We start from the raw sequence: 57,155 nt of genomic DNA on the forward strand, positions 1-57,155 counted from the left end.
ACCGCCAAGGGCACCGCGGCCCTCCTGGTCCCCGTGGCGAACTACCTCCAGCAGGCCACCAACAGCTGGGACGGCGTCTTCCTCGTCGCGGCCGGCGCCAACATCCTCGCTTCCCTCCTCGCCATCGTGCTTCTGAAGCCCTGGCGTGCCCGCGTCGTCGCCCGGAGCATCTGAACCATGGCCCGCTGGATCGGATACACCCACGACGGACGCGCCGGCTTCGGCCGCCTCGACGGAGAACAGGTCACTGTCCACGAGGGCGACCTCTTCGACGCGCCCCGGGCGACGGGGGAGGTCCTGCCCCTCGCCGACATCGTTCTCGACCTGCCGTGCCGGCCGAGCAAGGTCATCGCCCTGTGGAACAACTTCTCCGCCATGGCCGAGAAGCAGGGGCTGACCCCTCCGGTCGCCCCGCTGTTCCTCTTGAAGCCGGCCAACACCTATCGCCCGAGCGGCGCCGAGATCGCGGTGCCGGATTGTGCCGGACGCATCCTGTTCGAGGGTGAGCTCGGCATCGTCATCGGCAAGGTGGCGGGCCGGAGCGCGCGCGACCTCACCCCCGACGAGGCGGCCGACCATATCTTCGGCTATACCTGCGTGAACGACGTGACCGCCCTGGAAATCCTGAAGGCCGATCCGAGCTTCGCCCAATGGACGCGCTCCAAGGGACTGGACGGGTTCGGTCCCTTCGGCCCGGCCATCGCCACCGGCCTCGACCCCGAGGCGCTCTCGGTGAAGGTGCGGGTGAACGGGCGCGAGCGCCAGACCTATCCCCTCTCCGACATGATCTTCCGCCCGCACGAGATCGTCGCCATGATCTCGCGGGGCATGACGCTGGAGCCCGGCGACGTCATCGCCTGCGGCACCTCCAACGGTTCCGGCCCGATCCCGAAGGGCGCCACCGTCGAGGTGGAGATCGAAGGGATCGGTATCCTGTCGAACCGCTTCTCCTGAACCGCGCACATCAGAACGACACGGCATCCGGACAATGAGGACACGAGCATGAGCATCGCGATCGTCGGCGCAGGCGCCATCGGCGGATTTCTGGGGGTTCGCCTCGCGAATATCGGCGAGGACGTCACCTTCATCGCACGCGGGGCCAATCTCGATGCCATCCGCTCCAATGGCATGCGCCTGATCGAGGAGAACGGCTCCGAGATCCACGTGACGAACCTCAAGGCCACGAAGTCCATGGAGGAGGCCGGCGTTCACGACGTGGTGCTGCTCACCGTGAAGGCGCATCAGGTCGGGCCGATCGCCGCCGATCTCCACCACCTCATCGGCCCCGACACCATCGTCGTGACCATGCAGAACGGCATCCCGTGGTGGTACTTCTCGGGTGGCCATGGCGGCGAACTGGCCGGGACGCATCTGGAAACCGCCGATCCGGGCCGGCTCATCGCGGAGCATCTCGACCCGAAGCACGTCATCGGCTCGGTGGTCTACCCGGCCGCCGTCCTCACCGAGCCCGGCGTGGTCCAGGTGATCGAGGGCCACCGCTTCGGTCTCGGCGAACTCGACGGCTCCATGAGCCCGCGGGTCCAGGCTCTGGCGCAGCTCCTGATCAAGGCGGGCTTCCGCGCCCCCGTCACCAGCGACATCCGCGCCGAGATCTGGCTCAAGCTCTGGGGCAATCTCAGCTTCAACCCGATCTCAGCCCTGGCCCACGCCACCCTGGTGGATATCTGCCAGTTCCCGGAGACGCGGGCGCTGGCCGCCGACATGATGCGTGAGGCGGAGGCCATCGCGAACAAGCTCGGCATCACCTTCAAGCTCGGGATCGAGCGGCGCATCGCCGGGGCCGAAAAGGTCGGCGCGCACAAGACCTCGATGCTGCAGGACGTTGAGGCCGGCCGGCCGATCGAACTCGAAGCCCTCGTCGGCTCGATCATCGAACTCGGTCGCCTCACCGACACCCCGACCCCGCATATCGGCACCGTCTACGCCCTGATGCGGCTGCTCTCGCAGAGCCTCGAACGGGCGCAGGGACGCCTGTCCATCGCCAAGGCCTGATCCGACGATCCCCCGGCGGTCGCCACCGACCGCCCATCCCCGTGAACATGTGCCGCTCCCCATGCGGCGGACCGCCTTCACCACCCCGAAGGCAACTGACGATGAGGACACAGCTTCCATGGCCGAGACCGCAACCACCTTGCACGCGCTGATCCAGGCGGGCGCCGACGAGGCCAATGCCCTGTCGAGCCCCGGCGGGGTTCCGCTGACCTTCGGCGCCCTGCGGGCGCTCACGGACAGCACCATCGCGGCTCTCAACGCGCAGGGGATCGGCCGTGGCGACCGGGTCGCCATCGTCCTCGACAACGGGCCTGAAATGGCCGCCGCCTTCATCGCCATCGCGGCGGGCACCACCTCGGCGCCCCTGAACCCCGCCTACAAGGCGGACGAATTCGAGTTCTACCTGACCGACCTCAACGCCAAGCTGCTGGTGGCGGCAGAGGGCTCGCAGAGCCCGGCGGTGGCGGTGGCCGAGAAGCTCGGCGTGCCGGTGGTGCGCCTGACGCCGACGCCCGAGCAGGGCGCGGGCAGCTTCACCCTCGCTTTTGCCGCCTCCGATGCCACGCCGGCGGCCCAGGGCGGCCCGGCCCATCCCGACGATATTGGCCTCGTCCTCCACACCTCCGGCACAACGTCACGCCCGAAGATCGTGCCGCTGAAGCAGTCGAACGTCTGCGCCTCGGCCCGCAACATCCGCACCACCCTCGCCTTTACGGCCGAGGATCGCGGCCTCAACATCATGCCGCTGTTCCATATCCACGGCCTCATCGCCGGCATCCTGGCGCCGCTCTCGGCGGGCGGGCAGGTCTGCTGCACGCCAGGCTTCAACGCTCTGAAGTTCTTCGGCTGGATGGGGGAGGTCCGCCCGACGTGGTACACGGCGGTGCCGACGATGCATCAGGCGATCCTCGGCCGCGCGGCCCGCAACAAGGAGGTCATCGCGGCCAATCCTCTGCGCTTCATCCGCTCCTCCTCGTCCTCCATGCCGCCGCAGGTGATGAAGGAGATCGAGGAGGTGTTCGGCGCACCGCTGTTGGAAGCCTACGGTATGACCGAGGCCGCCCACCAGATGGCCTCGAACCCGCTGCCGCCCCGGCCGCATTATGCCGGCTCGGTGGGCATCGCCGCCGGCCCCGAGATCGCCATCGTCGACCATGACGGCGAGCCCCTGCCCACCGGCGAGACCGGCGAGATCGTCATCCGCGGCGACAACGTGATGACCGGCTACGAGAACAACGAGAAGGCCAATGCCGAAGCCTTCACCAAGCAGGGCTGGTTCCGCACCGGCGACCAGGGCACGCTGACCCCGGAGGGCTACCTCTCGATCACCGGACGCCTGAAGGAGATCATCAACCGCGGCGGCGAGAAGATCTCCCCGCGCGAGGTGGACGAGATCCTGATGGATCATCCGGCGGTGTCCCAATGCATCACCTTCGCGATGCCGCACGACAAGCTCGGTGAGGACGTTGTGGCGGCCATCGTCCTGCGCGAGGGCCACGACGCCCTGTCGGAGAAGGACCTGCGGAGCTTCGCCTCCGAGCGCCTCGCCCCGTTCAAGGTGCCGGCCAAGATCATCTTCCTCGAGGAGATCCCGAAGGGCGCCACCGGCAAGCTCCAGCGCATCGGCCTCGCCCAGAAACTCGGCCTGGCTTAAAAGCGGGGGCATTCCCGCCCGCACTGGGAAAGACGTCCTCGGAAACAGCTCCGGGGACGGCCTTGCCTCTCATGGCCCGTCACGATCCATCGTGACGGCGCTTCTAAGCAGGTTCCGCAGAAGTGGCCCCCGGTTCTGCGATTAAAACCTGCGACACAACAAAGAGCTAAGCGGGGTGAAGCGTTGGCTTGCCTACGCGAACCTGCTTAGTGGACGGGTGTCGTTCGCGTTCCACTATGTGGGCAGGAGCATCCTCAGCGAGAAATGCGCGCCCTTCACGACGGGCGCCACGGTGAGCGGGCCGCCGAGCTGGCGGCCGAGATTGTTGATGATGCGCATGCCGAGGCTCGCGCTCCGGGCCTGGGTCGGGTCGAACCCGTCCGGCAGGCCGACGCCGTCATCGGCGACGCCGATGACGAGGCCCCCCTCCTCATGCGGACGGGCGGTGACCCGAATTTCGCCCTCGCCGTCGGGATAGGCGTATTTGATCGCGTTGGTGACGAGCTCGTTGACGAAGAGCCCGAGCGGAATCGCGAGATCGGCCGGGATATCGAGGCGCGCCGCCTCACAGCGGATGACATGGCGCCGGGCGTTGTCCTGGAGGTTGCTACAGAGCGCTTCAAGGAAGCCGGAGACGTCGATGGCGCCGAGGGTCGGCTGGCGCCAGAGCTGATCGTGAACCGCGGCCACGGCCTCGACACGGGTGCGCGCATCGGCGAGGGCTTCCTTCACTTTCTCGTCGTCCGAGCCACGAGCCTGCAGGGCCAGGAACCCGGCGACCACCGCGAGGCTGTTCTTGACCCGATGGCTCATCTCGCGGGACAGAAGGTCCTGCCGTTCCAGCGCCGCTTTCAGCCGCGCCTCGCCGCGCTGGCGCTCAATGGCGCCGCCGAGGAGATTGGCGAAGCCCTGCATGAAGGCGATGTCCGCCTCCTCGAACTTGCCCTCGCGGGTGTCGTCCACTTCGAGCACGCCGTAATTCCCGTCGCGGTTGGCGATGAGCACATTGATGGCCCGCTTGATGCCGTGGTCGGCCATGATCTGCGGCGTGCGAAACCGGGTTTCCACCTGAAGGTGATTGGAGATCACCGGCTGGCCGGTCTTGAGGGCGAAGCCCGCCGGGGACGCGAGATCGGCCCCTACGATGGCCTTGCCGACGACATCGTCCTTCCAGCCCACACCGGCGCAGATCATCAGGCAATCCCGCTCCGCGCAGTATTCCAGCGCCTTGCAGAACTCGGCCTTCATGCCTTCCGCGCACAACTCGACGGCGCGATGCAGCAGGGGCAGCAACTCGGTGGCACGCAGAGCCTCGACGCCGAAATCCGAGAGCAGGGCCTGCTGACGCAGACGCAAGGCCAGGGCGGGCGAGACATCGGTCATGGAAGATGGTCCTGCGACCGGCTGGATAGATGAGAAGAACGCCGTCCGGTCTGTGCGGTGCCGGGAGGCCGGATGCAAGGGTGACCGGCGTAACTTGCGTAAGGACGGCGCGGGAAGGACCGGATCGGCGGCGACGCTCCAGCAACAATCCGCACGGGAGGAGAATATCAAAGACGGATGATAGATTACATAATAAGTACTTATGATGAAAAATGCCACACTACGTGGCGATGACTTAATATTATTGCCTGAAAGAGAAGATTTCGCTATCCCCGGAAAGCCGGTGTCGAAGGAATAACGGATCAGTCGGCGCGATCGGTGGGAGGATGCGAGATGATCGACAAGAAAGCTGCCCGTGCCGTCCTCGTGGCGACGACGCTCCTGGCCTCCGCCCCGGCACAGGCCCTGTCGATGAACGACCCGCTCACGGAATGGAGCAAGGGCACGGCCGTGGACCGCATGCAGATCGCGTCGCGTCTCGGCAAGTCGTTCAACGGCATCAGCGAGAGCTTCACCGCCGGCTACTTCCTGAAATGCATCGACGACGTGGCCGTCTACGGCAACGCCAAGGCCGCCAGGATCGAGGATGCCATGCGCGAATGCGTGGCCGCGCGGATGCCGCGCAGCCCGGACGCCGAATAGTCAGATCTCGATTTCGGTGCCCACCTCCACGAGTTGCCGGGTGGGGATGCAGAACTGCGCGCCGGTGGCCTCGGCGTTGCGCAGGAGGAAGGCGAAGATGGTCTCGCGCCACGTCGCCATGCCCCGGTCGTCGCTCTTCGGGATGATGGTCTCGTGGCCGATGAAGATGGTCAGGTCGTCGAGGAACGCCTTCGGCAGCGTGCCGCACTCGACGGCGCATCGCAGGCCATCGGGGATCGAGGCGTCCTCCATGAAGCCGTAATGCAGGACGAGGCGAAAGATGTCCGGGGTAATCTCGGTCACCTCGGCGCGCTCGGTCTGCGGCACGCTCGGCGCCTCCTCGTAGAGCGCGGTGACGAGGAGGATGCGCTTGTGAAGGGCGTGGCTGCGCTCGACGAAGCGCGACAGGTGGAGCGGAATGCCGCTTGTCGCCGAGGATAGGAAGGCGGCATTGCCCGGCAGAATGATCGGGGGCTCGCGGCGCAACTGCGCGATGAACTCCGCCTCGGGCTGCCGCAGGGTCGTTCGGGCCTCCTCCACCAGCAGGTTCCCCTTGCGCCAGGTGAGCATCAGGAAGGCGACGAAGCCGGCCAGCACCAGGGGAAACCAGCCGCCCTCGAACAGCTTCACGCTGTTGGCGCCAAGGAAGACGAGGTCGATGGCGAGGAAGAAGCCGTTGACGGCGAAGACCGCGATGGGGTTGTAGCCCCATTTCAGCGCCACCAGGGCGGCGAGCAGGGTGGTGATCGCCATGAGCGACGAGACGGCGATGCCGTAGGCGCCGGCCAGCCTGTCCGACGAGCCGAAGGTGAGGACGGCGGTCAGGGTCGCGGCCGCCATCAGCCAGTTGATCACCGGCACGTAGATCTGGCCGCGCTCCTCGCGCGCCGTGTGGATCACCCGCATCGGCGGCAGGAAGCCGAGCTGGATCGATTGCTGGGTGAGCGAGAACACGCCCGAGACGATGGCCTGCGAGGCGATGACCGTGGCCAGCGTCGCGAGAGCGATCAGGGGGTAGTAGGCCCAGTCCGGGCTGAGGCGGTAGAACGGGTTCTCGATGGCGTCGGGCGAGACCAGCAGCAGGCCGCCCTGGCCGAAATAGTGGATGACGAGGGCCGGCAGCACGAGGCCGAACCAGGCGAGGCGGATGGGCCTCGCGCCGAAATGGCCGAGATCGGCATACATCGCCTCGCCGCCGGTGACCGCGAGGAAGGCCGCGCCGAGCATGGCGAAGCTCACATGCCAGCCGGCATGGACGAGGAAATCCACCGCGCGCCAGGGGTTGAGGGCGCCGAGGATCTGCGGCGCATGCCAGATGCCGCCGAGGCCCAGGAGCGCCAGAACGATGAACCACACCACCATCACCGGGCCGAAGATGCGGCCGATGAAGGCGACACCCTTGCTCTGCACCAGGAACAGTCCGATCAGGATCGCGATCGTGATCGGCAGGACGAGATGATCGAGCCCGGGGGCCGCCACCTTGAGGCCCTCCACCGCGCTCAGCACCGAGATCGCCGGGGTGATCGCACCGTCACCGTAGAGCAGGGCCGCGCCGACGAGGCCGACCACGAGCAGTGCGGCTTGTCGCGTGCCGGGCTTGGCATGGCGGGCGCCGAGGAGCGCCAGCATGGCGACGATGCCGCCCTCGCCCCGGTTGTCGGCGCGCAGGATCAGCACCGCGTATTTCAGCGAGACGATGAGGATCAGGGCCCAGAAGATCAGCGACACCGCGCCGACCACGGCGATGGCCTGGGGCGGGCCGCCGCCGGAGGCCGCCCGCACGGCTTCCTTGAAGGCGTAGAGCGGGCTGGTGCCGATATCGCCATAGACGATGCCGAGCGCCCCAAGGAGAAGGGGCAGGCCGGCGCGCGGAGGATCCGCGCTCGTCGAACCTGCGCTCTCCGCCGAAGCCCCATGGGCGGATGCGTGTTGGGCCAAAGGGGCGTTTCCTTTCGCGGGCAGCCCGGATGCGTTCGGATCGCCGCATGACCGAACCTAGCAGTGGCGGGTCCGCCGTCCAGGGACGGATTTCATTTGTAACGGATGAGGTGAGGAAACCGTGCACCTCCTCGCATTGAGGACGCCTGTCCGCTCGCTTGCCAGATCGGCAAACCTGAGATCGAAACCCGCACAACATATTGGCGATGAACGCCTTATCCGAACATCACGATCGGCGGGAATGACGGACTTTCCCGAGACGCCGATGACCGACTTCGTCATCGAGGCTACTCTCGCTGCATCCTGTCGTAAGGCCTAGACCAGCCGCGCCAGGGCCTCCGGGCATTCGCCGTCGCGGGCGATGCAGACGACCGGAGCCGGCACATGGCGGGCGATGGCGGCGGCGACCGTCTCGGGCGAGGTCGGCGCCCCGAGACTTTCGCAGACGACGACACCGAGCAGGGTCTGGCCATGACAGCGCAGGGTTTCCGCCGCGGTGAGGGCGTGGCTGATCGCCCCGAGATAGCTGCCGGAGACGAGGATGGTCGGCAGGGCCAGGGCCTTGAGCCAGTCGAGACCGGTGGCCTCCGCCGTCACCGGGCTCATCAGGCCGCCGACGCCCTCAAAGACGAGGATCGTCTCCGGGTCTGCCCCCTGGAGCCTGGCCTCGCACCAGCCGACGAGGTCGGACAGGCGCAGGGTCCGCCCTTCGCGCGCGGCTGCGAGATCGGGGCTGAGCGGCGCGAGAAAGCGCCAGGGCGAGCAGGCCTCCACCGTCTCGGGCGTCGCCGGCAATCCCTGCGCCTCCAGAAGGATCGCCGTGTCGCTCTCGCCAAACGCCGGATCGCCGAAGGGCGGGACACCGCTCGCCAGCGGCTTCAGGGTCGAGACCGTGCTTCCCCGTCGGCGCAGGGCGCGCGTCAGGGAGGCGGTGACGTAGGTCTTGCCGATCTCGGTCCCGGCGCCGGCAACGAAGACGGCGCGGGCACGTGCGCTCACTTCTCGACGAAGGCCTTCTCGATGACGTAGTGGCCGGCCTCGCCGTGGTTGCCCTCGACATAGCCGCCATCCGTCAGGAGCTGGCGCGTGTCGCGGATCATGTCGGGGGAGCCGCAGAGCATGAACCGGTCGTTCTCCACCGACATCGGCGGCAGGTCGATATCCTCGAACAGCTTGCCGGAGGTCATCAGGTCGGTGATCCGGCCGCGGTTGCGGAACGGCTCGCGGGTGACGGTGGGGTAGTAGATCAGCCCGGCGCTGATGACCTCGCCGAGGAACTCGTGGTTGGGCAGTTCCTGCGTGATCGTCTCGCCATAGGCGAGCTCGGAGACCTGGCGGCAGCCATGGACGAGGACGACCTTCTCGAAACGCTCGTAGGTCTCCGGGTCCTTGATGATCGACATGAAGGGGGCCAGACCCGTGCCGGTGCCGAGGAGATAGAGGTTCTTGCCCGGCATCAGGTTGTCGAGCACCAGGGTGCCGGTGGGCTTCTTGCCGACCATGATCGGATCGCCGACCTTCAGGTGCTGCAGCCGCGAGGTGAGCGGGCCGTTCTCGACCTTGATCGAGAAGAACTCGAGTTCCTCCTCGTAATTGGCCGAGACCACGCTGTAGGCGCGAAGGAGGGGCCGGCCCTCGACTTCGATGCCCATCATCACGAACTCGCCGTTGCGGAAGCGGAACGCGGGATCGCGGGTCGTGCGGAAGGAGAACAGCGTGTCGGTCCAGTGGTGGACGCTCAGCACACGCTCCTCGTTGAACTTGCTCATCGACGGGTCCGTCTCAAACTTCGCTTGCGAATCTCGGCTTTCAGCCGGGTCTTCTCGCACCTGCGGCGCGCCCGTCAAGGCATAGCAGGCGCGCAGGCAGCGAAACCGCCAACCGTCTGGAATCGCTCTGACTTAGAGGCATCGCTGCCACGGGGAATGTGACCTCGTGCCGATTCCGGCTCGTGACGGTGCGGGAAGACTCGCGGAACGGGGGGTTCGGCGCGCATCCCGGTGACCGTCGCCGGGAGGGAACGGTGGGGGTTCGGCCAGGGTGGGGACCGGGTGACGACGCAGGCCGCCCGCCTCATCGCGAGGCGGGCGGCGCTCACAGCCCCGGACGGGACGGGTGCGATGGGCCTCGGCTCAGGCCGCGCGGACCGTGTGGAGGAACTTCTGCACCTCCGAGCTCAGCCGTTCGGCCTGCCGCGCCAGTTCCGACGAGGCGGTGAACACCTGGCCGGCGCTGGCGCCGGTCTCCTGTGCCGCGCGGGCGACACCCGTGATGTTGGCGCTGACCTCGCCTGTCCCGATCGAGGCTTGCGCCACCGAGCCCGCGATCTCCCGGGTCGCGGCATCCTGCTGCGAGACCGATGCGGAGATGACGGCGGCCGTCTCGTCGATCCCGTGGATCGTCGAGGAGATCCCGTCGATGGCGCTGGTCGCCTGGCGGGTCGAGGACTGGATCGCCGCGATCTTCGCGGAGATTTCCGTCGTCGCCTTGGCGGTCTGGTTGGCGAGTTCCTTCACCTCCGAGGCGACCACCGCGAAGCCACGGCCTGCCTCTCCGGCCCGCGCCGCCTCGATCGTCGCATTGAGGGCAAGGAGGTTGGTCTGGCCGGCGAGGTTGGAGATGAGGTTCACGACATCGCCGATGCTGGCGGCGACCTCGCGGAGTTCCGCGACCGCCAGTGCGGTCTGCTCCGCCTCGCGGACGGCGGCGGCGGTCATCTCCGCCGAACGTGCGACCTGCCGGCCGATCTCCGCCACCGAGGCCCCGAGTTCCTCGGCCGAACCAGCCACGGCGGTGACGTTGGCCGAGGCTTCCTCCGCGGCCGCCAGGACCGCGCTCGACTGCGCCGACGTCTCCTCGGCGGAGGCCGTCAGTTGCGAGGCGGTCGCCTGCATCTCGGTGGCCGCGGCGGACACCATGCTCACGATCCCGCCGACCGCCGCCTCGAACTCGTCGGCGAGGGTATGCATGCCGGCCTTGCGTGCCGTCTCCGCGGCGAGGCGCAGGCGCTCGGTTTCGATCTCGAGGACGCGGTTGCGGATCATGCCATCCTTGAACACCTGCACCGCCCCCGCCATGGCACCGAGTTCGTCCGTGCGTGTCCGGTCCGGGATCGCGGCTTCGACGTCACCTGCTGCAAGCCGGTTCATCGCTTCCGTCATCCCACGGATCGGGCGGGCAACCGTCAGCATGGAGAAGAGGCCCGATCCGCCCTGGACGAGGACCGCTACGGAGCCAATCACGAGGCCCAGCAGGGTGGCCTTCTCCACGGCGCCGATCGACGAGCGGCGCGCTTCGTTGGTGAAATGCTGTGAATTGGCGAGGGACTGGTTGATCGCCACGAGCACCTTCTCGCGGATGGCGATGCGTTCGGCCCTGGTGGACGCCAGGGTCTCGTCGTTGGTCCTCTTGAGACCCTGGTCGAAGGTGATGGTGCTCGCCGCCCCGACGGAGAGCTCCGTGAACCGCGCCATCGCGGTATCGATATCCCTGAGGACGTCGGGTTTCAGCGCGATGCTGATCGGCGTCTTGAGGCCCTCGCGGGCGGACAGGAAGTCTGCCTCGAGCCGATCGATGGCCTTCTTATGCTCTTGCTCCGTTTCGGCGAGGCGCGCATCGCGGAAGCTGACCTGCATCTGGATCATGGCGAGCTGCGCGTTCTTGATGCCGTCGAGGATCGTCTGCTCCCGACTGACGGCTTCAATCGACTGGGTGATCCATTGGTTGCCCATCCACTGGTTGGCGACCAATCCGACCGCCAGGAACATGCCGATGGCTGAGAAAAACCCCAACTTCTTTGCGATCGATAACTTGGACATCGTTCAGCCTGAATTTCGATGGGACGGAAGAATGTCGGGGCCTTTTCACTGCTCTTGCCGACGGGAGGTTTTCCTCCGCTGTCCATTATCACGAATACAAACTAAATATTCGTTAATGGAAAACAATCTCTAATGAAAACTGTATTTCATAATAGTTGTTCAGATAAGTTAGGCTAAATACCGGTCCGGTCGTTTTCCTGTCTGGATCCCGGCTCCACCCACGTCAGAATCAGCCCCTCTCAAGAGAGGAAGATCTGATCCCTGCGTGGTCTAGTTGTCTGGGAGCAACCACGATCACCGACGGAGGCGGTGCGATCAGCCTGCCGGAGGCTGCATGCAGACGCGGGGATCATCGCCGATCGGGGCGATGCTTGTCACTATGATGCAGCGGGCGCGGCGGATGGCCGATTCATCGCTTCGCTAGAGCAGGTCCGCGCCACCGAGGCAGGTGAAGCAGGTCCGAGCGACCGGTGCCCGCCACCGGTTCCATCAGCCGCTCGGCCGCGGCCACTCCTCTCGAGCAGGCAATCCGGGTCAGCGCTCGTCGTCATGCGAAACCCGCCTTGTCTGTGGCCTTGCGATCACAAGGGCTTCAGCCCCGCTTCGATCTCGGCGCGGCGGCCTTCGAGGAAGGGCGGCAGGGACAAGCGCTCGCCCAAGGTCTCTAGTGGCTCGTCGGCTGTGAAGCCCGGACCGTCGGTGGCGATCTCGAACAGGATGCCGTTGGGTTCGCGAAAGTACAGACTGCGGAAGTAGTAGCGGTCCACCGGCCCGCTGGAGGGCATGCGGCGCTGCTTCAGCCGGTCGGCCCAACTGACGTAATCCGCATCGGGGATGCGGAAGGCGACGTGGTGGACCGCCCCCGCTCCCTGCCGCGCGGGCGGCAGGCCGGGTTCGGCCAGGAGGTGAAGCTCGGCCCCCGCGCCCCCCTCCCCCATCTGCCAGACGCGAACCTCGCCCTCCGGCACGTCATAGCTCCGGGCGTGGCTCATGCCGAGTACCTCGGCGAGCACGGCCTCCGTTGCTCCGATCCGCGCGACGCTGAGGCGGATCGGTCCCAGGCCCCGGATCTGGCGCTCCACCGGCACCGGGCTAGCGGGCCAGGGATGGGCGTCTCCGGCACCGCCATCATCCACCAGCATCAGGCGCTGGCCCTCCGCATCCTCGAAATCCAGGGTGAGGCGACCGTCGCGCAGGACTGGCTCCCCATGCGTCACGCCGTGGCGTGCGAGATACGCGTGCCACCAGGCGATCGTACCCTCTCCCGAGACGCGGAACGCCGTTCGAACGATGCTGTCAGTGCCGCGGCGCTCGGGCGGCGCCGGCCAGTCGAAGAAGGTCATGTCGGTGCCGGGCGCGGCGATGCCGTCGGCGTAGAACAGGTGGTAGGCTGAGACGTCGTCCTGGTTCACCGTCTTCTTCACGAGCCTCAGCCCGAGAATCTGCGTGTAAAAGGCCGCGTTGTCGGCGGCTTTCGCCGTGATGGCGGTGAGATGATGAAGTCCGGTGAACTGCATCGGCCTGTCCTGCAAATGACGATGTTCCGTTGAAATGGGTCATCTGCCGCGGGAATGCGATGGCTCGGCGGATCATCCGGAAAAGCGGCTCGACCCTGGGCCGGAGCGTGATGCGCGATACATCCCCCTCCTCACAGCCATTGGAGCCCTCCGCATGCCCCACCTGCTCTACGTCGAAGCGTCACCGCGCAAGGAGCGCTCGGCGTCGATCGAAGTCGCCCGCGCCTTCCTCGATGCCTGGGGTGAGACGCATCCTGAGGGCACGGTGGACGTCCTCGACGTCTGGACCACGTCGCTTCCGGATTTCGACGGAGAGGCGCTGGCCGGCAAGTACGCGGCACTGGCGGGCGACGCCTTGAGCCCGGCTCAGGAGGAGGCCTGGGTCGCGATCCGAGCGCTTGCGGCCAGGTTCCAGGCCGCCGATCTGATCCTGTTCGCGGTGCCGATGTGGAACTACACCATCCCCTACAAGCTCAAGCACCTGTTCGATCTGGTCTCTCAGAAGGATCTGCTCTTCACCTTCGACAAGCGCGGCCAGAACGGGATGCTCGAGGCGACGGCCGTCGTCGTCAATGCGCGGGGCGTCGCCATCGGCGAGGACTTCCCGGCCGAGATCTACGACCACCAATCGACCTACATGGCGACCTGGCTGCGCATGGTCGGCGTCACCGACGTCCACCAGATCGCAGTGGAGAAGGGTCTGATGGGAGCCGATCTCGACCGGCAATCCCGCGATCGGGCCCGCGCCGAGGCCGAAGCCCTGGCACGAACGCTGTAGGGCCTCGGCTTCAGAAAGCGCCGGCCAGGAGGCCGAGGCCGGCGGCGGCAAAAGCGGCGCCGGCAACCCGCAAAGCGGGACGCCCATTGCCCTCGCCGAGACGGCCCATGCCGAGGCCGAGAGCGAGGCCCGCGGCGTGAAGGAGGGCGGTGGCGGCGACGAAGCCGGCGCCATAGGCGAGGCCAGAGGCCGCCTCCGGCATCTCGGAGCCGTGGGCGTGGCCGTGGAACACCGCGAAGATGCCCACGAGGGCCATGGCTGCCGCCACCGGCATCGTCAGGCGCAGGGCGACGGCGGCACCAAGCACGGCGACGGACAGGGCGATGGCGGTCTCCACATGCGGAAGCGCCACGCCGGCCGCGCCGAGGGCGCCGCCCAGAACCATCATGCCGATGAACGACAGCGGGACGAGGAGTATCGCCCGGCCACCGACCTGCGCGGCGAGGAGGCCCACCGCCACCATGGCGAGCATGTGATCGAGACCGGTCAGCGGGTGCAGGAACCCATGGGTGAGGCCCGACGCATCGCCCTGCCCGGTATGGGCGAGGGCAGGACCGGCCATGAGACTCAGTGCCAGACCCGGCAGAATTCGAACACAGCGCCTCATTCCCACTCTCCCCGAAGCCCTAAAGGCTGTCACCCGCCCTGAATGCAGGACGTGACCGGTCCTGGCAACGGTCGTGCCGACGGTGGCGAGGTCGAATGGAGCTGCTGATGCGGCCATTCCTGCGCCGGGTCCCAGCGCAAGGAGCAGGCGAATCCGCCGGTCTCAGAAATGCCGCGCCAGCACCTCGCGGACGCGCTCGACCATCTCGTCTTCCTTGACGGAGAACTGCGCCGGGCGGGCGGCTTTCCATTCGGCGTTGCTGGCGATGGCGCCCGCCGCCTTGGCGCCTTCGATCAGGTCCTTGACCTGAACTTCGCCGGCCTCACGCTCGTTCGAGCCCTGAATGATGGCGCAGGGTGAGCCGCGCCTGTCGGCGTATTTCATCTGCGCCTTCATGCCGGAGCCGCCGAGATAGAGTTCGGCGCGGATGCCGGCCTCGCGCAGGCGCGCCACCAGACGCTGGTAATCGGCGATGTTGTCGCGGTCGAGGACCAGCACCACCACCGGACCGGGCTTCGCGGTGCCCTCGAGGAGCGGGCTGCCGGTCAGTTGCAGCGCGGAGAACAGGCGCGACACGCCGATGGAGAAGCCAGTCGCCGGCACCGGCTCGGCACGAAAACGGCCGACGAGGCCGTCATAGCGGCCGCCGCCCGCCACCGATCCGAAGCGCACGGTCTGGCCGTCCTCGTTGGTGACGGGGAAGGTCAGCTCGGCCTCGTAGACAGGGCCGGTATAGTATTCGAGGCCCCGTACCACCGAGGGATCGGCTCGGATGCGGTCGTGGCCATAGCCCGCCGCCGCGCAGAGCCGCATGATCGCATGCAGTTCGGCGATGCCTTCGCGGCCCGTCTCGGACGAACCGACGACATCGCTCCACGAGCCGAAGAACTGCTCCCAGAAAGCCATCCGGTCGCCCTCGGCGTCGGGGGCGGCCTGGAACGACACATAGGCCAGGATGCGTTCGATGGCATCGGGCGCGAGTCCCGCGCCCTTCGCGAAGTCACCGCTCTCGTCCTTCCGGCCCTCGCCGAGGAGCTGGCGCACGCCCTCGACGCCGAGGCGGTCGAGCTTGTCGATGGCGCGCAGCACGGTGAGGCGCTGGCCGGCCTTGTCCTCGCCCGAGAGGCCGATCGCCTCCATGACACCGTCGAGCACTTTCCGGTTGTTGACCTTGATGACGTACTGGCCGGAGAGACCGAGCTTCTCCAGCGTGTCGGCCATCAGCATGCAGATCTCGGCATCTGCCGCGACGGAGCCGGCGCCGACAATGTCGGCATCGCATTGCATGAACTGGCGGAAACGGCCCGGGCCCGGCTTCTCGTTGCGGAAGACGTAGCCGGCGCGGAAACTGCGATAGGGTTTGGGGATCGCGTCGAAATGCTCGGCCACGTGCCGGGCGAGCGGCGCGGTGAGGTCGTAGCGCAGGCTGAGCCAGGATTCGTCGTCGTCCTGGAACGAGAACACGCCCTCGTTGGGGCGGTCAAGATCGGGCAGGAACTTGCCGAGGGACTCGGTGTATTCGACGAAGGGGGTCTCCAGCGCCTCGAATCCGTAGAGCTCGAAGCTCTGGCGGATCGTCTCCAGCATCCGGTGTTGCGCCGCGATCTCGTCGGCGCGGCGGTCGACGAAGCCGCGCGGCAGGCGCGCCTTCAACGTGTCGGCCTTCGCGGGATCGGCCTTCTTGGATTCGGCCTTGGCCATGGTGTCTTCGCTTTGCGTTCGGTCTGTCGATGTCAGCCGGGCTCTATCCCGCGCGCTCTCGAGCGGCAAGCGCAGTCGGCCATAGGGCGATGTCGTCAGACTTTCAGGGCCAGCAGGGCGCACAGGCTGAGGATAGCAATGGGGATCTGCGTCGGGCGCAGGCGCGCGAAGAAGAGCGGGGCTTCCCCGGTGCGAGCGGCGATGGGATCGAGGATCGCCACGGTGGTGAAGCCGGCGATCAGGAGGGCGAGGGCCACCACCGTCAGGCCGAGGGATGCCGAGACCAGGGCGATAAACCCGAGGCCGAACAGGCCGAGCATGGTGGCGATCTGGATGAAGGTTGGGCCGCCTTCGGTGCGGAAGCTGACGCCGCGCCGTACCCCCGACAGGAAGAGCAGGATGGCGCAGCCCCACAGGATGGTGAGGTAAAGGATCGCATCTCCGAGATCGTCGCGCCGCCACCAGGCCAGTGCCGCGCCGACGGCGAAGGGCAGCATCGGGCCGTAGCCGAAGACGATGCCAAGCCAGGGCACCGTGCGGGGTTCGCTCACGGTGAGCGTACGCTTGTCGTCTCGGGCCATCGGTGAAGCGCTCCCTGCTGCGTGGCCGGGCAACCTCCGCGCCGGGAGGCGGTTCCGGGGCGCGGCGCCGCAGCCCAAGCGCGGCTGTTTTCACGTGCAACACGCGGCTTGCATCTCGAGACAAAAACGCCCCGGCGCGCGAAAAGCGGCCGAGGCGTTTCCGAGATCGAACATGGTTCGATCCTTAGCGATGTCTGGCCGAATCAGGAAGCCAGCGGTCCGGTCTCGCCGGCCTGCTGGTTCTGGGCCTCGAAGGCCTTCTGGCGGTAGAGGCCGACGAAATCGATCGGGTCGATATACAGGGGCGGGAAGCCACCGTTGCGCACGGCCTCGGCGATGATCTGGCGCGCGAAGGGGAAGAGCAGGCGCGGGCACTCGATCATCACGGCCGGGTGGAGCTGGTCCTGCGGGATGTTGCGCATGCGGAAGATGCCGGCATAGTTCAGCTCGAAGGCGAACAGCACCTCGTTGTTGATCTTGGCATCGCCTTCCAGGGTCAGTTCGACCTCGAAATCGGCCTCGGCCAGCTGCTTGGCGTTGACGTTGACCTGAATGTTGATCTGCGGGCCGCTTTCCTGCGGCTGGAGCGAGCGCGGCGCGTTCGGGTTCTCGAAGGAGAGATCCTTGGCGTATTGCGCCAGGGCGTTGATGGCGGGCGACTGGTCTTCGGCGGGAGCCGCGCCGTTGCCGTTCGGTGCCGGGGTATCGGCCATGGCGTTCTCGTCCTCTTTCGCGGGGTCTTTCGGCGCACCTCGGCGATCCACTGCGCAGCGTAACGTCTGATCGTCGCAGGGCCGGGTCCGAGCGACAGCGCGCTAACACGACGGGCCACCTCGGACAAGACGAGCGGCGGGAGCGGACGCAGCGGGAGCGCCGGGAGTTCGACCTATGAAGCGAAGCCGTCTCCGGACTCCGCGATCCGCTCTTGACCCTGAACCCTCCGGCATGGCTCCTCCGTGCCTGGATACGGCGCGCGGCGAGTCCCATATGCGGACTGAGCTCGTGGGTCGCGTCCTCCTCATCCAGGGCGGGATCCTTGGATTCTCCGGCTCGATCCTTGCGCGGCGCTCCGATAAAGGGCGTAGCGGCGGGATTTTCGGGAGCCCCCTCGAACACACATGTCGTGCGACGGCCACGATCGGATCGGTGATGCAGGATTCCTTCGATTTGACGACCCTGATCTTCCTGGCGCTCGCGGTGTTCGTCATCTGGCGGCTCCGGTCGGTGCTCGGGCAGAAGACCGGAGCCGAGCGCTCGCCGTTCAAACCAGTGGACCGGAGCCGCAACCCGGCGCCTCCGGCGCGGTCGGACGGCGACAACGTGGTGCGCCTGCCGGGTGCGGACCGTGCCCAGCCCCAGACTGATTCGGCGCCCGCCGCCGTCGCCGAGGTCCGCGATTGGCGCGGCATTGCCGAGCCCGGCTCGGCCGTCGCCCATGGCCTTGAAGCCGTCGTCCAGGCGGAGCCGAGCTTCGACCCCCGCGCCTTCGTCGAAGGCGCCAAGGGCGCCTATGAAGCCATCGTCATCGCCTTCGCCAAGGGCGACCGCAAGACCCTGCGCAGCTTGCTTTCGCGGGAGGTCTGCGAAGGGTTCGAGCGCGAGATCACCGCCCGCGAATCGCGCCGCGAGACGGTTGAGACCACTTTCGTCTCCCTCGACAAGGCCGAGATCGTCGCGGTGGACGTCCGCAACAAGGTGGCGCAGGTGACCGTGCGGTTCCTCTCCCACCTCATCACCGCGACCCGCAACGCCGAAGGCCAGGTCATCGACGGCAATGCCGAGGCCGTGGCCGAGGTGCCGGACGTGTGGACCTTCGCGCGCACGCTCGGCAGCCGCGACCCGAACTGGCAACTCGTGGCCACCGAAGCCGGCGCCTGAGGATTCAGGGTTTGTGGTGACCGGGTTTCTGAATCGGGCGTCCGTCGCCGCCCTGGCTCTCGTCGCTGGCTATCTATCCGGCCCGGTCGCTGTCGCGGCCGGGCCGCTTCGCGTGGGAGAAGCAGTTCTGGAGCCGGTGGACCTCGCGGCACTGCCGGGCTTTCCCGGCCCCGACCCGGCCGCCTCCCTCGACGCGTTTCGCCGAACCTGCGCCGCCCCCCCGGTGGAGATCGCCCCGACAGTCGCCGGCTCGGCGGAGGATCTCACCGCCGCCTGCCGCCGTGCCGCGTCGGTGGAGCCCCAGGAGGCTGGGACCTTCTTCACGCGGAACTTCGATGCCTATCGCATCGTGAGCCCGGGCGAGGCGGGTGGTGCGCCGCGCCGAACGGGCTTCCTCACCGGCTATTTCGAGCCGGAGCTCACCGGCGCCCTCGTCGCCGGCCCTGGCTTCACCGCCCCCGCCCTCGCCCGGCCGGACGATCTCGTGAGTCTCGCCCCCGGCGAAACCAAGCCCGGCCTCGACCCGGCCTTGCGGGCGGCACGGGCGACGGAGACCGGGTTCGAGCCCTATCCCGACCGTGCGTCCATCGAGGCGGGCGGCATGGGGGAGCGGGCCCGGCCGCTCCTCTACCTGCGCGATCCGGTCGACCTCTTCGTGCTCCAGGTCCAGGGGTCGGGGCGCGTGCGCCTTCCCGACGGGCGGTCCGTGCGTCTGCTCTATGACGGCCGCAACGGCCGTCCCTACACCTCAGTCGCCAAGCTCATCGTCCAGGCCGGACACCTGCCCCTCGAAGGCCTGACGCTGGCCCGCTGGACCGGCTGGCTCCGCGCAAATCAGGCCCTCGCCAAGCCGCTGATGCAGGCCAATGCCTCCTACATCTTCTTCCGCCTTGCCGAGGTGGAGGATCCCGGTCTCGGTCCTCCGGGGGCAGCGGGCGTTCCTCTGACGCCGGGCCGCAGCCTCGCGGTCGATTCCAACCTGTGGCGCTATGGAACGCCGTTCTGGCTCGACGGACGGATCGCGGGAGAGGACGCGCCGGGGCGTCTCGTAGTCGCTGCCGATACCGGCTCGGCCATCGTCGGTCCCGCGCGGGGCGACCTCTATCTCGGCACCGGCGAAGCGGCGGGGATCGCCGCCGGCAACCTGCGCGATGCGGTCGGCTTCGTGGTCCTGCTGCCGAAGCCGCGTATGGCGCCCGTTCCATGAAGTTGCCGCGCAGACCCCGTGGCCTGTCAGGCGAGGATGCGTTCCTCTGGGGCGAGATCGCTCGGCTGATTACCCCGTTGCGTGGCCGTGCCGTGCCGATGGCCAAAGCCGCGATGGCCAAAGCTTCGGCCACGGGGAATCCCCCTCCTCCGAAGAAGAAACCGGAAGCACCGGGGCTCGTCGCCAAACCGGTGACGAAACCGGTGCTTGAGAGGGCCACCTCGCCCGGTGGCGTGAAGCCCCCCGCGAAACGCCTCGTGAAGCCGATCCCGTCCCCCGTGGCGGCTCCGGCGGCTGTCGTCACAGCGCCGCCTCTGCCCGGGCTCGAACGCAAGGCACGTCTCGCCCTGCGGCGCGGATCCCTCAAGGTGGAGGCGCGGATCGACCTCCACGGATTGTATCAGGCCGAGGCTCATGGCGCCCTGGTCGGTTTCCTCATGCGCTGCCGCTCGGCGGGCCACGCCCATGTCCTCGTCGTCACCGGCAAGGGCGGCGGGGCGGGCTATGACGAGGCGTTCTCGGAGCGCGGCGTCCTGCGCCGTCAGGTTCCGCATTGGCTGCGCTCGCCGGAACTCCGCAGCATCGTCATCGGCTTCGAGGAAGCGGCACGCCACCACGGCGGCGCGGGCGCGCTCTATGTGCGCCTGAGACGCCGCTGAAGCGTCAGTCCCGATGGCCGAACGGCTCGCCCTTCGCTCGCGCGAGTAGGGCTTGAGCGCGATGCGGAAACGGGATATGGGGGAAGCCCCTCCTTTTACGCCGTGTTGCATCCGAGAGCCATAGGCTCCCCTTAGACGATGCGCGGAGCCGGTCTTTACCGACGCTCCGACATAGGTGCCGACAAGGCATCCGGCGCTTTTCCAACTGTCCCGCCCGATCAACCCTCGTCCATCGTCGGTTCTCATTCTCCCATGACGTCACAGAACGATTCCCTCCTTCCCGTTGATCCGCCGGCCGAGGTCGGATTGGTCGCCGCCGATCTCGGTCAGCACCGGGAGGTCAAGCTTCAGGATCTGAAGTCGAAGACCCCCACCGACCTGATCGCCTTCGCCGAGGAGGTCGAGGTCGAGAACGCCTCCACCATGCGCAAGCAGGAGCTGATGTTCTCCATCCTGAAGCAGCTCGCTGCCAAGGAGGTCGAGATCATCGGCGCCGGCACCGTGGAAGTGCTGCAGGACGGGTTCGGCTTCCTGCGTTCGTCGGAATCGAACTATCTGCCGGGTCCCGACGACATCTACATCTCGCCCACGCAGATCCGCCGCTTCGGCCTGCGCACCGGCGATACGGTCGAGGGGCCGATCCGCGGTCCGAAGGACGGTGAGCGCTACTTCGCCCTGCTCAAGGTGAACACGATCAACTTCGAGAACCCGGAGAAGATCAAGCACAAGGTCCATTTCGACAATCTGACGCCGCTGTTCCCGACGCAGCGCTTCAAGCTCGAACTGGACGCGCCGCCGAAGAAGGATTTCAGCCCGCGCATCATCGACATCGTGGCCCCCATCGGTAAGGGCCAGCGCGCCTTGATCGTGGCGCCGCCGCGCACCGGCAAGACCGTGCTGATGCAGAACATCGCGCAGTCCATCACCATCAACCACCCGGAATGCTACCTCATCGTGCTGCTCATCGACGAGCGCCCCGAGGAAGTCACCGACATGATTCGCTCGGTGAAGGGCGAGGTCATCGCCTCGACCTTCGACGAGCCGGCCACCCGCCACGTCCAGGTCGCCGAAATGGTGATCGAGAAGGCCAAGCGCCTCGTGGAGCATGGCCGCGACGTGGTCATCCTGCTCGACTCGATCACCCGCCTCGGCCGCGCCTACAACACCGTGGTGCCGTCCTCCGGCAAGGTGCTCACCGGCGGTGTGGACGCCAACGCACTCCAGCGCCCCAAGCGCTTCTTCGGCGCCGCGCGCAACATCGAGGAAGGCGGCTCGCTCTCGATCATCGCCACCGCCCTCATCGACACCGGCTCGCGTATGGACGAGGTGATCTTCGAGGAGTTCAAGGGCACCGGCAACTCCGAGATCATTCTCGACCGCAAGGTCTCGGACAAGCGCATCTTCCCGGCCATCGACATCACCCGCTCGGGCACCCGCAAGGAAGAGCTCCTGGTGCCGCCGGATTCGCTCAAGAAAACTTATGTGCTGCGGCGCATTCTCAATCCGATGGGCGTCACCGACGCCATCGAGTTCCTCATGGACAAGCTGCGCCAGACCAAGAGCAACAACGACTTCTTCGATTCGATGAATACCTGACGGCGTTTCCCTCGCCATGAACCACCCGCCGCCGGACGGCGGGTGGTTCATGGCGAGGCTTGTTCCCCTTCTCGTTTCATCCCCCGGCGAGAGCTTGGAAAGAGGTGAATGAGAGGGACCTCGATCTCTCGACGGGCGAAGCCAAAAAGTAGTGCTTTCTTTCAGAAAGTAGTTATTTTGCCGACTAATATAACTCCGGAATGCGGGACGCTTATCCTACTCCGGTCAGTCTTGGCAGGATGTCCGCCATGAGCGACGGCACCACCATCTTCGCCCCGGCGAGCGGCTTTGGCCGTGCCGCGGTCGCGGTGATCCGCATCAGCGGTCCGGCCTCCGCTTCCCTCGTCGAGACCATGGCCGGCCGTCTGCCGCCGCCCCGCCGGTTCTCGCTCTGCACCCTTCGCGACACTGCGGGCGGGGACGTGCTCGACTCGGCCCTCGTCGTCTGGATGCCGGGACCCACCACGTTCACCGGCGAGGATATGGCAGAACTCCACCTTCATGGCGGCCTCGCCGTGCGGTCTGCCGTCATGGCCGCGCTCGGAGTACATCCCGGCTGCCGCCTCGCCGAACCAGGTGCCTTCAGCCGCCGCGCCGTGGAGAACGGGCGGATGGATCTCACCGCCGCAGAGGGAGCCGCGGACCTGATCGACGCGGAAACGGACGCCCAACGGCGTCAAGCTCTCCGCCAACTCGACGGTGTCCTGGGCCGCAAGGTCTCCGATTGGCGGGACCGCCTGATCGATCTTTTGGCTGGAGCCGAGGCTGCCCTCGATTTCTCCGATGAAGGCGATGTTGACGACGCAGCCCTCGACGCGGCGTTGCACGCGAAAGCGCAGGCGATCCGCGATGAGATCAACGTTACCCTCGCCGATGGCCGACGGGGGGAGCGCCTGCGGGAAGGGTTCGTGGTGGTTCTGTCCGGTCCTCCGAATGCCGGCAAATCGACCTTGCTCAACGCATTGAGCCGACGCGACGCCGCCATCGTTTCCGCAATTCCAGGCACGACGCGGGATCTCATCGAAATCCGCTGCGATCTCGGCGGATTGCCGGTCCTCATCGTCGATACGGCGGGACTGCGTGACACCGTCGATCCCGTAGAAGCCGAAGGCATCCGCCGCACCCGCAAACGAATGGAACAGGCCGACCTCGTCCTTGCCCTCCACCCCGGCGATGACCGGGTCAATGGAGTGGATCCCTTACCCGATCGCGCCATTCCGGTGCGTACGAAAGCCGATCTTGGATGCGACGGGGGCGGCAGCATCGCCGTTTCCACAGTAACCGGAGAAGGCATCGACCGCCTGCTTAGCCTGATCGAAGCACGGGCGGAGGCGGCTCTTGGCGGAGGTGATGCGCTCATCACCCGGGAACGCCACCGCGACGGGTTGACCCGCTGCCGCGATCACCTCGGCCGCGTACTATCGGGCCCTGCCCTTCCGGAACTCCTCGCCGAGGATCTGCGCCTTGCCGTACGCGCTCTCGGCGAGGTCGCTGGCCGGGTCAGCGTCGAAGATATGCTCGACCGCCTGTTCTCCGGCTTCTGCATCGGGAAGTAGGGATGCGGACGGACACTTCGGGGCTCGATGTCTCGACCCCAGATCACCGTCATCTGACGCATCAGGCGTGAGGGGAAACGGGGTAACGCTGCAGAACGAGCCTTATGCCCCGTTCGACACCTCGAACCGCTTGCACAAGGCGTCGAGTTCTTCCGCCGTCTCGTAGCGGATGCGGATTTCTCCGCTGCCCAGGTTCTTGGATTTCAGCGAAACCGAAACGCCGAGCGCCCGCGCCATGGCCTGTTCGAGGCTGCGCACTTGTCCGTCGCGCTCAGGCTTGCGCGGGCGCCCGGGACGCGGCGCATCGCCCTCGGGCACTTCCGCCGAGGCAAGAGCCTCGACGTCGCGTACGGACAGGCCCTCGGCCACGATCCGCCGCGCGACGCCTTCGGGATCTCTCACCGCGAGCAAAGCGCGGGCATGACCAGCCGTGATCTCGCCCGCCACGACGCGGTCCTGGATCGCGCTGGACAATTGCAACAGCCGCAGGGTGTTGGCGAGATGGCTGCGGCTTTTGCCGATGATCTCGGCGAGTTCGGTCTGGCTGTAGCGGAATTCGCTCATCAGCCGCTCGTAGCCAGCTGCTTCTTCGATGGCGTTGAGGTCGCTGCGCTGGACGTTCTCGAGAATGGCGTATTCGAGGGAGGTCCGATCGTCGATCTCGACGACGACGATGGGCGCTTCGTGCAGCCCGGCGCGCTGAGCGGCCCGCCAGCGGCGCTCGCCCGCGACAATCTCATAGGTATCCGGCACGCCCGCCAGCGCCCGCACGACGATGGGCTGGATAATACCGCGCAGCTTGATGGAGGCTGCAAGCTCGTCGAGCTCGGCTTCAGGGAAGCGGCGGCGCGGGTTGCGCGGGTTGGGGCGCAGAAACTCGACGGCGACCTTGCGCTGTGCCTGCGGCTTTCCCGCATCGCCGTTGTCGTCGCCGAAATCCCCAATCAGGGCCGCAAGCCCACGCCCGAGCCGGGGCCGTGCCACATCATCCGCCATCGCCACCTGCTTCAACTCCTATACGCTACGGATTCACGAGACAGAACGAGAGATCTACGCCGCCACCGGGAGCCGGCCCTCGCGCTGGATCACTTCCGAAGCCAGACGCAAATAGGCCTGCGAGCCGGCGCATTTCAGGTCGTAGAGCAACACCGGCTTGCCATGCGACGGGGCCTCCGACACACGAACGTTGCGGGGAATCGTCGTCTCGTAGACCTTGTCCCCCAGAAAGCTGCGGACGTCGGCGGCGACCTGATTCGAGAGGTTGTTGCGCGGGTCCACCATGGTGAGCACCACCCCCTGGATCGTCAGCCGCGGGTTCAGCGCCGTACGCACCTGCTCGACTGTGCGCAGAAGCTGGCTCAAACCTTCGAGGGCGAAGAACTCGCATTGCATCGGCACGAGCACGGCGTCGGCGGCAGCAAGCGCGTTGATCGTCAGCAGGTTCAAGGAGGGCGGACAATCGATCAGGACGTAGGTCACGCCCTCCGTTGCACCCGCCTTGCCGATATCGCGCATGGCGTTGCGCAGGCGATGGGCACGGTCCGATGAACTGGCCATCTCCAATTCGAGACCGAGAAGATCCATGGTGGAGGGCGCCAGCAGTAGCCGGGGCACGGCGGTAGGGACCACGGCCTGGGCCAGAGACGCATCCCCGGCGAGCACGTGATAAGTCGAAACCTTGCGCGAGCGACGATCGATACCAAGCCCCGTGGAGGCGTTCCCCTGCGGATCGAGGTCGATCACCAGAACGCGCTCGCCAATGGCAGCGAGGGCGGTGCCGAGGTTGATGGCCGTCGTCGTCTTGCCGACGCCGCCCTTCTGATTGGCCAAAGCGAGGATTCGGAGCGGCCGCTCGGGCGTGACCCTTGAGGCGGAGGAGGGTTCGATGGTCATGAATCCACGCGGGAGAGGGTCTTAACGCGGACGATCCGCGCTTCCGACTCAGTACGGCTCGTCACCAGATCGTAAACGAATCTCCACCGTTGCGCTGCAGCGGTCAATTCCGCTTGTGCATCACGGCCCTTCGGAAACAGGGCGGTGGTACCGGTTGTCAACAGCGGTTCCGTCCAATCGAGCAACTGGTTGAGGGGAGCCACGGCTCGCGCACAGACGACATCGACCCCGACATGGTCGGCGATCGCATCTTCGATGCGATGATTGCACACCCGCGCCGGAGCTTTCGTCAGACGTGCGGCCTCCGTGAGAAAGGCGCATTTGCGCGCATTGCTCTCGATCAGATCGACCTGAAAACCCGGCCGTTCGCGACCTGCGATGGCAAGGATGAGGCCCGGAATGCCCGCACCCGAACCGAGATCGAGCCATGTGATGGCGTTCGGCGCGAGATCGAGAAGCTGCAGCGCATCGGCAATATGGCGGGTCCAGACCTCCGCGAGGGTAGCCGGTCCCACGAGATTCTTGACGCTCTGCCACCGGCGCAGCTGTTCGACATAGATGTCCAACGCGTTGGCTGTTTCACGTGAAACATTTGCCTGGGCGAGGACACGAGCCCGGTCGTCCTCTTTAGCGGCCATGGGCTGTCGCAAGGCCGGAGCGGTCGGTGCGGCGCGCATGCGCCGCGAGGAGGGTAAGCGCGGCGGGTGTCACGCCCTCGATGCGCGCCGCCTGACCGAGCGTACCCGGCCGAACCGCTTCGAGCTTGGCCTGCATCTCGTTCGACAGGCCCGGAATCGCGGCATAGTCGAGCTTGATCGGCAGGGCCACAGCCTCGTCCCGCCGGAAGGCCGCGATATCCGCGCTCTGCCGGTCGAGATAAACCGCATAGGTCGCATCCGTTTGCAGGCGGTCCGCCACACGGGGGGATACGCTCTGAAGTTCCGGCCAGACCTCGGTGAGTCGATCCCAGCCGATTTCCGGATAAGACAGCAACTGGTAGGCGCTGCGACGAATGCCGTCCTGATTGAGGGAAATGCCGTGCCGCGCCGCTGCCATCGGTGTCAGGCTGAGGCCATCAAGTCTTGCACGCGCCGCTTCGAGCTCTCCCTGGGAGCGGGCGAAATGCTCGGCCCTCACCGAACCGACACAGCCGAGGGCGGCACCACGCGGGGTCAGGCGCTCGTCGGCATTGTCCACGCGAAGAGACAACCGATATTCCGAGCGCGACGTGAACATGCGGTAGGGCTCACTGACCCCATGGGTTACGAGATCGTCGATCATCACACCGAGATACGATTCCGCCCGGTCGAAACAGGCGAGGGGGGATCCGCCTGCCAGGCGGGCGGCATTGATCCCGGCCACCAGCCCCTGCCCCGCCGCTTCTTCGTAGCCGGTGGTGCCGTTGATCTGTCCCGCGAGGAAAAGGCCGGGCAGGCGTTTGGCTTGAAGGCTGGTATCGAGCTCGCGCGGATCGACGTAATCGTACTCGATGGCATAGCCCGGACGTACGATCGCCGCATGCTCGAGACCCGGAATGAGGGCGATCAGATCGCGCTGCACGCTCTCCGGCAGAGCGGTGGAAATCCCGTTGGGATAGACCGTCGGGTCGTCGAGCCCCTCCGGCTCGAGGAAGATCTGATGTCCCTCACGGTCACCGAAGCGCACCACCTTGTCCTCGATGGAGGGACAATAGCGCGGGCCACGGCTGCTGATCCCGCCCGAGTACATCGGCGAGCGGTGGAGATTGGCGCGAATGAGATCGTGCACCGCACGGGTGGTGCGGGTGATCCCGCATTGGATCTGGGGGGTGGTGATCCGGTCCGTGAGCGTCGAGAACGGTACGGGATCGTCATCCGCCGATTGCATGTCGAGACCGGACCAGTCGATGGTGCGGCCATCGAGGCGGGCAGGGGTGCCGGTCTTGAGCCGTCCCAGGGCAAAGCCCAGCCGGTCCAGGGTCTGAGCGAGACCAACGGAAGGCCCCTCGCCGACACGACCGGCGGGAATCTGCACCTCGCCCATATGGATGAGCCCGCGCAGGAACGTACCAGTGGTCAGCACGAGGGCGGGGCAAGCCATGGTCCGGCCGTCGGCCAGAACAACGCCTGCCACCCTTGCGGCGGTAACGAGGATATCCGCGACCTCGCCCTCCACCACCACCAGATTGGCGGTGTCGGCCACCGCCTCCTGCATCGCTCGCGCATAGAGCTTGCGGTCGGCCTGCGTGCGTGGGCCGCGCACGGCGGGGCCCTTGCGGCGGTTGAGCAGGCGAAACTGAATTCCGGCCGCATCGGCGGCCCGGCCCATCAGCCCGTCGAGGGCATCGACCTCACGGACGAGATGCCCCTTGCCGAGACCGCCGATAGCCGGGTTGCACGACATCGCGCCGATCGTGGCGGCCGAGTGGGTGACGAGGGCGGCGCGGGCACCGGAGCGGGCGGCGGCGGCGGCCGCTTCCACGCCGGCATGACCGCCGCCGACCACGACCACGTCGAAAGAGGGACTCATCTGAGACATAGGGTGATTAGGCGCGACGGGAGCGAGTCGTCAACGAGAAGCGCGACGACCATCCGTGTTCCGTTGAACTGCTCCCTTGGACGCTCCTCCCGACACACGCGCCGGTTCGCGGCCATCGAGAGGAGGGTGGGGAGGTGTGCGCGGATGAGCGAGTCTCAGCCGCGTCGCCGGGCAGCCTCCGTAGCGATGCGCAGGAGCGTCGCCGAAGCATGAGCGTGGGCAAGGTCGGGTGGGGAGCGGCGGCAGGCGAGAACGGCCTCTTGCAGCAGCTGAACCGCGTGGCGGAGGGCAGCGGGAGACCAGCGCCCTAGCTGTGCCTCGACGATGGCCTTGCGGCGAAAGTGCAGGCCGCGCCAGTTCCCCACCATCATGCTCGGGCTCTGCCCCTCCCCCGCGATCCGCGTGGACAGGAGTGTCAGGGCATGGCGGAGCGCCGAGCCGAGCATGACGGAAGGGTCCATTCCCTCGTGGCGGAAGCGACGATAATCTCGCTCGACCTCTTCACCACGACCGACGAAGGCGGCGTCGATCAGCGTATTGAGGACGCTGCCGGCGACATCGCTGATCACCGCCTCCACGTCGTCGAGGGTGATCTCGGTCTGGCCCCTGGCATAGAGCGCTAGCTTCTCGATCTCGGACAGGCTCGCTCGCCGGTCTCCGCCCAGACTCATCACCAGGATGTCGCGCGCCTCACGGGTGATGCGCTGGCCATTCTCCTGGAGGGTGCGGTCGATGAGTTCGGCCAGGGCTCGCTCGTCATCGGCGTAGCAGGGGAGCGCCAGCGCCCGAGTCGACTTTTCGCAGAGCGTCCGCAAGGGCGCGCTCTTGGCGAGGTCTCCCGCCTCGACCACGATGCGAGCCCCGGCGATTTCTGCCTTCAAGGCCGCGTCCACGGCAGGGGCATAATTACGGCTTCCAGGCCGTACCCAGATGCTGCGCTGGCCACCGAACAGACCGACAGTGCCGGCCTCGTCCACGAGCCGGCCGGCATCCGAAGCGAGGACATCGCCGTCGATCTTGACCAGGGCAAAGGGATCGGACGGATCGGTGACGAAACTCTCGGCCAGACGCTTTGCACGCTCGAACACGAGGCCGGTATCCGGCCCGTAGACGAGGATGACCGCGATCTGCGACGCCGGTCCGCGCCGCAGCAGAGCCTCGATATCGCCAGCCTTGACGGCGGTCAGGGCTTGGTCACCAGAACGGAGGCGATCCGCGTCTTGATCTGGTCGGCCAGGGTCTTGGCCAGACGGATCTCGGCATCGCGGGCCGCACGCAGGGAAGCGAAGCGCTGGATCGAGCGATCGTAGGTCGTTGTCGCCACCGCTACACCCTCGGTGATGATCTTCGCCCCGTCCAGAGATTCGAGGGAGAACCGGATGGTCCCCACCAATGTACCGGCCTCGGCGCGTCCTGTCTGGGACGACACGATGGGGGTCTTCACCGATTCGCTGCCCTGCATCTTCAGGCGGTAGCGCTTGGGTGAAGGCTGGCCCGAACCGTCGAGATCGAAGATGAGTTCGCTGCGCAGATAATGGCCGAGCCGCTCCTGACCGGCGGCCGTGGAAACGTCGTCCACCTGTACCGAGGCAAGGAGGGCGGCCATGGGCTCGCCCGACGCGGTCGGTCCGTAGAGAGGGCGAAAGCAGGCCGACAGGTTGACGGCCATGAGGGAGACCAACGCGACCTTCGCCGCGCGGGACCGTACCGCCTGTCTCAGCCCATGCATCATCATCGCAGCAATGCTCTCCGTCCGGTCCCGCTCTTTACGGCGATCCCGCCCCTTGCGTCACCTGTATAAGCGGCAAGCTTTACGATTCCTCTGCGGCGGTACGATGGTGACGCTCGCATGGGGCGTCTCTCACAGCACGAGGTTCACGATCCGCCCCGGCACCACGATGACCTTGCGCGGGACACGGCCTTCGAGCGCCTTCTGCACGGCCTCATCGGCCAGGACGAGGGCTTCCACCGTGGCGGTATCGGCCGTGCGAGGCACCGTGACATCCGCACGCTTCTTCCCGTTGAGCTGTACGGGGAGGGTGATCTCGTCCTCCACCAGCAGGGCACGATCGACCACCGGCCAAGCGGCTTGAGCGACCAGCCCCTGCCGGCCGAGGGCCGACCAGCATTCTTCGGCCAGATGCGGCATCATCGGCGCGACGAGCTGCGTAAGGATGCCCGCCGCTTCCGTCGCCGCATCCCGCGAGACGGTGGCCGTGCGGATTGCCTCGTCGAGAGCGTTCGACAACGTGTAGATATGGGCGACGCAGCGGTTGAAGCGAAGACGTTCCACATCCTCCTCCACGGCGGCGAGAGCCTTGTGGGCGGCCTTGCGAAGCGCAGCGTCCGACGCTCCGCCCTCAGTGGGCACGCCCACCGCGAGGGAGACCAGGCGCCAGACCCGCTGAACGAAGCGGGCCGCGCCCTGGACGCCATCTTCCGTCCAGATCACGTCACGCTCGGGCGGCGAATCGGACAGCATGAACCAGCGAGCGGTATCGGCGCCGTAGCTCGCGATGATGTCGTCCGGGTCCACCACGTTCTTCTTGGACTTCGACATCTTCTCGATGGAGCCGATAGCGATCGGCGCATCTGTTTTCACGTGAAACGCCTGTCGCTCGCCGCCTTCGGCGCTGATGCGGATATCGGAGGGCTGAACCCAGGCTCCGGCCGCGTCCTTGTAGGTCTCGTGGACGACCATGCCTTGCGTGAACAGGCCGGCGAACGGCTCCGAGACCCCGGACCAACCCGTCGCCTGCATCGCCCTCGTGAAGAAGCGAGCATAGAGCAGGTGCAGGATCGCGTGCTCGATACCGCCGATATACTGGTCCACCGCCAACCAATGATCCACCGCCGCCCGGTCGGTCGGCGCGTCCTTGAGCCAGGGCGCGGTGAAGCGCGCGTAGTACCAGGACGAGTCGACGAAGGTGTCCATCGTGTCGGTCTCGCGCCGGGCCGCAGCGCCGCAGCGCGGGCAGGGTACGTTGCGCCAGGCATGGTCCCGCTCCAGCGGATTGCCGGGGGTATCGAAGGAGACCTCGTCGGGCAGTTTCACCGGCAGGTCGGCGACCGGAACGGAGACGGGCCCGCACGCATCGCAATGGATGATGGGGATCGGGCAACCCCAATAGCGCTGGCGCGAGACGCCCCAGTCGCGCAGGCGGAACTGGACCTTGCGCGCCGCCACCGGCTCTCCGTTCAGGATCTCCCCCTCCAGTCGATTGGCCACGGCATGGAAGGCCTCGTCCGTCGTCATGTCGTCGAGGAAGCCCGAATTGATCATCCGACCATCGCCGTCATAGGCGGTGTCGGTGACAACGAAGCTCGCAGCGTCCTGCCCTTCCGGGCAAACGACGGGCGTATTGCCGAGGCCGTATTTGTTCGAGAAGTCGAGGTCGCGCTGGTCATGGGCCGGGCAGCCGAACACGGCGCCGGTGCCGTAATCCATCAGCACGAAATTCGCCACGTAGACCGGCAGCAGCCAGGACGGGTCGAGGGGATGGCGCACCCGCAAGCCCGTGTCGAAGCCGAGCTTTTCCGCCGTATCGATCGCGGCCTGCGCCGTGCCGGTGCGGCGGCATTCCTCGATGAAGCTCTGGAGTTCGGGACGCGTGGCGGCCACGGACGCCGCGACCGGGTGGTCGGCGGCGATGGCCAGGAACTTCGCGCCGAACAGGGTGTCGGGCCGGGTCGTGTAGACCTTGATCTCGCCGTCACGCGTATCGAAAGCGAAGCGGACCTCCAGCCCCTCCGAGCGGCCGATCCAGTTCTTCTGCATGACCCGGACCTTCTCCGGCCACCGCTCCAGGCCGTCGAGGGCGTCGTAGAGATCCTGCGCGAAATCGGTGATCTTGAAGAACCACTGGGTCAGCTCGCGCTGCTCCACCAGCGCGCCCGAACGCCAGCCGCGCCCGTCGATGACCTGCTCGTTGGCGAGCACGGTATGGTCCACCGGGTCCCAGTTCACTTTGGCCGTGCGGCGGGTGACGAGGCCCTTGTCGAGGAAGTCAAGGAACATCCTCTGCTGGTGCTTATAGTAGTCGGGATCGCAGGTGGCGATCTCCCGGCTCCAGTCGAGGGACAGGCCCATGCTCTGCAACTGGCCGCGCATGGTGGCGATGTTGGCGTAGGTCCATTCACGCGGGTTGACCTTGCGCTCCATGGCGGCGTTCTCCGCCGGCAGGCCGAAGGCGTCCCAGCCCATCGGATGGAGCACGGCGAAGCCCTTGGCGCGCTTGTAGCGGGCCACCACGTCGCCCATGGCGTAGTTGCGCACATGCCCCATATGGATGCGCCCCGACGGGTAGGGGAACATCTCCAGCACGTAGTATTTCGGGCGCGGGTCGTCATTCTTCGTGGCGTAGATGCCTTGCGCGGCCCAGGCCTCCTGCCAGCGCGGCTCGGCATCCTTGGCGTTGTAGCGCTCCGGAACGGGCATGGGGGAGGAGGTCATGATGGGAACTCTGAGATACGGGCCAGGATGGCCTGGCAAGGCGCCTTACGCGGCGTCGGAGCGGTTGGATGCCGGACTAACACGGCCTGTTTGCCGGTCAACAGAGCCATCGCCGGTGGAGCCCGGCGCTTGCGGCCCGCGTTGCCAATGATAGGTCAGGCACGGACTGCCCTTCCTCCTACGCCGACGAGACATCATGCCCGACTCCACCCCGCCGAGATACGCCCATCCGGACGCCGCCGCCGTCGTCGCCGGGCTGAAGGCCGTGCGCGATAAGATCGTCCAGGCGGCTCAGGATTCCGAGCGGGACCCGGCCGCGATCTCGCTGGTGGCGGTCTCGAAGCTCATCGATGCGGACGGCATCGTCCCGGCTCTCGAGGCGGGGCATCGGATCTTCGGCGAGAATTACGTTCAAGAATCGAAGGCGAAGTGGCCGGCGTTGCGCGAGCGCTTTCCCGATGTCGAGCTTCACCTCGTTGGGCCGCTCCAGTCGAACAAGGCCCGCGAGGCGGTGGAATTGTTCGACGTGATCCATGCCCTCGACCGGCTGTCCCTGGCGGCGGCCCTGGCCAAGGAGATCGAGCGCACGGGCCGAACACCGAAACTGCTGATCCAGGTCAATACTGGCGACGAGCCGCAGAAGGCCGGGGTCTCGCCCTCGCAGGTGGATGTCCTCCTCAGCGAGTGTCGTGAGACCCACGGGCTCGCGATCAACGGACTCATGTGCATCCCACCGGCCGAAGACCCGCCCTCGGCGCATTTCGCCCTCCTGGCCCGCATCGCCGAGCGCCACAACCTGCCCATCCTCTCCATGGGCATGAGCGCCGATTACCCGGCGGCGATCCAAATGGGCGCCACCCATATTCGCGTCGGCACCGCCATCTTCGGCGAGCGCCCCCGCGCCGCAGGGGCCTGAACAGCTCCGCCTGTCCCAGGGCCGCGCAGCGGAACCCGGGATCCACGGTGCACTACCCGAATGCACCCACCTCGTGCTGGATCATGCCCGACAGCTCGCGGACGCGGGCGAAGGATTGGCGGATCGGGCCGAAGATCGTCGTGTGCTCCGATTCGTAGGTGCCGACATCGCGCGGGCCGGCGGGCTCCCCGAAATTGAGGCCGAGGGTCGGGTCCGGCGTGATCGGGAAGATCTCGTCGAGCATGGCGAGGCAGCCGTCGATGTCAAGGCGCAGGAAGCGTTCGATCAGTTGCTCGCGGGTGATGCCCGATTGCGGACGGAAGCCCGGAATGTGAACGGCCAGGAACCAGATCCGGTGGATCAGGGCGAGGCGGAGGGCGTGGAGCAGGGTCAGCCGCACCGACATCTTGCCGAGATCGGGAGCGGCGGATTGCAGGCTCAACCAGTCGCCGGTGAGGCGGCCGAACAGACGGCGCAGGTCGGGCGCGAGGCGCAGACGGTCGAGGGCGGTGGCGATGACGAGGAGTTCGTCGCGCCGGTCGTCACGTTGCGTGCGCCGTGCCCGCTCCAACCACATGGCTGGGTCGAGCGTGTCGATATAGGCGCGCAGCACGTCAAGGTCGCCCACCGCCGAGGCGTGCTGGGCGAGGCGGAACGCGCGCGAGAACCGGACCGAATCGCGGCGCATGTCGCGGAACAGATCCGGTGCGCGGCTCGCCGCCCGGCCGAGGCCATGCAGGGAATTCGCGAGATAGCCGAGCTGGTGCAGGATCGCGTTGTTGGGAATCGCCCGCATCTGGCGGGGATGGGTGATCATGCTGGGCCCGCCATTGTCGGTCTGGCGCGCCACGGGGCGCGAGCCGGTGCGGTCGAGGAGGCTTGGGCCGAACGTCCCCAGCAGCGCTGCATAGCCGGGGTCGTCCACCAAGGCTTCCATGTCCTGGCGCGCGACGGTGAAGAACTCGGCGGCGAAATCGGCCTCGCCGTAGATCGGGTCGTCGGTCTCGTCGGCACCCGGCGCGTCGGACAAGACGTAGTCGGCAAAGGAATCGTCGTCGGCAATGTCGAAGGCGAAGAGGTGTTCGGCGATCCGCTCCACGGTGGCGCGGGCGAGGGCCTGTGTCCCGAACATCAGGTAGCCGTCCGAGCCCTGGAAGCTCGATTCCAGACGTACCTTGATCCCCGCCTTGCGGTTCTTGTGTCGCGAATCCTCCGGCGCGAGATAAGCGAGGCGGTCCCGTAGGGAGGTCGGATGGGCGCCGCGGCCGATCGATTCGCCATGGGTATCGAAGATCGCGAGCTCGATGCCGGACAAGCCGTTCTGCGCCATCAGGTCGGTGATGCGCAGGCGCAGGCGCTCGATCCAGAAACTCGCGGCGAGCTGGCCGACATAGCGGCCCGAATCGGAATAGCCGAACTGCACCGTCAGGCGACCGATGCGCTTGAGATAGGCACGCCAATGTGGGTTGCGCAGGGCGTCGTCGAGGACGCGGATGCCTTGTTCCAGGGCGCTCGCGGTCTCGAACAGCGGCGTGATCTCGACCTTGTCGCTAATCCCGTAATGCCGGGCCAGCCAGAGGGCGGCCAGCAGCGTGTAGCCGGTCTCCGTCTCGGCGATGAGGAAGCGCACCGGATGGGTGCCGTCCACGTGCTTCAGGATCTGCGCGATGGTCATCATCAGACGCGCGGCCGAGGCGCGTTCGGCGGCGAGCGCCCCGAAATCCACGGCGACCGGATGCACGTCGTTAAGGAGGGCGTGGATGGTGGAAAGGTGCGAGCGCCGCTGCGCCGCGTCCGTCGGCTCCCCTTCGAGGTCGATGACCCGGCGAACGGCATTGTGGATCTGGCTGGCGTTGAGCCGGAAATGCGGCAAGGCGTTCGAGAGGCCGTGGGTGGCGATGCCTGAGCGCAGAAGGGCGATGGTGCGCTTGTCGTCATCGCTCTCGACGCCGCCCAGGGCTCCGGCGAGGCCCGCCAGGATCGGCCCGGAATCGGTCTGGGCGCGCTCCCGCTCGATGATGAGCGCCAGGGCGAAGCGGTGCACCGCCTCCAGGGAAGGTTTGGTCCCGAGGCGCGGGGCAACGGCGAGCTGCCGGTTCACGGCCGCCAGGGCGCCCTGTGTCAGGTCGCGCACCACGTTGGTGGCCGGCACGTCAGGCAGGTGGCGCATCACCCGGTCGAGCTGCATGCGCTTCGATTCCAGGCGGTAGCGCAGGGTGTCCCACCAGCCGATATCGGTGCGCCCGTCCGTGTCGCAGCCGACCCAGGAGGCGAGGGCGAAGGGCTTGAGCACCAGCTCCGTCCAGCGGTCGGGCCAACGGGCGCGGGCCGCGTCGAGAAGGGCGGCGTTGAAGCTGTCCAAAGCCGCACGGCCGTGATTGGCCGCGAGGCAGGCCTGCTCGAACTCGTCGTCCAGGCTGATCTTCGCATCCGGACGGGTCGAGAGGGCGGCGGCCTTCTCCATCAGGGGCAGGCGCGCGGCCTCGCTATCCTGGGACGCGGCCTCGGCGATGAGGGCCGCCACGGCCTTCGGCATGCCGAAGGTCGGGTGGGCAGTGAACACGACGGCAAAACCCGTGCGGCCGACGAGATCGCGGAAGGTCTCAAAATCACCCGCCCCTTTGGGGATCGCGGCCACGAGGCGCGCCGGCATCGCGTTGTCCAGAGATACCTGGGCGTCCCGGTCCAGCCCGACATAGCCACGCAGGCGCTCCGCCCGAGCGACCAGCGCCTGTCTCCGCAGCCGGGTGAACAGGCCATCGAGGTCGTCCTCTCCGATCTCGTCGCGGTCGAAGCGGCGGGTGATCGCCAGCGTCACCGCCAGGACGGGGTTGCGGAACGGGTCCTCGCTCGACCGCTCGCGGGATTCCTCGATCAGGGCGATGAGATCCTGTTCTAGCTCGCCGGGATCGGGCGTCGCTTTGGCGGGGCTGCGGTCAAGCATGCGCATCGATCGACCTTGTCTGGGCGGAGGAGAAGAGTGGGGCGGCCCCGGAATCGGACCGTCTTAGAACGAGTCGGGTCTCGGTCCGGCGACAATGGGCGCATGACGATCCGTCATCCACCGCCGGATGGCCTTGCCGGGGAGAGTCACGACCGTGCAAGGGCAATCCGTCCGCATGGTTTCGGCTCCGCATGTCGTCTGCGCAAGGTGTTGGGCTCAGGGGTTGGGCGAGACGCAAGGACCGTTCCGGTGGTGGCGCTTCAGGTACCGATGCCCGGTCCTTGTGCGAAAGCGCTCCCGCGATGCGCGACAGGTGGATGCAACCCCGCCCCGGCTGGGGTAACCCTCGGGGCCATGCAGATTCGTTCGCTCCCGCCTCGTCCTCCCGGCACCCTTGCTCCCGCGCTCCGGCCCCGGGGGGTGCGGAGCGGGCTTGTGTGCTGCGCCGCTCTGCTCGGCTTGCTCGTGGGAGCCACTCCCGGTCTTGCGCAGGAGGATGCCGGCGCGGCGATGGGCGAGACCGAGGCTCCGGTGGCCAAGCCCAAGCCGAAACGAAAGCCCAAACCGAAACCCGTCGCCAAGCCTCCCGAGACCTTTCCGGCGGCTCCCGTGGCGATGCCGGCCGCCACTATCGCCCCCGTGAAGCTGCCTGAGCTCATCGTGGTCTGCGACAACGGTCAGGGCGCGTTCTACGAAGGGCAGGGCACCGTCTCTCTCTGGGTGACGCGCAGCGGCGCCATCACCGTCGACAACCCGCTTCGCCCGCTGACGCCGGAGACCACGCGGGTGCTGCAGGTCGTCATCGGCAACAAGGCCGCCACCGCCTTCGGCCCCGATCTCCTCGCCCTGCGACGGGGCGGCAGTCCCGCCGCCCTGGAGGCGACGACGGGCGGACCGGTGCGCTGGGACGCACAGCTCACGGTGCTGCCCGATTTCCTCAACATCGTCTCCGAGGCCGGCGAGGGTCTGGCACGCCTCGATTACCGCCGCTGCGGCGATGCCCCGGAGGTGAAGGTGGCGCCGGTCGCCAAGGCGAAGCCCAAGCCCGTGGCGAAAGCGCCGCGTCCTCCCAAGGCTTCCACCGCCGAGGGAGCGGGACGTGGGGAGGCCGCCGCCCCTCGCGGCCTGCAATTGCCGCAGGGCGCCATTCCGGCCGGCCAATAATGATCGCGGCACGAGGGAGAACGCTATGAAAGCCGCAGAGGTGATCGCCAAGCTGGGGCTCCAGCCGCACCCGGAGGGCGGCCATTATCGCGAAACGTTTCGCGATCCGACCGAGGTCGATGGCCGTTCGGTGGGCAGCGCGATCTACTACCTCCTCGATCTCGGTGAGACCTCGGAATGGCACCGGGTCGATGCGTCCGAGATCTGGTTCTGGCATGCCGGGGCGCCGATGGTGATCACCACGAGCCCGAACGGGCACGATGCCGCCGCCACCTATCTCGGTCCCGACCTCGCCCATGGCCAGCAGCCGCAGATCGTGGTGCCGGCGGGACATTGGCAGACCGCCACGAGCCTCGGAGCGTGGACATTGGTAAGCTGCACCGTCTCCCCGGCCTTCCGGTTCGAAGGGTTCGAGATGGCGCCGCCGGGCTGGCGGCCGGTGCCGCGCGGCTGAGGGAGGCGCGTTTCTCCGTTCGCCTTGCCGGGAGCCTAGCCCTCGATCTCGTCGTTCTTCGCGATCATCGGCACCAGCGGGGTGATCCGCAGGGCGGTGATGCGGTTCTTGGCCTTGCGCAGGACCTGAAACCGGAAGCCGTGGAAGTTGAAGGCGGTGCCGGTGTCGGGGATCGCCCGCGCCTCGTGGATGACGAGGCCGGCGATGGTCGTCGCCTCCTCGTCGGGCAGGTTCCAATCCATGGCACGGTTGAGGTCGCGGATGGCGACGGAGCCGTCGGCATTCACCGAACCGTCCCCCTGGGGGCGAACCCCGGAGACCGCGACGTCGTGCTCGTCGGCGATGTCGCCGACGATCTCCTCCAGGATGTCTTCCAGCGTGACCAAGCCCATCACCTCGCCGTACTCGTCGACGACGAGGGCGAAATGGGTCTTCTTGGTGAGGAAAGCCTTGAGCTGGTCGCGCAGGCTCGTCGTGTCGGGCACGAACCAGGTCTCGAGCGCCAGGGCCTCGACCTTCAGACCGGAGGCGTCGCCCCCGGCGGCGTCGAGCGCGCGCAGCAGGTCTTTGGCGTGGAGCACGCCGATGATGTTCTCGGAGGTGCCGCGCCAGAGCGGCATGCGGGTGTAGGGCGAGGACAGCACCTCCCGCACGATCTCCTCCGAGGGGAGGTCGGCATTGATGGTGCGCATCTTCGTGCGATGCACCATGACCTCGGAGACGGACAATTCGTGAAGGTCGAGCAGGCCGCCGAGCATGTCGCGCTCGGCCTTGGCGACGCCGCCCTCGCGGTGGAGCAGGGCGACCTGCCCGCGAATCTCCTCGGTGGGCGAGAGGATGGACTGGTGCTTCCCGATACTGATGCCGAAGGGGCGCAGCATCAGCCGCACCAGCTTCTCGATGGCGATGGCCGCCGGGCCGAGGAGCGCCACCGCGAAGGCCACGGGCCGCGCCATCACCAGGGCGGCCTGATCCGGCTTGTTGATGGCGAGGGTCTTCGGCAGCACCTCGGCGAAGACGATGACGAGGACCGACATCACGCCGGTGGCATAGAGCACCCCGCTCTTGCCGAAGATCGTGGTCAGCACGCTCGTGGTGAAGGCCGAGGCGCCGATGGCGACGATGTTGTAGCCGATCAGCATCGCGCCGATGAACCGCTCGCGCGAGGCGAGGATGCGGTTGACGAGGCGTGCTCGCAGATCGCCGCTATTCTCGAGAGAGAGCATCCGCGCCCGGGACGCCGCGGTGAAGGCGGTCTCGGCCCCCGCGAAGAAGGCCGAGAGCAGCAGCGACATCACCACGATGCTCGCGGCGAGCCAGAGGTCGGTATGCGTGTCCATCAGGCCGTCGTCGCACCAAACCGTGCCACACCGGCACGGTGCCGGTCTTGGCGAGCCCCTCTCATATACCAACCCACCACCGAAGCGATGCCATGGCGCCTGACTGGACCAGCGAGGTTGTCATGGCCTGCTTGCCTGGCCCGGCCGCCTGGCGTCAGGTGGTGTCCCTGACGCGACGTACGGGACAAGGACGCGATCCGGTCACGCTCCGCGCAGCTCGTCCTGGAGAAAAGCCTTCACCTCGGCGCGGTCGATGCCCGGTGCGATGAAGCTCTGGCCGATCCCGCGGGCGAGGATGAAGGTCAGCGCCCCGTCACGGACCTTCTTGTCCTGGGCCATGGCCTCGAGGATGGAATCGGCATCGCCGCATCCGCCGGGGACGGCCTGGAGGCGGGTGGGCAGGCCGGCCAGGGCCAGATGGTTGGCCACGCGGCCGGCATCCTGGCCGGGGCAGAGGCCGAGACGGGCCGAGAAGCGGAAAGCAAGGGCCAGGCCGATCGCGACGCCCTCGCCGTGGACGAGGCGGGCGGATTCGTAGCCGGTGAGACGCTCCAGGGCATGGCCGAACGTATGGCCGAGGTTGAGCAGGGCGCGCTCGCCGTCCTCACGTTCGTCGCGCACCACGACGCCGGCCTTGGCCCGGCAGCAGATCGCCACCGCCTCGTCGCGCTCTGATCCACCGGCGAAGATGCCGGCCCAGTTGGCCTCGCACCAGTCGAAGAAGCCGGAATCGGCGATGAGGCCGTATTTCGCCACCTCGGCGTAGCCCGCGCGCATCTCGCGCTCGGACAGGGTGTCGAGGGTGGCGGTATCGGCCAGGACCAAGCGCGGCTGGTGGAAGGCGCCGATGAGATTTTTACCGAGGGGCGAGTTGATACCGGTCTTGCCGCCCACCGAGGAATCGACCTGGGAGAGCAGGGTCGTCGGCGCCTGGACGAAGCGGACGCCGCGCCGGAGCGTCGCCGCCGCGAAGCCCGCGAGATCGCCGACCACGCCGCCGCCGAGGGCCACCACGAGGTCGTTGCGCTCGATCCGGTGGGCGAGGAGCCCGTCGCAGACCTGGGCATAGACCGCATAGCTCTTCGAGGCCTCGCCCGGCGCGACGGTGACGAGGCCGGAGCGCAGGCCCGCCGCCTCCAGGCTCGCGCGCAGGCGTTCGCCGTAGAGCGCCGAGACGGTCTCGTCGGTGACGATGGCGGCGGCACGGCCGCCAAGGGCGGCCACGCGGGCACCGGCCTCGTCGAGGAGGCCCCGGCCGATATGGATCTCGTAGTCGCGGCCCTGGTCGAGGGGGACGTGGACCGTCTGTCCGTCACTCACTGCGCGGCGACGCCTTGGTTCGAGGGGCCGTTGAGATAGGCATCGAGGGCCTCCATCACGTCCTCCACCACGCGATCGTGCGACACGTCGCGTGAGGGGATCATCACGTCGGCACTGCCATAGACGGGATGCCGGATCTCCATCAACTGCCGCATCGTCTCCTCCGGGTCGTCGGTCTGGAGCAGGGGGCGGTTACCGCGCTTGCGCACGCGGCGCATCAGCACGTCGAGCTCCGCCTTCAGCCAGACCGAGACACCGCCTTGCGCGATCCGCGCCCGCGTCGCCTCGCGCATGAAGGCGCCCCCGCCGGTGGCCAGCACCAGCGGCCCCTCACGGATGAGCCGGGCGATCACGCGCTCCTCGCCCTCGCGAAAGCTCGGCTCGCCGTAGATGGCGAAGATGTCCGGGATCGTGAGATGGGCCGCCGCTTCGATCTCGTTGTCCGCATCCTTGAACATCAGCCCGAGGCGCGCCGCCAGGCGCCGCCCCACCGTGCTTTTGCCAGCGCCCATGAGACCGACGAGCACGATCGAGCGCGCGCCGAGGGCACGGCGGAGCCTGACTTCGATGGGATCGGCGGCGATGTCGCCTCCCGATGGCTCAGTCTCGGTCTCGGTCATCGTTAAAGTCTTGATACACGTCTTCACGCGATCCTAGCGCGTTTCACCCTCCGGGCGAAGCGAGGCCGTAAGGCGCGGCGCGATTCTTCCCAGGGCGTGTTTCTTTCAGGCAGGCTTCCCCGGTCCGCGAAGCCGTCCCGGACCGGTGAGGCCGATCGCCGCTCGGCGGCCCCGAACCTCTTGCGGCGCACCCTGTGGCTCCGAAGTCCTTGCCATCGCGCGCCCGGCATGGTGCAAACCCTTGGCTTGGCTGTTCAATGATCTGCTCGCCGGCCGACGCCGTCCATTTTCGCCGAGTTCCCTCCGACCGAGGTTCGTCCGAGTGCCGACCCTGTTTCGTTTCCTCGCCACGCTCGCCGTCCTCGGTGGATTGGTCTTCGCGGGCATGTTCGCGCTCGCTACCTTCGTTCAGCCCACGCCCCGGGAAATGAGCGTCAGCATTCCCGCCGCGAAGCTGCAGCCGCCGGGCCGGTGACGGCGTCGGATAAGGCCGATGAATTGGCCGATGAGGTGGCGGGTGCCGAAGGTCCGGACCTCATCGTCGCCTATCTCGAGATGCTCGCGGCGGAGCGTGGCGCCGCCGCCAACACGCTCGCCGCCTATCGCCGCGACCTCGACCATTACCTCGCGGCCCTGTCCGCCTCGGGACGCGATCCGCTCGATACCGATGCAAGCGAGGTCCGTGCCTATCTGGCGGATCTCGAGACCCAAGGGCTGAAAGCCTCGTCCGCCGCGCGCCGGCTGTCCTGCATTCGCGGCTTCCACAAGTTCCTCTACGCCGAGGGCCTTGCTGACACCGATCCGAGCGCGCCGGTGGGTGGACCGCGCAGGGGGCGCACCCTGCCCAAGGTGCTGTCGGTGTCCGAGGTCGACGACCTTCTGCGCACCGCCCGCGAGCGGGCCGTGGCGCCGCAGGCCGAGGACGTGCCGGGCGAGCGGCGGCGCGCGGTACGGATGCTGTGCCTGCTCGAAACCCTCTACGCCACCGGCCTGCGCGTATCGGAACTCGTCGCCCTGCCACGCTCGGCCGCCACGACGAAGCAGCGCTACCTCGTGGTGAAGGGCAAGGGCGGGCGCGAGCGGCTGGTGCCGCTCACCGATCTCGCGCGCGCCGCCATGCGCGAGCACCTGACCCATCTCACCGGCGACGGTCCCTTCCTGTTCCCGTCCGACAGCGAGAGCGGGCACCTGACCCGGCAGGCTTTCGCCCGAGACCTCAAGAGTGCGGCGGCGGCGGCCGGGATCCGTGAGGACCGCGTGAGCCCCCACGTACTGCGCCACGCCTTCGCCAGCCATCTCCTGCAGAACGGGGCCGATCTCAGGATCGTGCAGGAGCTTCTGGGCCATGCCGACATCTCGACGACCCAGATCTATACGCATGTCCTCGACGAGCGCCTGAAGAGCATGGTCCGTGATCTCCACCCGCTCATGGACGAGCCCGCCGAATCCGGTACCACGCCCGCGTGACTCGGGCGCTTCGACATCGACTCAAAAGGAGATCCGTCTTCCCCTGCTGACCGCGATGGTTGTCTCATCGAAAAATGAGAACACGATACCCGCGCTGCGAAGGGCGCCGATCGCCTGATTGCGGTTGGCCACCGAGACGGAGGTGATGCAGCCTTCGAGCCGCCGGATCGTCGAAAGCGATACGCCCGAGGCTCTGCTCAGATCTGTCATCGACCAGTCGAGCAGCGCGCGCGCCGCGCGGATATGCCCTGCTTCGAGGCGCTGTTCGAGGCCGAGCCGAAGGCGGCCGGTGGGCCTGATCCGCAACTGGATCGGACCGATGAAGTTGGTCCAGCTTTCGACATGCCCCGCATCGTTCAGCAGGGGAACCAGCATCATGCGGTATCTCGCGATGTCGCCGTTCGCCAGCCTCAGATTCGGCAGCACTTGCGCGAGGCGCCGGGACAGGTACAGCCCCTCCATCCGTTCCCTCCATTGCGAGCCGTCCTCCTTCACGAACGGCCGGGTGGGGTCCTGCAGCAGATCTCCCTCGGGCAGGCCGACAAGGTCGAGCCATTCCTGCGAGAACTTGTTGAACGGAAACACGAAGGTGGTCGATGTGAAGGCCCGGACCGACTCGAAGATCGCCCGATCTCGCTGCCGCTGCGCCGCTTCGGCGCGTGCGAGCAGGGCAGGGTCGCTGATGTCGACGAGGGTGCCGTGGGCGCTCAAGGGCCGCCCATCGTGCGCGGTGGTCACCTCCACGCGGCTCATGACGGTACAGATTCCGGAATCCGGCCTGACGATGCGGAAGGTCGAGGGCGGTACCGTTTCCGATTGCCTGACGAAACCGGGTTCCATGGTCCGCGGGCGGTCTTCAGGATGGATGAGCTTGAACAGAAGTGCGTAATCGGGCCGGACGAGGCCGTCGGGAATCCCGAGGATCGGATAGAGTCCGGATGACCAGAAATGTGTGCTCTCGACAAAGTTCCAACGCCAATGACCAACACTGACAAAGTGTTTGGCTATGTCCGGAACGTCATACGATAGGTTCTTTAGTATGCCGCCGTGCATTGTGAGACCGCAAACTCACGATGATCGTCGGAGATGGGACGGAGCCAGGGGGCCGAAACGACGATCTGAACTAATTGATATATAACTTTTGATAGTATCGCAATATTCCTTTCGGAAATATTCTTACTGCGATGCGAAATCGCGGGCCGATTGCCGATCTCATCGGCCCGCCCTGCCTATGCTCCTTTGCGAGCGTGGTCCGACCTCTGTCATGGGCTTTCGATGATCTCCCATCGTCACTGGAACACGGACGGCCATTTGGGCGATCAATTCGGATCCCATGGGCGGATCGTCGATCCCATCCGACTCCGCGCGGTCGTTTCCGGCGGCGGCGTCACGCCGATCCGCCGGGTCCACCCTCAAACCTCCGCGTCTTCGTCGAGCGTGTCCTCGATGTAGACCTGTTCCAGCACGACCTTGATCACCGCCATCAGCGGCAGCGCCAGGGCGATGCCCCACAGGCCGAACAGGACGCCGAGCACGAGCTGGCCGGCAAAGATGGTGGCCGGCGGGATGTCCAGCGCCCGCTTTTGGATGAAGGGCGTCAGTCCGTAGCTCTCGAGGCACTGCACGACGAGGTAGACGCCGAAGGCGCCGAGCGCCGCGTTGGTGCCGGAGGCGAGGCCCGCCAGCACGATGATGACGCCGGCGATCAGCGGGCCGATGGTGGGGATGAAGGCGAGGAGCCCCGCCTGCAGGCCGAGGATGAGGGCGCCGCCGATGCCGAGGAAGCTCAGTCCCGCCCAGATGCAGACGAAGATCACCGCCATGGTGATGAGCTGGCCGAACAGCCAATGCCGCAGGGTCTCGCCCATGCCATTGAGGAGGGCGGTGGCGCGGGGGCGATAGCGGGGCGGCACGAATCTCACGGCGCCGTCGCGGTAGCTGGCGGGATCGGCCGCGCAGGCGAGACCGAGGAACACGATCACCAGGACGTTGCCCAGCGCGCTGAACAGCCCGGTGACGACGGCGGCCGCCGGTCCCAGCACACTGCCGGCATCGGAGAGGAGGGAGCCGGGGCTCTTGATCGCCCCCGAGGCGAGGCCGCCGAGGCCCCCGGCCTTCTTGTCCTTGTCGGTGTCCTGGGCTTTATCGGTCTCCTTGGCTTTATCGGTGTCCTGATCGCTCGACGTCGGCTCCGGTGCGGAGAAGGCCGGCAGGTCGATCCCGTATTCCTTCAGGCGGTCACGGACCGACCCCGCCTGTTTCGTGATGGTCTGGCCGAGTTCCCGGCCTTGCTGCACCACAGTGGCGCCGCCGAAGGCGAGGAAGCCGAGGGTGAGGCCGCCGAGGATCAGGCTGACGATGGTGAGCCGGAGCCCGCGACCGAGCCCGATCACCTGGCCGAGCAGACGCGTCAGCCCGTCGAGGAAGACCCCGAGCAGGATGCCGGCGAAGATCAGGAGCAGGGTCGAGGCGGCAGTCCAGGCGAGGATCAGCAGAGCGATGAACGCCACCACCGCGATTCCCGAGGCCGCCGGCGACCAGTTGGCGGGGTGTGGACCCGGCTCGTCCTTGATCGGCGTACCCTGCTGCATTTGCTTGCCCCTTCGCGCGGCCTACCACGCGCCCGCTGCGACCGGGCGCGTGAAACCCGTCACAGGCAAGGGGCACGCGGCAGGCGGCGCGCCCTCGTCTGTGGATGGACCGGAGGCGAATCGCCGCCGGTTCGCCCTCACGCCCAGCGTGACGCGGCCTCGTCGTCGGCGCCCGTGGCCTCGACCCAGCCCCCCGTGGTGCCGTTGGCCAGATGCTCGCGCTTCCAGAACGGGGCCTTCGTCTTGAGATAGTCCATGAGGAAGCTCGCCGCCTCGAAAGCAGCCACGCGGTGGCTTGCCGCCGTCACCACGAGGACGATGCCGTCGCCCGGCGCGACGAGGCCGTGCCGGTGGATCACCCGCACGGCCTGGAGCGGCCAGCGATCCTGAGCCGCCTCCACCACCCGACCGATCTCCGCCTCGGCCATGCCGGGATAATGTTCGAGTTCGAGCCCGGTCAGGCGCCCGCCCTCATCGCGGCACAGGCCGGTGAACGTGACGATCGCCCCGGTCCTGCCCCGGAGAGTCTCGTTCAAGTCCGCCATCTCCGCGGCCACGTCGAAGGGCGCGCTCTGAATGCTGATCGCGGCTGCGCCCCGATCGTCCGCCGTCGTCTCGCCTGCTGACATCCGTCGATTCCTTGACGCATCGGCGCGAAAGCCCTCGCGACCGGGTTTGATCCCCCTTAAGGGATGCGCGAGATTGCAAAGTCCGCGCGGCGGTTCCACGCTGTTGCCCATCGGTCCGTCAACGGCATCCAGGCGCCCGGCCTTACCACTCGATCGGCATGGGTTCCATGCCCCGGCGCTCCCATACCCGGTCCGCGCCACCGGCTTCGAAGGAACCCCCCTCGCGTGACGCCTGAGTTGATCCTGCCCCATGACGGCGTCCTGCCGGTCTTTTCGGCCCGCCCGGTCTGGTGCGGACGCGGAAGCACGGTCATCGGTGCCGCAACGATCGGTGCCCAGGCCTGGCTCGGCGACGACAGCGTGATCCGCGCCGACGGCGAGGCGGTGACCGTCGGCGAGCGCTTCTGGCTCGGCCATCGCTCCACGCTCCATATCGCCACCGATTCGCACCCCACCCTCGTCGGCGACCGGGTGACGGTGGGCCGCAACGCCGTGGTCCATGCCTGCACGGTGGGGTCCGACGTGGTGATCGAGGACGACGTCATCGTCCTCGACGGCGCCACCGTGGAGGACGGGGTGCTCATCGAGGCCGGTGCCACCGTCTTCCCGCGCTCGCACCTCGCCGCGGGCTTCGCCTATGCCGGCAGCCCGGCGAAACCCCAGCGTCCCGTCACCCCGGCCGAGATCGCCGAGCGGGCCGAGCGTGTACGCGAGGCCACGGGAGATAGCCCGTCGCCCGTGGCCGGCGACGAGATCGATGTCGATCCCAGCGTCTACGTCGCCAGCACGGCGCGCCTGCGCGGCCGCATCGCCCTCGGCGCGGGGTCGAGCGTGCTGTTCTCCTGCGACCTGCATGCGGAGGTCGGCCCCATCCTCGTCGGCGCCGACACCAACATCCAGGACAATACCGTCATCCGCGCGCGGGCCGAGGGCGTCGTCATCGGGCGCGACACCACGATCGCGCATAACGTGCGGATGGCCGATTGCCGCATCGGCGCGCGCAGCCTCATCTGCATCGGCTGTGTGCTCGCCCCCGGCACCGTGGTGGCCGACGACGTGCTGCTGGCCGGCGGCTCCACCACCGATCCGGGCCAGCTCCTCGAGAGCGGCTATCTCTGGGGTGGCCGCCCCGCCCGCATCCTCAGCCCCCTCGACGCGGACAAGCGCGCGATGATGACCCGCATCGTCGCCGGCTATTGCGAGCATGGGCGGGTGTATCGGCAGATGGAGAACGGTGCGGTCTGAAGCGGCTTCCGCAGCGAGCCGAGCCGCGTCAGTGGAGAGCGTCGTTGCGATCTCGCGCGCTGTTCCTGACATAGGAAACGGCGGCGATCGTCTTGTAGACCAGGGAAATGACCACGACACACGACGCCGTGATGATCAGAATGACAGAGGTGAGCTGATAAAGGATCATCCCGCCTGTCGGGGCGAGCGTCTTTCCCGAAGGAGACGGGATGACGTGCGGAAGCGACAGGTCGTAAATCCCATAGAAAGCGCCGATGATCGTCAGGATCGAGATTGCCAGGGCGCGCAGGGAGCCTTCGGTTTTGATCAGCCAAATCGGAAGCAAGAATAAAAGCGCAATAGGAATTAGAAGGAGAAGCATTTCAGCCTCAGGAAGACGATTTATATTTATGAATTTGATCATTTAAGGTGTAATATATCTTATTGTAGCAAATAATCTCGCATTGATTGATCTCACGCGGGAGCCAATTTACCATCGACAGAAGTAAATATAAAAAGTTATAGCCTCGTCTTGTGTCGATGAATCACGGTGGCGCCTCGTGAAGGCAATGCGTGCCGACGTCAATCGGTATTCATCCGAAAGCGGGCATCATCCTGGGCGCGGGGATCGACGCGAACCCGCATCCGTCGTTGCGGGCATGCCATGCGATCGGTGCAGATTCGCACCGCCCCGGACCGCGGCATCGTTCTAGATTTTATGGGGTTCAGGAAGGTAGGCGCATGACCGTTGCTTTCGGGAGCGCTCGCACGGCCCGGTCCGTCCTTCGGGGTGGCGCCGTGCTGTCGGTCATCGCCGCGATGGCTCCCGCTTCGGCCGCTCCCGAACCGCAGCGCTTCTCCATCACCTATCGCCTGTCGTTCCTCGACCTTCCCGTGGGCGAGGCCACTCTCGCCGTGGATCAGGCGGGTGGGCGCTATGCCTACGATCTGAAAGCGGGCCTGCGCGGTCTTGTCGGTGTCTTCTTCGAGGGATCGGGGACGGCGTCCGCATCGGGGGAGCGGTCGCGGACCGGAGCGCTCACCGGTACGTTCCGGTCAGAGAGTCTCTATGGCCGCAAGCCGGTCCAGGTCTCCATGGTCCTGTCGGGCGGACGCGCGCATGACGAAAGGGTGGAGCCGCCCCCGACTCCGACGCCCGACCGGATTCCTGTGGCGCCGCAGGACAAGGTCGGCGTCGTCGATCCCCTGACCATGCTGGCGATCCCGCTCGGCGCGACGCCCCTCGACGCGACCCTCTGCGAGCGGCGCATCCCCGTCTTCAACGGGGTGGCACGGGCGGATATCGTCCTCTCGCGCGGGGCGCTGGTGACCGTCCATGAGGGACCCTATCGCGGTCCGGCGCTCGATTGCCGGGTGCGCTGGGTGCCGGTCTCGGGTCACCGTCCCAATGGAAGCAGCGTGCGCCGCATGGCCGAGAACGACGACATACGCGTGCGGTTCGCACCCGTTCCCGGCGGCGCGATGCTGTTGCCGCTCACGATCTCCCTGGCCACCGGCTGGGGCCAGGCGGGGATCGCGGCGACGCAATGGGGGGCGCCGCTCACAGCCGGCGGACGCGGCGCGGTGAAGGTCCACCTGCCCAACGCCCGCTGAGACGACGGACGCTTCGCGTCTTCCTGCGCTGGACCCCGGCTCGCCGTCCGCCGGCGCTCCAGCCGGCCGGGGAAGGGACTGCGAGGAGACGGTGCGGAAGCCGGGATCCAGGGTGCGCCGCTTGCCCGACGCCGCGCGATATCAGCCCGCCACGTCCTCGTCGGCGAACAGCCCCGTCGGCAGCCCGTCCAGGCTGCGAGCGTTCTTCTGGCGGCGATAGGCGTCGAGTTCGGCCTCCGTCTTGGCCTGGGCCCAGCGGTCGAGGGTGGGACGTTCCTCGCGGTAATCGAACAGGGGCACCCCGAAGCCGCAGGAGGTCTGCACGAGATCGATGACGAGACGCACCATCTGACGCGCTCCGGACGGCTCCCAGCCGTCGAACGCATCCGAGAGGAGGCCGGAATAGGCCTCGCTGCCCCGCGCCAAAACCTCTCCGCACCCGTAGAGCCGCAGGATCGTCGGCGCGCCCTCGAAGGCGCAGAACATCAGCGTCAGCCGTCCATCCGCGCGCAGATGCGCAGCGGTCTCGTTGCCGCTGCCGGTGCGGTCGAGATACACGACGGTGTTCGGATCGATGACCCGGAACGTATCGGTGCCGCGCGGCGACAGGTTGATCCGCGTGCCCTCCGCCGCCGATGCGGTGAAGACGATATGCTGGCGCGCGATGAATTCGCGATGGCGCTCGTCGAGGGCCGGAAACTGCTTGGCCATGGATGTCTCTCTCGCTGCGCTACGCCGCCTCGGGACGTCCCGCCATGATCGCGCGCAGGGCTGCTTCGGGCTCGCGATCCAGGATGTTGAGAAGAGTGCGGACGTAGGGCGGGATCATGGTGCGGCCCTGTTCCCAGTTCTTGAGGGTCGCCAGAGGTGCGCCGATCACCTCGGCGAAGGTCGCCTGCGTCATGCCGAGGCGCTCGCGGATCATCCGAGGAGGCAGCATGATGGCCGCGCCATCGAGGTGGGACGGATCGTCCGGGTCGAACCCGTCCTCGATCATATAGCGGCGGATATCCTCCTCGGGGGTCGCGTCCAATCTGGCGCGATCGACCGTGACGGGACGTTTCAAGGCTTCTTCGAGTGTGATCTTTGCCATTCCGCGCGCTCCTTGCGGTTCGCTGGCCAAGCCGTGATGATCCATCGCGTATCGCCACGATAAGTGTCGACAACCGTGACGAAAACCTCGTTCATCTATCCGATGGCGATCATACGACCTTCTCCGTAATCCTGCCGCATGTCCGTCTTCACGAGGGCGGGACCCGCAAAAATCGTGACGGCGTCCGCGAAATCGATGCCGCGTTCCGTCAGAACCTTGCTCTGCTTGCTCGGATCTCAATCGAAGTTCATCCTGGGCTTCGCGTCTCCAGAAAGCTCCCCGCCCGCCTCTGCAGCCCAAGAGAAGGTGATTCCGCGGGAGTTTCGCGAGGAACAGATATACGCTGCCAGCGCCCCTCAGTAAGTAAACGCCGGGTTCCCTTGCTGCAACACGCGGTTCCTAGGGCCGCAGGAACCGCCCGACCAGCAGCCGCGCCAGGTCGCGCGGCGGTTCGGGGGTGAGGACGGCGAGCTTGTTGGAGGTGGAGAGGGAGGCGAGCCCGTGAAGGCCGGCCCAGAGAGTCGCCACCGCCTGTCGTCTCTCGCTCACATCCGGGATCATGGGTTCGAGCACCCCGTCGACGAGGTCGGTGGCGTGGGCGAGGGCGGCGGCGTACCAGTCGGGAAAGGCCGAATCCGGCGCCAGGGAACGCTCGAAGACGAGACTCCAGACACGAGGGTCCGAGGCCACGAATGCGAGATAGGCATCGGCCAGCGCGAGGGCGTTGTCGCGCGGGTCGGCATCGGGACGGATCGCGCCGGTGAGCGCCGCGTGCAGGCGCTCCAGGGTACGGGCGTTGACCCGCATCACCACCGCGTCGAGATCGCCGACGCCGTTATAGATCGAGTTCGGGGCGTAGCCGATCATCGAGGCGAGCCGACGCATGCCGAGGCCGCGCAGGCCCTCCATGCGCACCAGTCCCTCCGCCGCCTTGGTCACCAGGGCGGCGAATTCCTCGCGATTATGCTCGCCCCGCGGACCGGTCCCGCGCCGTGCCGGTTTGGTTGCCTTGGCCACTCTGTCCCGCCCTCGCGTGCCGTCCGGCACGCCACCACCGCATAGATTGCACGACGTGCAAAATCAATATTGCCGGCACCTCGGCCAGCGGCTAATTTGCACGTCGTTCAAAAATCTCGGCCGTGCCGGATTTGACGGTTCGTTACAGGGTGGGCAGTCATGGTCCGCCCCGAGGAGACCCTGATGTTCCGTACCTTGATGACGACCCGCCGGTTCGCGCCCCTGTTCTGGTGCCAATTCTTCTCGGCCTTCAACGACAATTTCCTGAAGAACGCTTTGGTCTTCCTAATCCTGTTCAAGGTCGCGGGCGCCGGGGGAGAGGCCGCCCATCCGGGCATCCTGGTGACGCTGGCCGGTGCCGTCTTCATCGGCCCGTTCTTTATCCTGTCGGGTCTCGGAGGCGAGCTCGCCGACCGCTACGACAAGGCGCTCATCGCCAAGCGCCTGAAATTCGCGGAGATCTTCGCCGCCGCCGCCGCCGCGATCGGCTTTTTCCTCCACTCGGTGCCAGTCCTGTTCGTGGCGCTCGGCCTGTTCGGCACGGTGGCGGCCCTGTTCGGCCCGATCAAGTACGGCATCCTGCCCGACCACCTGAAGCGCAACGAACTCACCGCCGGTAATGCCCTGGTCGAGGCCGCGACCTTCCTGGCCATCCTGCTCGGCACTATCGTGGCGGGGTTCGCCAGCGCGCTCGGTGGCGATGCCCTGGCCTTCAGCGCCCTGATCATGGTGTTCGCGATCCTGTGCTGGCTCTCGGCCCGGCAGATCCCCTCCACCGGCGAGGCGGCGCCGACGCTCAGGATCGATCCCAACGTCGCCCGCTCCACCGTGGCCCTGCTGCGCGACCTCTACGCCGATACCCGGCTGTGGCGCGGCTCGCTCATCGTCAGCTGGTTCTGGCTGGTGGGCGCGGTGGTGCTCGCCCTGCTGCCGGTGCTGGTGCGCGAGAGCCTGAACGGCTCGGAGACCGTGGTCACCCTGCTGCTCGCGATCTTCTCGGTGGGCATCGCCGTCGGCTCGGCCCTGGCCTCATGGCTCGCCAGCGGACGCATCGTCCTGTTGCCGACGCCGATCGGCGCCCTGTTCATGGGCCTGTTTGCCCTCGATCTGGCCTGGACCGTCGCGCACCTGCCGCCGGTATCCGGCGAGGTGATGGGCGCCGGCGCCTTCCTCTCCACCGGGACGGGCCTGCGCGTGGCGGCCGCCTTCGCCGGCCTCGCCATCGCCGGCGGCCTCTACATCGTCCCGTCCTTCGCCGCCGTGCAGGCCTGGACCGACAAGGACAAGCGCGCCCGCGTCATCGGCGCCGTCAACGTGCTCACCGCCGCCTTCATGGTCACCGGGGCGCTGGGGCTCGCCGCCCTGCAGGGGGCGGGCTGGTCCATGGCCTCTCTCCTCACCCTCATCGGCGTCGGCAACCTCGCCGCCGGCGTCATCGTGCTGAAGGTGATGCCGACGAGCGCCTTCCGCGACTTCCTCTCGATCCTGTTCCGCGCCTTCTACCGCCTCGAGGTCCGCGGCCTGGAGAACGTGGAGAAGGCCGGCCCCAACGCCATCATCGCCCTCAACCACGTCTCGTTCCTCGATGCGCCGCTGGCCCTCTCGCTCCTCGACAAAGAGCCGGTCTTCGCCGTCGACCACGGCATCGCCCAGCGCTGGTGGGTGAAGCCGTTCCTCCGCGTCACCAAGGCGATGCCCCTGGACCCGACCCGGCCGCTGGCCACCCGCACGCTCATCAACGCGGTGAAGAGCGGCGAGACGCTGATCATCTTCCCCGAGGGGCGCCTCACCGTCACGGGCAGCCTGATGAAGGTCTATGACGGTGCCGGCCTCATTGCCGACAAGTCCGGCGCCAAGGTGGTGCCGGTGAAGATCGAGGGCCTGGAGAAGACCGCCTTCTCGCGCCTCTCCCGCAACCAGGTCCGCCGCCGCTGGTGGCCGAAGGTCATCGTCACGGTGATGTCGCCGGTGGCGCTTACCGTCGATCCCGCGCTCAAGGGCAAGAACCGGCGGCGCGCGGCTGGAGCGGCGCTCTACGACATCATGTCCGATCTCGTCTTCGACACCGCCTTCATCGACCGCAGCGTGATGAGCGCCCTGATCCAGGCCGGGAACGACCATGGCTGGCGCCGCACGGCGGTGGAGGACCCGGTCACGGGGACACTCAGCTATTCGCGCCTCGTCATGGGCGCCAACATCCTGGGCCGGAAGCTGATGCCGCTGGCCGCCGAGGGCAAGGCCATCGGGCTGATGCTGCCCAATGCCAACGGCGCGGCGGTGACGTTCTTCGCCCTGGCGAGCTCCGGGCGGGTTCCGGCGATGATCAACTTCTCGGCCGGCCCCGCCAACGTCCTCTCGGCCTGCTCGGCGGCGGAGGTCGACACCATCCTCACCTCCCGCGCCTTCATCGAGAAGGGCCGCCTCGGACCGCTGATCGAGGCGATCCAGGGCAAGGTGAAGCTCGTCTACCTGGAGGACGTGCGCGCCAGCGTCACCACCGGGGACAAGATCCGCGGCTTCCTCAGCCCCCGCAAGCCCCTCGTGGCGCGGCGTGGCGACGATCCGGCGGCGATCCTGTTCACCTCGGGTTCGGAGGGCACGCCCAAGGGCGTGGTGCTCGCCCATCGCTGCATGCTCGCCAACACCGCCCAGGTCGCCGCCCGTATCGATTTCGGGCCGACCGACAAGGTGTTCAACGTCCTGCCCGTGTTCCACGCCTTCGGCCTGACGGCGGGCCTGATCCTGCCCCTCGTCTCCGGCGTGCCGGTCTACCTCTATCCCTCGCCGCTGCATTACCGGATCGTGCCGGAACTGATCTACGGTTCGAATGCCACCGTCCTGTTCGGCACCGACACCTTCCTCGCCGGCTACGCCAAGACGGCCCATTCCTACGATCTGCGCTCGCTCCGTTACGTGGTGGCCGGTGCGGAAGCGGTGAAGCAGGCGACCCGCAAGACCTGGAGCGAGAAGTTCGGCCTGCGCATCCTCGAGGGCTACGGCGTGACCGAATGCGGGCCGGTGGTCGCCCTTAACACCCCGATGTTCAACCGCTTCGGCACGGTGGGCCGGCTCCTGCCGGGCATCGCGTTCCGCCTCGAACCGGTCCCCGGCATCGAGGAGGGCGGCCGCCTCTCGGTGAAGGGGCCGAACGTGATGCTCGGCTACCTCCGGGCCGAAAAGCCCGGTGTGCTCGAGGCGCCGCCGGAGGGCTGGCACGATACCGGCGACATCGTCGCCATCGACGCGGAGGGCTTCGTCACGATCAAGGGGCGCGCCAAGCGCTTCGCCAAGATCGCCGGAGAGATGGTGTCACTCGCTGGGATCGAGGCCATCGCCGCCGAACTCTGGCCGGATACGCCGAGCGCGGTGGCGGCGGTGCCGGATGCGCGAAAAGGCGAGCGGCTGATCCTGTTCACGGAGCGCAAGGACGCCACCCGCCCCGCCTACCAGGCCTTCGCCAAGGCCAAGGGCGCCACCGAGATCGCCATCCCGGCCGAAGTGGTGGTCCTCGACAAGCTGCCGATGCTGGGGACCGGCAAGGTGGATCAGGTCGGCGTGGTCAAGCTGGCGCACGAGCGGGCCGGCGGCGAGTCCACCGCTGCGGCGTAGTTCTGGCGAACCCTCTCCCGCAAAGGGGGGAGGGTTCGTGGCCATTGTCCCATCACCGCCTCGGCCAGCCCATCCACCTGCGCCTCCGTATGCGCGGCGGAGAAGGCCACACGCAGCCGCGCCGTCCCGGCCGGCACCGTGGGCGGGCGGATGGCGACGACGAGGTAGCCCTGCTCCACCAGGGCCGCCGAAAGGCCCAGAGCGGCGTCCGCCTCGCCGATGAGGATGGGGACGATGGGGCTCTGTGCCTCGGGGAGGCCGAGTTGCGTGGTGAAGCGGCGGGCCAGGGCCAGGGGCCGGGCGGCGAAATCCGGCTCGGCCTCCACGATGTCGAGGGCGGCCAGGGCGGCCGCCGCCGAGGCCGGAGGCAGCCCGGTGGTGTAGACGAAGCTGCGGGCGCGGCTCGTCATCAAGTCGACCACCGCGCGGGAGGCGCAGAGATAACCGCCATAGGAGCCGAGCGTCTTCGACAGGGTGCCCATTTCGAGGGGCGCCCGCGCGTCCTTCCCGATGACGCCGAGGCCGTGGGCGTCGTCCACCAGGGTCCAGGCATCGTGCGCGTCGGCGAGGTTCAGGATGTCGGCGAGGGGCCCCCGGTCGCCGTCCATGCTGTAGACCCGCTCTGTGAGGATCAGCGCGTGCTGATGGCGGGAGCGGTGCTTGGCCAGAAGCGATTCGAGATCACCGAGATCGTTATGGGCGAACCGCAGCACCTTCGCGCCGGAGAGCCGTGCGCCCGCCCAGAGGCAGGAATGGCCGAGCGCGTCCACGAGGATCAGGTCGCGTGGGCCGGCGAGCCCGGAGACGATGCCAAGATTGGCGAGATAGCCACTGCCGAAGACCAGGGCCGCTTCCGTCCCCTTATGGGCGGCCAGGCGCTCTTCCAGGGCCGCGAGGGGCGGATGGCTGCCGGTGACGAGGCGGGAAGCACCGGCGCCGGTGCCGTGGCGCGCAGTCGCGGCTTGAGCCGCCGCGATGACGCGCGGATCCTGCGATAGGCCGAGGTAATCGTTGCAGGAGAACGAGACGAGGCTGCGCCCGTGTCGCGTCGCCGCCGCCTGAGGGCCGCGCGTGGTAGGGACGAGATGCCGGCGCAGGGAGGTCTCGTCGAGGCGGGCGAGATGGTCGCGGGCGAACGCTTCGAGGCTGGTAATGCGGTCGAGGTCGGACATGGGAGCGGGAAGGAGGCCCGTGCCATTCCGATGTCAAGCACGCGCGATGGTCACTCGCGCGGCCGGCGCCTCTCGATGCGGTAGAGCGCGAAGCGCGCAGATGCCGCCAGGGGCACGAGCAGGCCCGGCATCGGGTTCGGAGCCGAGGGGCCGACGACGTAGAGATAGTCGAAATCCGCGGTCCAGCTGCGGGTATAGCCCGGCGCGTCCGCGTTGGGCCGGCCCTCGGCGATGTCGCGCAGGATCACCATCGCCGTCGGGCCGCCATAGGGGACGGCGAGATGACGGTAGCCTTCGATCACCGTCACCGGCTGCTTGCCGATGGAGGTGAACAGCGTCGGCACGAACGCATCCGCATAGGCGACGGCCAGGGTCACCGCATTGTAGATCGGATAATCGGAGAGGTCGTTGAGGGGCGGGTCCTCGCCGCTGCCGCTATGGCCGACGAGGACGCGGGACTTCGGCTTCAGCTGCCCGAAGGAGGTGAGGAGCGCCGCATACTCGCTTCGGTAGATCGCCGCGACGGTGAAGGCGCAGGCCAGGTTCACCAGGGTCACGCCCAGGACGACCGCCGCCGTGATGCGTTCCCAGACCCGGCTCGGCGGCGACACCACGATGAAGCCCGGCACGATCAGAAGAGAGGCCACCGTCACCCGCAGGTCGACGAAAGCGGTGTCGAACAGGCGTGTGGGCAGGGCGACGAAGAGACCCGCGAGACTGCCGGCCAGCCAGAAGCCGGATTGAACGGCGCGGAACGCGCCGCGCGATGCGAGCAGGACGGTGAGTCCGACGAGAGAGACGGTCCCGGCGGCCGAGAGCCACAGGCTGTAGCCGTTCAAGGTCGCGAAGAGCATCACGAGCTTCCAATGCCCGTTCCAGGCGGTACCGTCCTGGCCGACTGAGCCGCCGGTCGCTCTCATGATCGAGAAGGCGACGACCGCCGGCAGGGCAAGGGCCAGGAAGCGCCCCATCGTCGTCGGCAGGCCGGGATTCCGATTTCGGGCACGCCAGAGCTCATGGATGCCGAGGGTGAAGCCGTAGAGGCCGAGCGCGAACAGGTGGGCGCCGAACAGCAGGGCCACGAAGAGTGTGTGAAGCGCGAGCCGGAGCGGCAAGGCTCGGTCCTGCAGGACGATCCAGCCGGCGATCCCCCACAGCGCGATGCCGACGGCGAACTGGAAGTTCACGAAGCCCCAGGCGAAGGGAACGCTGTAGAGCACCAGCAACGCGAGGAAGCCACTCACCTGAAAGCGGCGCTTTACGGCGAGTTCGAGGGCGATGGCCCCGGTGATCGTGAGGATCTGGCTCGCCAGCAGGAACAGCCGGGTCGCGAGTTCGACGCTCGTGACCCGCGCGATGAGCGGGACGACGAGGTCCATGGCGAGGTTGGGATAGAGCGCCCAGGTCACCCGGTAGAAGGGATGCGCCTCCGGGGTTCCGTCACGCACGAGGATGTGCATGCGGGCGAGGTGGTTGGGATAATCCACCATCGCCGGGATCGGCATTGTCAGCACCGGAAGCAAGGCGATGACGAACAGGAGGGCAAACAGCGCAACGGCCAGGGGGGAGGTGCCCCAAGGCCGGCCGGGG

At 67.3% G+C, this 57,155-nt stretch carries 48 protein-coding genes and 2 pseudogenes (1 of these 50 running past the window's edge); 19 read left to right on the forward strand and 31 right to left on the reverse strand.

Going from position 1 to position 57,155, the window contains the following annotated elements; translation table 11 throughout:
- The 4 genes and pseudogenes from FPV16_RS12835 to FPV16_RS12850 form a co-directional block, all read left to right on the forward strand.
- Nucleotides 1-174: pseudogene (locus FPV16_RS12835) on the forward strand (oxalate/formate MFS antiporter); the annotation flags it as partial.
- A 3-nt stretch (nt 175-177) separates the two neighbouring features.
- Complete coding sequence (locus FPV16_RS12840; RefSeq protein WP_227438641.1) at nt 178-954, forward strand: fumarylacetoacetate hydrolase family protein; 777 nt, start codon at nt 178-180, stop codon at nt 952-954.
- A gap of 48 nt (nt 955-1,002) precedes the next feature.
- Nucleotides 1,003-2,013 carry a ketopantoate reductase family protein gene (locus FPV16_RS12845; RefSeq protein WP_227438643.1) on the forward strand — a complete coding sequence of 337 codons (1,011 nt, stop codon included), beginning with the start codon at nt 1,003-1,005 and terminating at the stop codon, nt 2,011-2,013.
- Nucleotides 2,014-2,131: 118 nt separating this feature from the next.
- Complete coding sequence (locus FPV16_RS12850) at nt 2,132-3,667, forward strand: acyl--CoA ligase (RefSeq protein WP_227438645.1); 1,536 nt, start codon at nt 2,132-2,134, stop codon at nt 3,665-3,667.
- A 234-nt stretch (nt 3,668-3,901) separates the two neighbouring features.
- Here the strand turns inward: FPV16_RS12850 and FPV16_RS12855 are convergent, their stop codons facing one another.
- Nucleotides 3,902-5,050, reverse strand: a complete 1,149-nt coding sequence (locus FPV16_RS12855) for a sensor histidine kinase (RefSeq protein ID WP_227438646.1) — start codon at nt 5,048-5,050, stop codon at nt 3,902-3,904.
- 333 nt (nt 5,051-5,383) lie between these two features.
- Between FPV16_RS12855 and FPV16_RS12860 the strand changes: the two genes are divergently transcribed.
- Nucleotides 5,384-5,692 carry a hypothetical protein gene (locus FPV16_RS12860; protein WP_227438648.1) on the forward strand — a complete coding sequence of 103 codons (309 nt, stop codon included), beginning with the start codon at nt 5,384-5,386 and terminating at the stop codon, nt 5,690-5,692.
- Here FPV16_RS12860 and FPV16_RS12865 read toward each other — a convergent pair whose 3' ends face one another.
- The 5 genes from FPV16_RS12865 to FPV16_RS12885 form a co-directional block, all read right to left on the reverse strand.
- Nucleotides 5,693-7,552, reverse strand: coding sequence for a potassium transporter Kup (locus tag FPV16_RS12865; RefSeq protein ID WP_227438767.1), 1,860 nt, complete (start codon nt 7,550-7,552; stop codon nt 5,693-5,695).
- Between the two features lie 393 nt (nt 7,553-7,945).
- On the reverse strand, nt 7,946-8,629 hold the full coding sequence (gene bioD / locus FPV16_RS12870; protein WP_227438650.1) for a dethiobiotin synthase: 684 nt from the start codon (nt 8,627-8,629) through the stop codon (nt 7,946-7,948).
- The gene (locus tag FPV16_RS12875) at nt 8,626-9,399 is read right to left on the reverse strand and encodes a ferredoxin--NADP reductase (protein WP_227438652.1); all 774 of its coding nucleotides are present in this window, start codon (nt 9,397-9,399) and stop codon (nt 8,626-8,628) included. Before FPV16_RS12875 ends, bioD begins: the two co-directional genes overlap by 4 nt.
- 363 nt (nt 9,400-9,762) lie before the next feature.
- A complete protein-coding gene (locus tag FPV16_RS12880; protein ID WP_413629284.1) occupies nt 9,763-11,421 on the reverse strand; it encodes a methyl-accepting chemotaxis protein in 1,659 nt (552 codons plus the stop codon).
- Nucleotides 11,422-12,029: 608 nt separating this feature from the next.
- Entirely contained in the window at nt 12,030-12,965 is a 936-nt protein-coding gene (locus FPV16_RS12885; protein ID WP_227438654.1) for a ring-cleaving dioxygenase, read from the reverse strand.
- 154 nt (nt 12,966-13,119) lie between these two features.
- On the opposite strand from FPV16_RS12885, the gene FPV16_RS12890 reads away from it, so the two are divergent.
- Entirely contained in the window at nt 13,120-13,743 is a 624-nt protein-coding gene (locus tag FPV16_RS12890) for an FMN-dependent NADH-azoreductase (protein ID WP_227438655.1), read from the forward strand.
- A gap of 10 nt (nt 13,744-13,753) precedes the next feature.
- Here the strand turns inward: FPV16_RS12890 and FPV16_RS12895 are convergent, their stop codons facing one another.
- From FPV16_RS12895 to secB, 4 genes are all read right to left on the reverse strand, one after another.
- Nucleotides 13,754-14,350 (reverse strand): HupE/UreJ family protein, encoded by a 597-nt coding sequence (locus FPV16_RS12895; protein ID WP_227438657.1) that lies wholly within the window; start codon nt 14,348-14,350, stop codon nt 13,754-13,756.
- Nucleotides 14,351-14,512: 162 nt separating this feature from the next.
- The gene (hisS, locus tag FPV16_RS12900; RefSeq protein WP_227438659.1) at nt 14,513-16,051 is read right to left on the reverse strand and encodes a histidine--tRNA ligase; all 1,539 of its coding nucleotides are present in this window, start codon (nt 16,049-16,051) and stop codon (nt 14,513-14,515) included.
- A 95-nt stretch (nt 16,052-16,146) separates the two neighbouring features.
- A complete protein-coding gene (locus tag FPV16_RS12905; RefSeq protein ID WP_227438661.1) occupies nt 16,147-16,632 on the reverse strand; it encodes a DUF3429 domain-containing protein in 486 nt (161 codons plus the stop codon).
- Nucleotides 16,633-16,835: 203 nt separating this feature from the next.
- Nucleotides 16,836-17,345: a protein-export chaperone SecB gene (secB, locus tag FPV16_RS12910; protein WP_227438662.1), complete on the reverse strand. Its 510-nt coding sequence runs from the start codon at nt 17,343-17,345 to the stop codon at nt 16,836-16,838.
- Nucleotides 17,346-17,781: 436 nt separating this feature from the next.
- Between secB and FPV16_RS12915 the strand changes: the two genes are divergently transcribed.
- The 5 genes from FPV16_RS12915 to mnmE all read left to right on the forward strand — a co-directional run bounded on the left by FPV16_RS12915 (nt 17,782) and on the right by mnmE (nt 23,528).
- Nucleotides 17,782-18,510 carry a Tim44/TimA family putative adaptor protein gene (locus FPV16_RS12915; RefSeq protein ID WP_227438664.1) on the forward strand — a complete coding sequence of 243 codons (729 nt, stop codon included), beginning with the start codon at nt 17,782-17,784 and terminating at the stop codon, nt 18,508-18,510.
- Between the two features lie 16 nt (nt 18,511-18,526).
- On the forward strand, nt 18,527-19,717 hold the full coding sequence (locus FPV16_RS12920) for a murein transglycosylase A (protein WP_413629286.1): 1,191 nt from the start codon (nt 18,527-18,529) through the stop codon (nt 19,715-19,717).
- Nucleotides 19,714-20,376, forward strand: coding sequence for a Smr/MutS family protein (locus tag FPV16_RS12925; protein WP_227438666.1), 663 nt, complete (start codon nt 19,714-19,716; stop codon nt 20,374-20,376). Before FPV16_RS12920 ends, FPV16_RS12925 begins: the two co-directional genes overlap by 4 nt.
- A 252-nt stretch (nt 20,377-20,628) precedes the next feature.
- Nucleotides 20,629-21,972 carry a transcription termination factor Rho gene (rho, locus tag FPV16_RS12930; protein WP_227438667.1) on the forward strand — a complete coding sequence of 448 codons (1,344 nt, stop codon included), beginning with the start codon at nt 20,629-20,631 and terminating at the stop codon, nt 21,970-21,972.
- 248 nt (nt 21,973-22,220) lie between these two features.
- Nucleotides 22,221-23,528, forward strand: coding sequence for a tRNA uridine-5-carboxymethylaminomethyl(34) synthesis GTPase MnmE (mnmE, locus tag FPV16_RS12935; protein WP_227438669.1), 1,308 nt, complete (start codon nt 22,221-22,223; stop codon nt 23,526-23,528).
- A gap of 102 nt (nt 23,529-23,630) precedes the next feature.
- Here mnmE and FPV16_RS12940 read toward each other — a convergent pair whose 3' ends face one another.
- The 7 genes from FPV16_RS12940 to leuS form a co-directional block, all read right to left on the reverse strand.
- Nucleotides 23,631-24,524, reverse strand: a complete 894-nt coding sequence (locus tag FPV16_RS12940) for a ParB/RepB/Spo0J family partition protein (RefSeq protein WP_227438780.1) — start codon at nt 24,522-24,524, stop codon at nt 23,631-23,633.
- 54 nt (nt 24,525-24,578) lie between these two features.
- Nucleotides 24,579-25,421 (reverse strand): ParA family protein, encoded by an 843-nt coding sequence (locus FPV16_RS12945; protein ID WP_227438675.1) that lies wholly within the window; start codon nt 25,419-25,421, stop codon nt 24,579-24,581.
- The gene (gene rsmG, locus FPV16_RS12950) at nt 25,418-26,059 is read right to left on the reverse strand and encodes a 16S rRNA (guanine(527)-N(7))-methyltransferase RsmG (RefSeq protein WP_227438677.1); all 642 of its coding nucleotides are present in this window, start codon (nt 26,057-26,059) and stop codon (nt 25,418-25,420) included. Before rsmG ends, FPV16_RS12945 begins: the two co-directional genes overlap by 4 nt.
- Nucleotides 26,049-27,938, reverse strand: coding sequence for a tRNA uridine-5-carboxymethylaminomethyl(34) synthesis enzyme MnmG (mnmG, locus tag FPV16_RS12955; RefSeq protein ID WP_227438679.1), 1,890 nt, complete (start codon nt 27,936-27,938; stop codon nt 26,049-26,051). The genes rsmG and mnmG overlap by 11 nt, the downstream gene beginning before the upstream one ends.
- Nucleotides 27,939-28,093: 155 nt before the next feature.
- Nucleotides 28,094-29,125 (reverse strand): DNA polymerase III subunit delta, encoded by a 1,032-nt coding sequence (holA, locus tag FPV16_RS12960; RefSeq protein ID WP_227438782.1) that lies wholly within the window; start codon nt 29,123-29,125, stop codon nt 28,094-28,096.
- Entirely contained in the window at nt 29,122-29,673 is a 552-nt protein-coding gene (gene lptE, locus FPV16_RS12965) for an LPS assembly lipoprotein LptE (RefSeq protein WP_036265983.1), read from the reverse strand. The genes holA and lptE overlap by 4 nt, the downstream gene beginning before the upstream one ends.
- Nucleotides 29,674-29,799: 126 nt before the next feature.
- The gene (gene leuS, locus FPV16_RS12970; RefSeq protein WP_227438681.1) at nt 29,800-32,391 is read right to left on the reverse strand and encodes a leucine--tRNA ligase; all 2,592 of its coding nucleotides are present in this window, start codon (nt 32,389-32,391) and stop codon (nt 29,800-29,802) included.
- Between the two features lie 196 nt (nt 32,392-32,587).
- On the opposite strand from leuS, the gene FPV16_RS12975 reads away from it, so the two are divergent.
- Complete coding sequence (locus tag FPV16_RS12975; protein WP_227438683.1) at nt 32,588-33,307, forward strand: YggS family pyridoxal phosphate-dependent enzyme; 720 nt, start codon at nt 32,588-32,590, stop codon at nt 33,305-33,307.
- 52 nt (nt 33,308-33,359) lie between these two features.
- Here FPV16_RS12975 and FPV16_RS12980 read toward each other — a convergent pair whose 3' ends face one another.
- A complete protein-coding gene (locus FPV16_RS12980) occupies nt 33,360-36,251 on the reverse strand; it encodes a phosphoenolpyruvate carboxylase (protein WP_227438685.1) in 2,892 nt (963 codons plus the stop codon).
- A gap of 435 nt (nt 36,252-36,686) precedes the next feature.
- Here FPV16_RS12980 and FPV16_RS12985 point away from each other — a divergent pair, with 435 nt between their 5' ends.
- Nucleotides 36,687-37,415 carry a hypothetical protein gene (locus tag FPV16_RS12985; RefSeq protein WP_227438687.1) on the forward strand — a complete coding sequence of 243 codons (729 nt, stop codon included), beginning with the start codon at nt 36,687-36,689 and terminating at the stop codon, nt 37,413-37,415.
- 25 nt (nt 37,416-37,440) lie between these two features.
- Nucleotides 37,441-37,869, forward strand: a complete 429-nt coding sequence (locus FPV16_RS12990) for a cupin domain-containing protein (protein WP_227438689.1) — start codon at nt 37,441-37,443, stop codon at nt 37,867-37,869.
- 35 nt (nt 37,870-37,904) lie between these two features.
- Here FPV16_RS12990 and FPV16_RS12995 read toward each other — a convergent pair whose 3' ends face one another.
- The 3 genes from FPV16_RS12995 to FPV16_RS13005 all read right to left on the reverse strand — a co-directional run bounded on the left by FPV16_RS12995 (nt 37,905) and on the right by FPV16_RS13005 (nt 41,149).
- Nucleotides 37,905-39,209, reverse strand: a complete 1,305-nt coding sequence (locus tag FPV16_RS12995) for an HlyC/CorC family transporter (protein WP_227438691.1) — start codon at nt 39,207-39,209, stop codon at nt 37,905-37,907.
- Between the two features lie 201 nt (nt 39,210-39,410).
- Nucleotides 39,411-40,529: a 3-dehydroquinate synthase gene (gene aroB, locus FPV16_RS13000; protein WP_227438693.1), complete on the reverse strand. Its 1,119-nt coding sequence runs from the start codon at nt 40,527-40,529 to the stop codon at nt 39,411-39,413.
- Complete coding sequence (locus FPV16_RS13005) at nt 40,526-41,149, reverse strand: shikimate kinase (RefSeq protein WP_227438695.1); 624 nt, start codon at nt 41,147-41,149, stop codon at nt 40,526-40,528. The genes aroB and FPV16_RS13005 overlap by 4 nt, the downstream gene beginning before the upstream one ends.
- Before the next feature lie 322 nt (nt 41,150-41,471).
- On the opposite strand from FPV16_RS13005, the gene FPV16_RS13010 reads away from it, so the two are divergent.
- Nucleotides 41,472-41,624: a histidine kinase gene (locus FPV16_RS13010; RefSeq protein ID WP_227438697.1), complete on the forward strand. Its 153-nt coding sequence runs from the start codon at nt 41,472-41,474 to the stop codon at nt 41,622-41,624.
- A 35-nt stretch (nt 41,625-41,659) separates the two neighbouring features.
- The gene (locus tag FPV16_RS13015) at nt 41,660-42,616 is read left to right on the forward strand and encodes a site-specific tyrosine recombinase XerD (protein ID WP_227438784.1); all 957 of its coding nucleotides are present in this window, start codon (nt 41,660-41,662) and stop codon (nt 42,614-42,616) included.
- 21 nt (nt 42,617-42,637) lie between these two features.
- Here FPV16_RS13015 and FPV16_RS13020 read toward each other — a convergent pair whose 3' ends face one another.
- From FPV16_RS13020 to FPV16_RS13030, 3 genes are all read right to left on the reverse strand, one after another.
- A complete protein-coding gene (locus tag FPV16_RS13020) occupies nt 42,638-43,669 on the reverse strand; it encodes a helix-turn-helix domain-containing protein (protein WP_227438698.1) in 1,032 nt (343 codons plus the stop codon).
- A gap of 359 nt (nt 43,670-44,028) precedes the next feature.
- Complete coding sequence (locus FPV16_RS13025; protein WP_227438700.1) at nt 44,029-45,207, reverse strand: AI-2E family transporter; 1,179 nt, start codon at nt 45,205-45,207, stop codon at nt 44,029-44,031.
- A gap of 137 nt (nt 45,208-45,344) precedes the next feature.
- Nucleotides 45,345-45,836, reverse strand: a complete 492-nt coding sequence (locus tag FPV16_RS13030; protein WP_227438701.1) for a molybdenum cofactor biosynthesis protein MoaE — start codon at nt 45,834-45,836, stop codon at nt 45,345-45,347.
- Between the two features lie 225 nt (nt 45,837-46,061).
- Here FPV16_RS13030 and FPV16_RS13035 point away from each other — a divergent pair, with 225 nt between their 5' ends.
- Nucleotides 46,062-47,081 (forward strand): gamma carbonic anhydrase family protein, encoded by a 1,020-nt coding sequence (locus FPV16_RS13035; protein WP_227438703.1) that lies wholly within the window; start codon nt 46,062-46,064, stop codon nt 47,079-47,081.
- 28 nt (nt 47,082-47,109) lie between these two features.
- Here FPV16_RS13035 and FPV16_RS13040 read toward each other — a convergent pair whose 3' ends face one another.
- Nucleotides 47,110-47,442 carry a hypothetical protein gene (locus tag FPV16_RS13040; protein WP_227438704.1) on the reverse strand — a complete coding sequence of 111 codons (333 nt, stop codon included), beginning with the start codon at nt 47,440-47,442 and terminating at the stop codon, nt 47,110-47,112.
- Between the two features lie 359 nt (nt 47,443-47,801).
- On the opposite strand from FPV16_RS13040, the gene FPV16_RS13045 reads away from it, so the two are divergent.
- Nucleotides 47,802-48,674 (forward strand): DUF3108 domain-containing protein, encoded by an 873-nt coding sequence (locus tag FPV16_RS13045; protein ID WP_227438705.1) that lies wholly within the window; start codon nt 47,802-47,804, stop codon nt 48,672-48,674.
- Between the two features lie 141 nt (nt 48,675-48,815).
- Here the strand turns inward: FPV16_RS13045 and FPV16_RS13050 are convergent, their stop codons facing one another.
- The 4 genes and pseudogenes from FPV16_RS13050 to FPV16_RS13060 all read right to left on the reverse strand — a co-directional run bounded on the left by FPV16_RS13050 (nt 48,816) and on the right by FPV16_RS13060 (nt 50,784).
- Nucleotides 48,816-49,385, reverse strand: a complete 570-nt coding sequence (locus FPV16_RS13050) for a pyridoxamine 5'-phosphate oxidase family protein (RefSeq protein ID WP_227438707.1) — start codon at nt 49,383-49,385, stop codon at nt 48,816-48,818.
- Between the two features lie 19 nt (nt 49,386-49,404).
- Nucleotides 49,405-49,767 carry a helix-turn-helix domain-containing protein gene (locus FPV16_RS13055; RefSeq protein WP_227438708.1) on the reverse strand — a complete coding sequence of 121 codons (363 nt, stop codon included), beginning with the start codon at nt 49,765-49,767 and terminating at the stop codon, nt 49,405-49,407.
- A gap of 95 nt (nt 49,768-49,862) precedes the next feature.
- Nucleotides 49,863-49,991 (reverse strand): annotated as a pseudogene (locus tag FPV16_RS26415) (BrnT family toxin); the annotation flags it as partial.
- A gap of 175 nt (nt 49,992-50,166) precedes the next feature.
- Nucleotides 50,167-50,784 (reverse strand): TetR/AcrR family transcriptional regulator, encoded by a 618-nt coding sequence (locus FPV16_RS13060; protein WP_227438710.1) that lies wholly within the window; start codon nt 50,782-50,784, stop codon nt 50,167-50,169.
- 183 nt (nt 50,785-50,967) lie between these two features.
- On the opposite strand from FPV16_RS13060, the gene FPV16_RS13065 reads away from it, so the two are divergent.
- On the forward strand, nt 50,968-54,393 hold the full coding sequence (locus FPV16_RS13065; RefSeq protein ID WP_227438712.1) for an acyl-[ACP]--phospholipid O-acyltransferase: 3,426 nt from the start codon (nt 50,968-50,970) through the stop codon (nt 54,391-54,393).
- On the opposite strand, the gene FPV16_RS13070 is transcribed toward FPV16_RS13065, so the two are convergent.
- Both FPV16_RS13070 and FPV16_RS13075 read right to left on the reverse strand, forming a co-directional pair.
- Complete coding sequence (locus FPV16_RS13070; RefSeq protein ID WP_227438714.1) at nt 54,330-55,565, reverse strand: aminotransferase class I/II-fold pyridoxal phosphate-dependent enzyme; 1,236 nt, start codon at nt 55,563-55,565, stop codon at nt 54,330-54,332. The two genes, FPV16_RS13065 and FPV16_RS13070, sit on opposite strands and share 64 nt — an antisense overlap.
- 50 nt (nt 55,566-55,615) lie before the next feature.
- A protein-coding gene (locus FPV16_RS13075; RefSeq protein WP_227438715.1) for a hypothetical protein crosses the window boundary here: on the reverse strand, nt 55,616-57,155 show its 3' portion. 26 nt of this gene lie beyond the right edge of the window; only the last 1,540 of its 1,566 coding nucleotides appear in the window; the start codon falls outside the window, past its right edge; the stop codon is at nt 55,616-55,618.

The organism is Methylobacterium sp. W2, assembly GCF_020662345.1.
Lineage (GTDB): Bacteria > Pseudomonadota > Alphaproteobacteria > Rhizobiales > Beijerinckiaceae > Methylobacterium.

Bases quoted from the DNA above. Each gene is read 5' to 3' on its own strand.
- mnmG (WP_227438679.1), bottom strand. From the start codon at position 27,938: ATGTCTCAGATGAGTCCCTCTTTCGACGTGGTCGTGGTCGGCGGCGGT.
- lptE (WP_036265983.1), bottom strand. From the start codon at position 29,673: ATGATGATGCATGGGCTGAGACAGGCGGTACGGTCCCGCGCGGCGAAG.
- FPV16_RS12875 (WP_227438652.1), bottom strand. From the start codon at position 9,399: ATGAGCAAGTTCAACGAGGAGCGTGTGCTGAGCGTCCACCACTGGACC.
- hisS (WP_227438659.1), bottom strand. From the start codon at position 16,051: ATGGCCAAGGCCGAATCCAAGAAGGCCGATCCCGCGAAGGCCGACACG.
- FPV16_RS13005 (WP_227438695.1), bottom strand. From the start codon at position 41,149: ATGACCGAGACCGAGACTGAGCCATCGGGAGGCGACATCGCCGCCGAT.
- FPV16_RS12995 (WP_227438691.1), bottom strand. From the start codon at position 39,209: ATGGACACGCATACCGACCTCTGGCTCGCCGCGAGCATCGTGGTGATG.
- FPV16_RS12940 (WP_227438780.1), bottom strand. From the start codon at position 24,524: ATGGCGGATGATGTGGCACGGCCCCGGCTCGGGCGTGGGCTTGCGGCC.
- FPV16_RS13040 (WP_227438704.1), bottom strand. From the start codon at position 47,442: ATGCTTCTCCTTCTAATTCCTATTGCGCTTTTATTCTTGCTTCCGATT.
- FPV16_RS12840 (WP_227438641.1), top strand. From the start codon at position 178: ATGGCCCGCTGGATCGGATACACCCACGACGGACGCGCCGGCTTCGGC.
- FPV16_RS13030 (WP_227438701.1), bottom strand. From the start codon at position 45,836: ATGTCAGCAGGCGAGACGACGGCGGACGATCGGGGCGCAGCCGCGATC.
- FPV16_RS12895 (WP_227438657.1), bottom strand. From the start codon at position 14,350: ATGAGGCGCTGTGTTCGAATTCTGCCGGGTCTGGCACTGAGTCTCATG.
- FPV16_RS12855 (WP_227438646.1), bottom strand. From the start codon at position 5,050: ATGACCGATGTCTCGCCCGCCCTGGCCTTGCGTCTGCGTCAGCAGGCC.
- FPV16_RS13055 (WP_227438708.1), bottom strand. From the start codon at position 49,767: ATGGCAAAGATCACACTCGAAGAAGCCTTGAAACGTCCCGTCACGGTC.
- FPV16_RS12890 (WP_227438655.1), top strand. From the start codon at position 13,120: ATGCCCCACCTGCTCTACGTCGAAGCGTCACCGCGCAAGGAGCGCTCG.
- FPV16_RS12850 (WP_227438645.1), top strand. From the start codon at position 2,132: ATGGCCGAGACCGCAACCACCTTGCACGCGCTGATCCAGGCGGGCGCC.
- FPV16_RS12975 (WP_227438683.1), top strand. From the start codon at position 32,588: ATGCCCGACTCCACCCCGCCGAGATACGCCCATCCGGACGCCGCCGCC.
- FPV16_RS13045 (WP_227438705.1), top strand. From the start codon at position 47,802: ATGACCGTTGCTTTCGGGAGCGCTCGCACGGCCCGGTCCGTCCTTCGG.
- FPV16_RS13070 (WP_227438714.1), bottom strand. From the start codon at position 55,565: ATGTCCGACCTCGACCGCATTACCAGCCTCGAAGCGTTCGCCCGCGAC.
- FPV16_RS12860 (WP_227438648.1), top strand. From the start codon at position 5,384: ATGATCGACAAGAAAGCTGCCCGTGCCGTCCTCGTGGCGACGACGCTC.
- FPV16_RS12980 (WP_227438685.1), bottom strand. From the start codon at position 36,251: ATGCTTGACCGCAGCCCCGCCAAAGCGACGCCCGATCCCGGCGAGCTA.
- secB (WP_227438662.1), bottom strand. From the start codon at position 17,345: ATGGCCGATACCCCGGCACCGAACGGCAACGGCGCGGCTCCCGCCGAA.
- FPV16_RS13020 (WP_227438698.1), bottom strand. From the start codon at position 43,669: ATGCACGGCGGCATACTAAAGAACCTATCGTATGACGTTCCGGACATA.
- rho (WP_227438667.1), top strand. From the start codon at position 20,629: ATGACGTCACAGAACGATTCCCTCCTTCCCGTTGATCCGCCGGCCGAG.
- mnmE (WP_227438669.1), top strand. From the start codon at position 22,221: ATGAGCGACGGCACCACCATCTTCGCCCCGGCGAGCGGCTTTGGCCGT.
- FPV16_RS13050 (WP_227438707.1), bottom strand. From the start codon at position 49,385: ATGGCCAAGCAGTTTCCGGCCCTCGACGAGCGCCATCGCGAATTCATC.
- FPV16_RS13065 (WP_227438712.1), top strand. From the start codon at position 50,968: ATGTTCCGTACCTTGATGACGACCCGCCGGTTCGCGCCCCTGTTCTGG.
- FPV16_RS13025 (WP_227438700.1), bottom strand. From the start codon at position 45,207: ATGCAGCAGGGTACGCCGATCAAGGACGAGCCGGGTCCACACCCCGCC.
- FPV16_RS12945 (WP_227438675.1), bottom strand. From the start codon at position 25,421: ATGACCATCGAACCCTCCTCCGCCTCAAGGGTCACGCCCGAGCGGCCG.
- rsmG (WP_227438677.1), bottom strand. From the start codon at position 26,059: ATGGCCGCTAAAGAGGACGACCGGGCTCGTGTCCTCGCCCAGGCAAAT.
- FPV16_RS12885 (WP_227438654.1), bottom strand. From the start codon at position 12,965: ATGCAGTTCACCGGACTTCATCATCTCACCGCCATCACGGCGAAAGCC.
- leuS (WP_227438681.1), bottom strand. From the start codon at position 32,391: ATGACCTCCTCCCCCATGCCCGTTCCGGAGCGCTACAACGCCAAGGAT.
- FPV16_RS12845 (WP_227438643.1), top strand. From the start codon at position 1,003: ATGAGCATCGCGATCGTCGGCGCAGGCGCCATCGGCGGATTTCTGGGG.
- FPV16_RS12905 (WP_227438661.1), bottom strand. From the start codon at position 16,632: ATGGCCCGAGACGACAAGCGTACGCTCACCGTGAGCGAACCCCGCACG.
- FPV16_RS12925 (WP_227438666.1), top strand. From the start codon at position 19,714: ATGAAGTTGCCGCGCAGACCCCGTGGCCTGTCAGGCGAGGATGCGTTC.
- FPV16_RS12915 (WP_227438664.1), top strand. From the start codon at position 17,782: ATGCAGGATTCCTTCGATTTGACGACCCTGATCTTCCTGGCGCTCGCG.
- FPV16_RS12990 (WP_227438689.1), top strand. From the start codon at position 37,441: ATGAAAGCCGCAGAGGTGATCGCCAAGCTGGGGCTCCAGCCGCACCCG.